We start from the raw sequence: 54,322 nt of genomic DNA, 5'->3' as shown, positions 1-54,322 counted from the left end.
GGCTCAACCGGCCGTGCGCGGCCAGGATCCCGAGGACGACGAGCAACGCGCCGACAGGCTGGTTCCATGCCAAGGGTTCGTCGAGGACCAGGACACCGAGCAGGACACCGACGACCGGTGTGAGGTAGGTCACCGCCGAGGCGTTCGACGCGCCCCAGGCCGCGATGATCGACGCGTTCCAGGCGTAGGCGAGCCCTGTGCCCAGCGCGCCGAGTGCGATCATGCTCAAGACGATCGGCGTGTCGAGGCGCACCGGCGACGTCGCGATGAACGGCGCGAGTGCCAGCATCACCACGGCGCCGCAACAGACCTGGCCGAGCGCGATGGTCGGCGCGTCGAGGTTGCGCCAGGAGATGAACCGCCGGACGTAGACGAACGAGATTCCGTAACACGTGGTCGCGCCCAGGCACGCCAGCTGCGCCGTCAGCTCGTGGGAGACGTCGATCCCTTGCCAGACCCCGACGATCGTGAGCACGCCGAGGAAGCCGAGGAGCAGACCCGTCGTGCGGGCCTTCGTGAACCGCTCGGACGGCAGGGCCGCCGCGGCGATGAGCATGGTGATCAGCGGGGTCGTGGCGTTGAAGATGCTGGCGAGCCCGGAGGAGATGTACTGCTCGGCCCAGGAGAACAACAGGAACGGGATGACGCACAGCAGCACGGAGAGGACCGCGAGGTGACCCCAGAGCGCCGGATCACGGGGGAGTGGCTTGCGCCGCCAGGCCGCGATGGCGATCAGCGCCAGCGCGCCGAGGCAGACGCGGGAAAGCGCCACCTGTGCGGGCGACAGGCCGGTGAGACCGACCTTGATGAACAGAAAACTCGCACCCCACACGATCGCGAGTGCCGCGAACCGGATCGCGATACTGAAACGTCCCAATTGTCCTTCTCCTGAATCCTCAAGCTCCGGGCTCAGTGAATCCGGAAACCTCCAAGTACTCCAGCGGATTTCGGACGCTGTGTCCGAGCTCTCCGGCGCGCCGCCGGTCACCGACGTGCGTATAACGCCCTATACTTCGGGGTTGTGAGCGAATCCTCCGGGCGCCCGCGCGCGCCGATCACCGAAGCCGATGTCCTGGCATGGTTGGAAACGACGGCGGCCGCCGTCGGAGCGGGGGAGGTGAGCGCTCCCGAACTCATCGAACTGCTGGGTGAGTTGCGGCGCGCCTCCGCGGCCTGCGCCGACGCGTCCGACTGGGCACTGCTGGCCGCCAGGGAAGAGGGCGCCAGCCTCCGCCAGATCGCGCCCGTCTTCGGCAAGGGTTACGTTCGGGCCCCGGCCGCCCGCCTCGAAAAGCTCCATCGGCAGGCGCAGAACTCGAGCCAGTGGCTCGCGATCCTCCGCCACAAGAACGAAGGAACCCGGTGACCCACTCGGAAAGCCCCGTCGGCGAACGGATCGCCGTCGGACTGGCCGCGCTCGGCAGGCCCGCGTACATCAATCTCGGCCGGGTCGACGCGCTGCCGCCGGGACGCGGGTTCGACGCGATGCGCGCGGCGACCTACGACGTGCTCGACGACGCGTACCGCGCGGGCGTCCGCTGGATCGACGTCGCCCGTTCGTATGGTTCTTCGGAGGAGTTCCTCGCCGGGTGGCTCGCCGATCGCGCCCACGACGACGTCACCGTGTCGAGTAAATGGGGCTACCGCTACGTGGGGGAGTGGCAGCTCGACGCCGACGTGCACGAGGTCAAGGAGCACACCGCGGCGCGGTTCGCCGAACAGTGGGCGGAAACCGTTGACCTGCTGGGGAAAGCGGTGTCGCTCTACCAGGTCCACTCGCTCACTGTGGACAGTCCGCTGTTCACCGACGAGCGGTTGATCGGCGCGCTGGCCGAACTCGCCGCCGACGGTGTCCCGGTGGGATTCTCCACGTCCGGACCCGCGCAGGCCGACGCGGTCCGCCGCGCGTTCGAGCTGGCAGTGGCCGGCACGCCGGTCTTCAGTGCCGTGCAGTCGACGTGGAACCTGCTCGAACCTTCGGTCGGCCCGGCGCTCGCGGAGGCACACGCGGCCGGGAAACGGGTCCTGGTCAAGGAAACCGTCGCGAACGGACGCCTGGTGGTCGAACCGCCGCCGGTACTCGCCCGGATCGCGCGGGAGCACGACGCGGGCCCGGACGCGGTGGCGATCGCGGCGGTGCTGGCGCGGGAGTGGCGGCCGGTGGCGGTCATCGGCCCGTCGAGCACGGCGCAGCTCGCGGAGAATCTCCTTGCCACGAAGGTGAAGCTGACCGCGGACGAGCTGGCGGAGCTGGACGGGCTCGCCGAAGAACCCGCCGCCTACTGGCGGCACAGGTCCTGCCTCGGCTGGCACTGACGGGCTGGTCTAGTCTCGCGGCAAACCACTGGCGGGACACCGGGGAGGCTTGAGGGTGCGTCATCGGCAGGTGCTCGCGGTGGCGACGGTCGCGTTGTTCGGCTTGTCGGGCTGCGCCGACCGTCCCAACGACCTCGACACCTATTACGACGACCCGGCGCCGACGCCCACGGTCGAGCCCACGCGGCCTTCGGTCAAGCCGCAGGCCGCGCCGGTGCCGCCGTCGACCGCGGCCCCGGTCCCCGCGGCGGTTTCCGCCGCGTTGCTGACCGACGAGGACGTCGCCGAGGAAGAGGTCGTCCCCGGCGAGAGCAAGGTGTCCGGCTGTCTGACCGGCCTCACCCGCGGCACGAGCCGCTCGACGGCGTGGTCGTACCCGAGTGGCTCGATGCTGGAGCATCAGGTCACCGAGTACACCGACCGAGACGCCTCCGACGTCGTCACCCAGGCGGTCTGTGAGGGCAAGAAACTCACGCTGACGAGGCAGCCCGGCGTCGAAGCGCAGCGCGCCTGGTGCGAAGGCACGACGTGCACGGTGTTGCTCGCCAAGGGGAAGCTCGTTTCCGCGCTCAGCGTGACCGCCGGGACCGAGGCGCGGGCGACCGACGCGGCGCGTCGGTTGCTGCCGATCGTGGTGCGGCGCCTCCGTTCGGCCTAGCGGGCGGCTTCCCGCCGGAACCACTCCAGCGCGCCGAGCCGTCCGTCCGGGACGAACCGGCTCTCCGGATCCTCGAGCCACGAACGCAACTCGTCCAGCGTCAGCCATCGTCCTTCGACGACTTCGGACGGCTGATGCACGAAGAGGCCGTCCCAGCGGGCCTCGAAGGCGAAGTTGTGGCAGCGGATCGTGCCGTCGTCGGTGATGTGGACGAAGAGCGGCTGTAGTTCCACTCCGTGAACACCGAGTTCTTCAGCCAGTTCGCGGCGCGCGCAGTCCTCCGGGGTCTCGCCCGCCGCGACGATGCCGCCCGCCCAGCAGTCCCAAGTGGAGGGATAGACGTCCTTCGTCGGCGTGCGCAGGTGCACGTAGACGGAGTTTCCGTCACTCGAACGGACCAAGACGACGCCGGCGGCGTGCCACAGGTTCTCGGCACGCACCCGGGAGCGGGCGGCTTCCCCCACGGCGGTTCCGCCGAGGTCATAGAGCGCAACGAGTTCGTCACTGCCTGACATGGGGGGCATCGTCGCACGGCCCCGACCCCGTAGGGTGGTGGGTATGCGGCGGATCATGGGAACCGAAGTCGAGTACGGCATCGCGGTGCCGGGCGACGCGACGGCGAACCCGGTACTCACCTCGACCCAAGTCGTACTGGCCTACGCGGCCGCGGCCGACATCCCGCGGGCGAGGCGGGCGCGATGGGACTACGAGGTCGAATCGCCCTTGCGTGACGCCCGCGGGTTCGACCTGACCGGGCCGAGCGGCCCCGGGCACGACCCGGACGTCGAGGACCTCGGCGCGGCCAACGTGATCTTGACCAACGGCGCCCGGCTGTACGTCGACCACGCTCACCCGGAGTACTCGGCGCCCGAGGTGACGAACGCGCGCGACGCGGTCATCTGGGACAAGGCGGGCGAACGGGTCATGGAGGAGGCGGCGCGCAAGGCGGCCACCGTCCCCGGCCAGCCCCGGTTGCAGCTGTACAAGAACAACGTCGACGGCAAGGGCGCGAGCTACGGCACGCACGAGAACTACCTGATGCAGCGGTCGACCCCGTTCACCGCGGTGATCGCCGGGCTGACGCCGTTCTTCGCCTCCCGACAGGTGGTGACCGGTTCGGGCCGGGTCGGTATCGGCCAGCAGAGCGAGGAAGCCGGTTTCCAGCTCTCGCAGCGCTCCGACTACATCGAGGTCGAGGTCGGCCTGGAGACCACGCTCAAACGCGGGATCATCAACACCCGCGACGAGCCGCACGCCGACGCGGACAAGTACCGCAGGCTGCACGTCATCATCGGGGACGCGAACCTGGCCGAGTACTCGACCTATCTCAAGGTGGGGACGACGGCGCTGGTGCTGGACCTGATCGAGGCGGGCATCCGGTTCGACGACCTCAAGCTGGACGAGCCGGTGCGCGCGGTGCACCAGATCAGCCACGACCCGACGCTGAAGGCGAAGGTGTCGCTGGCCAACGGACGGAAGTACACCGGGCTGGACCTGCAGTTCGCCTATCACGAGATCGCGTCGGCGAATCTGGAGCGCACCGGCGCGGACGAGGCAGCCAAGGAGGTCCTGCGGGTCTGGGGCGAGATCCTGGACGCGCTGGCGCGGGATCCCCAGGAATGCGCGGACAGGCTGGACTGGCCCGCCAAGCTGCGGTTGCTCGAGGGCTACCGCGCGCGGGACCAGCTGGGCTGGGGCGCGCCGCGATTGCGGCTGGTCGACCTGCAGTACTCGGATGTCCGGCTGGACAAGGGCCTGTACAACAGGCTCGTCACCAGGGGCTCGATGAAGCGCCTGGTGACCGAGGAGGAGGTGCTGGAGGCGGTCACGACGCCGCCTTCGGACACCAGGGCCTATTTCCGGGGCCGCACGCTGGAGAAGTACGCCAACTCCATCGCCGCGGCGTCGTGGGATTCGGTCATCTTCGACGTCGGCAGGGAATCGCTGGTGCGGATCCCGACGTTGGAGCCGCTGCGGGGCACGAAGGCGCACGTGGGGAAGTTGCTGGACGACTCGGCGACCGCCGAGGAGCTGGTGGAGGCGCTCACCGGTTCGGACTAGCGGGTTTTCCTTTCCTCAGTGTTAAGCGATCACGGATCCCGCGGAATGTCGGGACCGCTGGGTAGGCTAGGAAACATCGGCCACACCGGGAGGCGAGATGGCTCAGGAAAAGATCGAAAAGCACGGCGGCGGCGACTCGGACGAAGAGTTCGAGGGCGGCGGTCCGGCCGGCCAGGAGCGACGCGAGAAGCTCGGTGAGGACGTCGACACGATCCTCGACGAGATCGACGACGTACTCGAGGAGAACGCCGAGGACTTCGTTCGCGCGTACGTGCAAAAGGGCGGCGAGTAGCTCGTCTTCCGGCGGCCCCCGCGGCCGCCGGTGCGGAGCCGGCGGATCACACAGATTGGAACTTTGAGCACGTATGGAACACACCTCGGGTAAGTCGGCGCTGCCCGCCGCGTACTTCTCGTCTGCGACCTCGTCGTTCTCGGATTTCCTTCGGGCGCAGGCGCCCGAGCTGCTGCCCGAGCGGCGGGCCGCGGCGGGGGCGGCGGGGCTCGCCGCGCCGCACGGTACGACGATCGTCGCGGTCAAGTTCGCGGGCGGGGTGCTGATCGCCGGTGACCGGCGGGCGACGTCGGGCAACCTGATCGCTTCGCGCGACATGGAGAAGGTGCACGTCACCGACGAGTATTCGGCGGTGGGGATCGCGGGTTCGGCCGGGCTGGCGATCGAGATGGTGCGGTTGTACGCGGTCGAACTGGCGCACTACGAGAAGATCGAGGGTGTCTCGCTCTCGCTCGACGGTAAGACGAACAAGCTGGCCGGGCTGGTGAAGTCCAACCTGGAGATGGCGATGGCAGGCCTGGCCGTGCTGCCGCTGTTCGTCGGCTACGACCTCGAGGCGGAGGACGCCAAGCACGCGGGCAGGATCGTGTCGTACGACCCCACGGGCGGGCGCTACGAGGAGCGCGCCGGGTATCACGCCATCGGTTCGGGTTCGCTGTTCGCGAAGGGCGCGCTGAAGAAGCTCTACGACCCCGACGCGGACGCCGAAGGCGCGATCCGCGTGGCGGTCGAGGCGCTGTACGACGCGGCGGACGACGACAGCGCGACCGGCGGGCCGGATCTGGTGCGCCGGATCTTCCCGACGGTCGTCACGGTCACCGCGGAACAGGGTGCCGTCGCCGTGCCGGTGGAGCAGACGACCGCGGTGGCCGAGGCCGTCGTGGCCGCGCGAGCCGAGCGCGGGCGCTAGGCGGTTTTGAGGCCTTCCTCCCTGTTCCCTTTCCGATGAGAGCCAGAAAGAGCGGAGCACCACAGTGACGATGCCGTTGTACGCCTCTCCCGAGCAGCTGATGCGGGAGCGTTCCGAGATCGCGCGCAAGGGCATCGCGCGCGGCCGGAGCGTGGTCGTGCTCAAGTACCGCGGTGGCGTGCTGTTCGTGGCCGAGAACCCCTCGGCGACGTTGCACAAGGTGTCGGAGATCTACGACCGGATCGGTTTCGCGGCCGTGGGCCGGTACAGCGAATTCGAGAACCTGCGGGTCGCCGGTATCCGGCACGCGGACCTGAAGGGCTACCAGTACGACCGCCGGGACGTCAGCGCGCGTGCCCTGGCGAACGCGTACGCCGCGACGCTGGGCAGCATCTTCACCGAACAGCTGAAGCCGTTCGAGGTGGAGGTCTGTGTCGCCGAGGTCGGCGCGACCGCGGCCGAAGACCAGCTGTACCGGTTGACCTACGACGGTTCGATCTACGACGAGCCGAAGTTCGTCGTGATGGGCGGTCAGGCCGATACGCTCACCACGAAGCTCAAGGAGAGCTTCGAGCCGGACATGGAGCTGGCCGACGCGCTCGGCGTCGCGGTGAAGGCGTTGCGCGCCAACACCCCGGCACCCACGAACGGCGACTCGGACCCGGTGAAGCTCGAGGTCGCCGTCCTGGAGCGGGAGCGGCGCGGCCGCAAGTTCCGGAGGGTCGCCGGGGCGGCGCTGGACGCGCTGCTCCCCGTCGAGCCGGAGGAACCGGAGACGGACAAGGCCGAGGGCGACAAGCCTGAAGGTGAGTCCAAGTAGGACTGCGCCCCACCGAAAGTCCGTGAAGGCCTCCTTTCCTACGCTCAAGGTAGGGAAGGAGGCCTTCACGGACTTTCCGGCTTACCGCTCCTCAGAGCCGGTAGATGGTCAGCGCGCTGGGCCGTGAACGGAAGCGGAAGTCCTTGCCGAGCGGTCCGACCTCCCCGTCGGTGGCGACGCGGCGGTTGCCGTCGAGGAGCCGGACGTGCAGTTCCGGCAGGTCGAGTTCCTGGTACACGTGGCTGGCGTTGAGGCTGTTCGTGATCATGGCCAGGATGAACCGCGCCCGCGAGTACGGCAGGTCGGCGCGCAGGTAGCGGACGTCGAGCAGGCCGGTGTCGAGTGCCGGGCGGTGCGAGGGCGCGAGCCCCTTCGGCGCGTAGGTGCCGTTGCCGACGAACAGCAGCCAGATGCTGGCGTGCTTGCCGTTGAGGGTCACTTCCAGCGGCTTCGCGCGCCGGAGCGTGCGGGCGAGCGCGATCGCCGCGGACGGCCACTTGGGATGCCGTTTCTGGAGCTTTTCCCGTAGCCGGACCATCTCCGGGTAACCGCCGAGACTCGCGGTGTTGACGAAGTAGCGGTGGTCGTCCTGGTCGTTGATTTCGACCTCGCCGAGGTCGACGCCGACGGCGTTGCCCGCCTCGGTGGCGGCGTCGGCGTCGGGCATCGAACGCATGCCGACGTCGCGCGCGAAGTGGTTGAGGGTGCCCGCCGGGATGAGGGCGAGCGGCAGGTCGTGATCGGCCGCGACGGCGGCCACCGCGGCGACCGTCCCGTCCCCGCCGGCGACGCCGAGCGCCCGCACGGTGTTGTCGCGGGCGGCGATCTCTTCGCAGAGCTGTTCGCGCAGGTCCTGCTTCGGGTCCGGGTACAGCACCGTGGCCTTGGGCCAGGCGTAGCGGACGTCTTCGGTCGGGTCGCGGCCGTCGATCCCGGAGAGCGGGTTGACCAGGACCAGCATGTCCTCGCCGTCGCGCATTTCGGGGGCTTCGGCGGTGTGCGCGGTGCGCCCGGGGACGTCGGGATTCAGCGGCCACCAGTGCCGGGTGAGCAGGCCCGCGCCGATGCCGATGCCGATCCCCACGCCGACGTCACTGGGCCAGTGGACGCCGGTGTGGACCCGGGAGTAGGCCACGGCGGCGGCCAGCGGGACCAGGGCCGCGCCGGTTTTGGGGGATTCCATCGCGACGGCCGTGACGAAGGCGGCCGCGGACGCCGAGTGCCCGGACGGAAAGGACGACGAGGTCGGGCGCCGGACGAGGCGCCGGTTGAGCGGCACCTCCTCGGCCGCGGGACGGCGGCGGGGGAACAGGGGCTTGCCGACCAGGTTCGCCGCGGCGCTGGCGCCCGCGATGGCGGCCACGCCGCGCAGGGCGCCGCGGCGGGTAGGCCCCTTCTTCGCCGCGAGCAGGACGGCGACACACCACCAGAGTTTGGATTTGTCCGCACTTTTGGAAAGGGCCGTGATGACGTCGTCGGCCCTGGTCCTCGGTAGTGCCGCACTCCGGGCCATCAGGCGCCGGTCGGTCCGGCCGACCTTGCGGAAAGGGCGTTTGAGCTGCTTTAACACGGTTTCACCGCTTCCGGGTCAGGTCGACATGTGCGTGATACCCGATCGGGACTTCCCGCACACCTTTCACCGAATGCAACGTACCGACCGCGTGTCGCCGCCCGAACGGCGCACCTTCAGCGGGTCCTCACCGCCTACTCTGGTGGGATGCAGCGGCGGATCTTTGGCATCGAGACCGAATTCGGGGTCACGTGCACCTTTCACGGTCAACGCAGGCTCTCCCCGGATGAAGTGGCGCGTTACCTGTTTCGGCGGGTCGTGTCCTGGGGACGTTCGTCGAACGTCTTCCTGTCGAACGGCTCCCGGCTCTATCTCGACGTGGGTTCCCACCCGGAATACGCCACGGCCGAATGTGACGACCTCGTGCAGCTCGTCACGCACGACAAGGCGGGGGAGCGGATCCTCGAGGACCTCCTGGTCGACGCCGAGCGACGGCTGGCGGACGAGGGCATCGGCGGCGACATCTTCCTGTTCAAGAACAACACCGACTCGGCGGGCAACTCCTACGGCTGTCACGAGAACTACCTGGTGACCCGTGCCGGCGAGTTCTCCCGGATCGCGGACGTGCTGCTGCCGTTCCTGGTGACCCGGCAGCTGATCTGCGGCGCGGGCAAGGTCCTGCAGACCCCGCGCGGCGCGGTGTACTGCCTGTCCCAGCGAGCGGAACACATCTGGGAAGGCGTGTCCAGCGCGACCACGCGTTCCCGGCCGATCATCAACACCCGCGACGAGCCGCACGCCGACGCCGAGCGTTACCGGCGCCTGCACGTGATCGTCGGCGACTCGAACATGGCCGAACCGACCACGATGCTGAAGGTCGGGTCGGCCAACCTGGTGCTGGAGATGATCGAGGCGGGCGTCCAGTTCCGTGACTTCACCCTCGACAACCCGATAAGGGCCATCCGCGAGATCAGCCACGACCTCACCGGCCGCCGCCAGGTGCGGCTCGCCGGCGGCCGGGAGGCGTCCGCGCTGGATATCCAGCGTGAGTACCACGCCCGCGCCGTCCAGCACGTCAAGGAGACCGGTTCCTCGCCGCAGTCCGAGCGGGTCGTCGAGCTGTGGGGCCGGGCACTGGAGGCGGTCGAGCAGCAGGACTTCAGCAAGATCGACACCGAGATCGACTGGGCGATCAAGCACCGGCTGGTCGAGCGCTACCGCAACAAGCACGACCTCGACCTGTCGAGCCCGCGGATCGCGCAGCTCGACCTGGCCTATCACGACATCCGGCGCGGCCGCGGCATCTTCGACCTGCTGCAGCGCAAGGGTCTGGTCCGGCGGGTCACCGACGACGGCGAGATCGAATTGGCCAAGGACACCCCGCCGCAGACCACGCGGGCGAAGCTGCGCGGTGACTTCATCGCCGCGGCGCAGGCCGCCGGACGGGACTTCACCGTGGACTGGGTGCACCTCAAGCTGAACGACCAGGCGCAGCGGACCGTGCTGTGCAAGGACCCGTTCCGCTCGGTGGACGAGCGGGTCGAGCGGCTGATCAGCTCACTCTGATTGGTCCGTGAAGGCCACTTTGAGGGAATCAGAGTCCCTTAAGGTGGCCTTCACGGATCTTCGAGGGAGAGGTGCGCCGATGCGCCGTGCGTTGCTGGTCCTGCTGGGAGCGGTCGTTCCGCTGGCGTTCACCGGCGCCGCGCAGGCCGCGCCGGACTGTCCCGATCCCGCCTGGACGGAGACCCCGACGGGCACGGACGCCCAGTTGCGCGGTCTCTCCGCGGTGGATTCCCGGACGGCGTGGGTCAGCGGCAGCAGGGGCACCATTCTGCGTACCACCGATCGCGGCCGGACCTGGCAGCCCGTCGCCCCCGCCGGCGCCGCGGCGCTCGATTTCCGGGACATCGAGGCCTTCGACGCCGATCACGCCGTCGCGTTGTCCATCGGGCCCGGTGAGGCGTCCCGGATCTACCGCACCGACGACGGCGGCAAGACCTGGCGACTGTCGTTCCAGAACCCCGAACCGGCCGCCTTCTACGACTGCCTCGCCTTCTTCGACCACCGCCGCGGCCTCGCGATGAGCGACCCGGTAGACGGGAAGTTCCGCCTGCAGTCCACTTCGGACGGCGGCCGCACCTGGCAGCAGGTACCCGCCGCAGGCATGGTCCCCGCGCTGGACGGCGAGTTCGGCTTCGCCGCCAGCGGCCAGTGCCTCACCACCTCGGGCCCGCGCGACGCCTGGATCGCCACCGGAGGCGGTGCCCGTGCCCGGGTCCTGCACTCCGGCGACGGTGGGCTGACCTGGGAAGCGGCCGACACGCCACTGCCCAGCGGCGCCTCCGCCGGGGTCTTCTCCGTGACGTTCCGGGACCCGCGGCACGGTGTCGCCATCGGCGGCGACTACGCGGCCCCGAACGCGCCCGGTCCCGCTGTGGCGTTGAGCGCGGACAAGGGCCGCGCCTGGCGGACGCCGTCGGAGGCTCCCGTCGGCTACCGCTCGGGTCTGGCCTGGCTGGGGAACACGGTCATCGCCGTCGGGCCCGGCGGAAGCGACCTGAGCCCGGACGGCGGACGGCACTGGCAGTCGTTCGACACGGGCTCGCTCGACTCGGTCGATTGCGCTCGCGGTGCGTGCTGGGCGAGCGGTGCGAAAGGCCGGGCGGCCCGGCTGTCGTGAGTGGCACCACCGGTCACACCTACCCCCCCAGTACATGATGGCCCCCTTCCTTGCGTCTAGCGCAAGGAAGGGGGCCATCATGTACTTCAGGCCAGCAAAGCCGCAGGCCACTAGCCTCGGCGGTGCTCCAGATCGCGCGGGACCGCGACATCAAGGTGATCGGTATCGCGGGAGCGGCGAATCAGGACTATCTGCGCGGCTTGGGCGCTCTCGCCACGACGTACGGCGAGGGCTGGGTCGAGCGGGTCCGCGAGCTGGGTCCGGTCGACGCGGCCCTCGATCTTGCGGGCTCCGGGGTGATCCGTGAACTCGTCGAGTTGACCGGGGATCCGCGGAAGGTCGTCTCCATCGCCGATCTCGGCGCGCCGGACCTCGGCGTCCGGTTCTCCGGCGTGGCCGGGAGCGTGCCGGACGCGCTCGCCGAGGCCGCACAGGCGCAGATCGACAGCCAGGCGGGTCACACGCGCGGGCGCCGGGTCATCCTCGTCTGAGGAGGAAAGGGCCTAAGCTCGGAGGATCATGACCGCACACGCAGATCCCGGCTCGGACGCCACCGAGCACCTGGTGGAGGTGTTCAAGGCGCTCGCCAACCCGGTCCGGCTCCAGGTGCTCGGCTGGCTGCGCGAACCCGACCGGCATTTCCCGCCCGAGCGGGCGATCGCCGATCAGAACGAGGTCGGGGTCTGCGTGAGTCATCTCCAGGAGAAGCTGGGGCTCGCGCAGTCCACCGTGTCGGCGTACATGGCCTTGCTGCAGCGTGCCGGGCTCGTCCGGTCCACCCGGGTGGGAAAGTGGACCCACTACCGGCGTGACGAACAGCGGATCGCGCAACTCGTCGACCTGCTGGGACGCGCCATCTGAGCCTCCTCGGGAATAACATATCGAAGATCTGCGATACTTCGATATGTAGGATCCGACCTGAGGAGAGACAGATGGAACTGGGGCGTTTCGGGATCTGGACGTTCGACTTCGAAGACCAGCCCGCCGCCATGCTGCGGGATTCGGTGCGGGAACTGGAAGAACTCGGCTGGCCCGCGATCTGGATCCCGGAACGGGACGGCCGCGAGGCGCTGACCCACGCCGGCTTCCTGCTGGCGTCCACCGAACGGATCTCCGTGGTCAACGGGATCGCGCGGATCGGCTCCCGCGGGCCGCGCTGGGCCCATGGCGCGGCGCTCTTGCTGGCCGACGCTTATCCGGGCCGTCACGTCTTGGGGCTCGGCTTCGGTGGCGCGCAGCCCGGCGTCAAGCCGCTGGAGGCGATGAACGACTACCTCGACGAACTCGACACGGTCACCAGCGCCAACCCGCTGCCCGCCGCGCCGATACGACGGTTGCTGGCCGCCTATGGGCCGAAAATGCTCGAGCTGGCCCGGGACCGTTCCGCGGGGGCGCACACCTATCACGTGCCCGTCTCGCATACCGCCCAGGCGAGGGAAGTGCTGGGGGACAAGGCTTTCCTTGGCGTCGAGCACGCCGTGCTGTTCGAAACGGATCCGGGCAGGGCGCGGGAGATCGCCCGCGAACACCTGCGGGTGTACCTGACGTCGGAGTACAACGTCGCCAAGTACCTCCGCCTCGGCTACGCCGAATCCGACCTCGACGGAGGCCGCGGCAGCGACCGGCTTGTCGACGACCTCGTGTTCTGGGGCGACCTCGACACCGTCGTCGCGAAACTGCACGCCCACCTCGACGCCGGCGCCGACCACGTCGGGGTTCAGGTCATCGGTGTCGAACCCGGTGAATCGGCCATGCCGCACTGGCGGCGGCTGGCCGATGCCCTGCTGCCGCGGTCGGCCGCCGCGCGCTAGCGGACCTGTCCGGTCGGCCGGACCACGATCTCGTTGACGTCGACCGAGGGCGGCTGTTCCAGTGCGTAGAGCACCGCCCTCGCGATGTCGTCGGGTACCAGCTTCGGCTTGGACTTCGAGTCCTCCGGGATCATCGAGGTGTCGACCAGCCCCGGTTGCACCACGGTGACCCGGACGCCGGTACCGACGGCCTCCTCGCGGATGGATCCGGCGAGTCCGGTCACCGCCCACTTCGTCGCCGAGTAGAGGTTGCCCGGCCGGTGATAGCGCCCGGCGACCGAACCGGTGAGTACGAGATGTCCCTTCGACTCCGCCAGTGACGGCAGGGTCGCCCTCGCGGTGAGGGCGGTGCCGTAGACGTTGGTCAGCACCATGTCACGCCACTGTTCGGGGTCCGCGCCGCCGTCGCCGAAGAACGACACCACGACGCTTTGCCCCGCGTTGGCGAACACCGCGTCCAGTGCGCCGAAGGTGTTCTTCACCGTCTCGACCGCGGCGGCCAGCGAGTGCCAATCGGTGACGTCCACCGAGAGCGCGAGGGCGCGATCCTCGCCGAACCCGGCGACGAGGGGGAGCAGCGCCTCGCGGTCGCGGGCGAGCAACGCCAGCCGGAACCCGGCGGCCGCGGCCCGTCGGGCGGTGGCCTCGCCGAGACCGCGGGAGGCGCCGGTGATCAGCAGTACTCGATCGTTCATGCCTCCAAACTAGGTGGCGTGTAGGTGTCCCACTCGGGCACCGGTTCGCCGGAGAGGGAAGCGCCGAGCCGGTCGAGGTAGAAATGCCAGCCCTTGGCGATGTCCGACGTGTCCCAATCAGGCTTGGGCATCCGGTGCACGAAGTCGAGCACCGTTCCCTCGCCGTGCGGGGTGAGGGTCAGCTCCACCCGCCAGGTCGGCTCGTCGGTGTTGTGCAGGTCCATGGCCAGTCGTTTCGGCGGGTCGCATTCGCGGATGACGGCAGGCGCCGGTTCGGCGCCTGCCTCCGCGGTCATCCGCAGCATGACGGTGTTGCCGACTCCTGGGTCGCCCGTCCACGTGCCGATCCAGCGGGCCGTGCGCTCGGATTCGGTGAGTGCCGACCAGACGTCTTCGATCGGGTCCGGATACTCGCGCCGAAGTTCGAGCCGGGTTTCGTCGTTGTCCATGATGTGAAGATAACTGTAGCCTTAATTAAGCGTCAACTTATGGGGTTGGTCAGCGCCAGCCGTCCGCGCAGCCCGCCCGCCGCGAGTCGCTCGTGCGCCTTCACCGCCTCGTCCAAAGGCAAGGTGTCCGCGATCCGCGGAACGAGCACGCCGTCGTCGGCCAGAGTCGCCAGCTCGCCGAGAGCGGCACCGTCCGCGCGGATCCAGACGTGCGCGACCTTGATGCCGCGCAAGGGAATCGGGGCCGCTCCGGCCGCGAACACCACGAACCGCCCGCGGTTCGCGACGGCGTCCAAGGCTTCGAGGCCGAGTAGTGCCGTGTCCAGGGCCGCGTCGACGCCTCCGGGGACTTCGGACCGCACGCGGTCAGCCAGGAAGTCGCCCCGGGGCACGAAGATCTCCGCGCCGAAGCCTCGCACCGGTGCCTCGTCGGCGGAACCGGCGACGGCCACCACCCGGAAACCGCGCGCCTTGGCCAAGGCGACCGCGTAGCCGCCGACAGCGCCCGCCGCCCCGGTCACCAAAACCGTTGCTCCCGCCGGAAGATCGAGCAGGTCGAGCGCCTGGAGCGCGGTGAGAGCGTTCAGTGGGAGGGTCGCGGCCTCCACGGCGGACACCGTCCGCGGCGCGGCGGCGATCGCGTCCGCGTCGAGCACGACGTATCCGGCGTAGGCGCCGAGCGTGGTCGCCGGCCGGTCCCGCAGGCCGATCACCGCGTCACCCGCGGCGAACCCGGTGACGCCGTCGCCCACCGCGTCGACCGTTCCGGCCACGTCCCAGCCGAGCCCGAGCACTTCCCGCGGCGGGATGATCCCCGCCTCGGTCAGGAAACCCGAGCGGGTCGCGGCGTCGACCGGGTTGACCCCGGCCGCGGCCACCTTCACCCGCACCTGACCGATTCCCGGCCGGGGCACCGGGATCTCGGTGAACTCCAGGACCTCCGGGCCGCCGAGCCGGCGGACCACCACTGCGCGCATCGTTCTCCTCCAAGGGCTCGTTCGGAGCGAACGTATGGGGAGTTACTCTCCAGCGGGAAGTACGCACTTCGAGGTGCCCAACTCACGCGGAGGTACGGCGACCGTGGTCACGCGCACGGCACAGGAACGGCGGAACGAGGAGAAACGGGCCTACGACGCCTACCTCGCGGCCTGTCCGGCCCGGAAGCTGCTCGACGAGGTCTCGGGCAAATGGGTCAGTCTGGTCCTGGTCGCCCTCGGCGACGGGCCCCAGCGCTACAGCGACCTTTCCCGACGGATCGCCGGCGTCAGCCAGAAAATGCTCACGCAGACACTGCGCACCTTGGAACGGGACGGTCTGCTGACCCGCACCGTCACCGCGTGTGTACCGGTCCGGGTGGACTACGAATTGACCGAGCTCGGCCGCAGCCTCCGTGAGCTGCTGGCCGGGATCAAGGACTGGGCCGAGACGCGGTTCGACGAGGTCGAGTCCGCCAGGGATCGTTACGACGCGCGATCGGCGGCTCTCACCATCGGGTCGGACGGCGCGGGCTAGGGTAGCCGGGTGTCCACCGCACGCGCCGAACGTCTGGTCAACCTGGTTCTGGCCCTCCTGTCCACCCGGCAGTACCTCACCGCCGAGCGGATCCGGGGCATCGTGCCCGGGTACGCCGACGCGGCCAGCGACGAGGCCTACTTCCGCATGTTCGAGCGCGACAAGACCGAACTGCGCGAACTCGGCATCCCGCTGGAGACCGGACGCAACTCCGCCTTCGACGCCATCGACGGCTACCGGATCGCGCGCCGTGACTACGAACTCGGCGAGATCGACCTCGCGCCCGACGAAGCGACGGCGGTCGGTCTCGCCGTGCGGCTGTGGGATTCACCGGAACTGACCGGTGAGGCGCAAGGCGCGTTGGTGAAGCTGCGCGCCGCCGGGGTCGAGGTGGACGACAACGCCCCGACGGTCGTCGAACCGCGCGTGCGCGCCGAACCGGCGTTCGGTCCCCTGCTCGCCGCCGTCCAGGCCGGGCAGGCGGTCCGCTTCGAGTACCGGCGCAGTGGTTCCGCCGAGCGCAAGATCCGCACCCTCGAACCCTGGGGCGTCGTGTCGTGGCGTGCCCGTTGGTACGTCGTCGGGCACGACAGGGACCGCGGCGCGCCCCGCTGCTTCCGCCTTTCGCGCGTCACCGGGAAGGTCGAGCCGGTCGGGAGGCCCGGCGTCGTCGAACGCCCGGAAGGGGTCAACCTGCTGCGGATGGTGTCGGCCAGCAGCGGTGAGGATCCGTCGGCGCCGACCACCGCCAGCGTCTGGGTCGCCGACGGCCGGGCCGCCGGGGTCCGCCGCCGCGGCCGGGTCGTCGGCCGCAGCGACGCCGGAGGAGAAGAAGGCGACCTCGTGGAGATCGAGCTGTACTACCCCGAATCCGCCGCCGACTGGCTCACCGCCCACGGCCCGGACATCCTGGTCCTCGAACCCGATGTCCTCGCGAAGTCGGTTCTCAGCCGCCTCGAAGCCATCGCGCACGCCGGTGGTGCCCGATGAGCGCCACCGGACGGATGCCGCGTCTGCTGGCGCTCGTGCCGTACCTGCTCGCCCGGCCCGGTATCAAGATCACCGACGCCGCCACCGATTTCGACGTCTCGCCCAAGCAGCTGCGCAAAGACCTCGAACTGCTGTGGATGTGCGGGCTGCCCGGCTACGGGCCCGGTGACCTCATCGACCTCTCCTTCGAAGGCGACACGATCGTCGTCACCCACGATGCCGGGATGAACCGCCCGCTGCGGCTCACCGGTGGCGAAGCGACGGCCATGCTCGTCGCGCTGCGGGCGCTGGCCGAGACGCCCGGCGTACTCGATGCCGACGCCGTCCGCCGCGCCATCGCGAAGATCGAAGCCGCCGCGGGACAGGCGCAGCCGTCGGGAATCGTCGTCGGCGGGGGAGTCCGCGAGGGCAAGAAGACCGCCCGCACCCGCGAAGCCGTCCGGGCAGCGCTCACCGCGAAGCGCGCGTTGCGGATCCGGTACTACACCGCGTCCAAGGACGAGATCACCGAACGCACCGTCGACCCGATGCGGCTGCTGATCGTCCAGGCCGTCGGCTACCTCGAAGCGTGGTGCCGCCGTGCCGAGGACGTCCGGCTGTTCCGGCTGGACCGCATCGACGAGCTCACCGTGCTCGACGAACCAGCCGTTCCGCCCGCGCACGCCCGGCCGACCGACATCTCGGACGGTGTCTTCCGCCCGCGTCCCGATCAGCAGGAAGCCGTTCTCGTGCTCGATCCCGACGCACGGTGGGTAGCCGAGTACTACCCGTGCGAGGAACTCGACGAGCTCGACGGCGGACGGCTCCGCATCCGGATGCGCTACGCCGACGAGTCCTGGATGGTCCGGCTGATCCTCGGGCTGGGCGGAGACGCGCAGGTCGAGAGCCCGGCCACGCTGGGAGAGGCGGTTCGTCGCCGGGCGGCCGACGCGCTGGCGCGGGCACGTCACCTTGCGTCAACCTACGAGCAGTAGGGTGACGCCGTGTCGTACCTGCCGAGCATCGCGCTCGCCGTCGCCGGGCTGATCGCCCTCTTTGTTCTGCTGATCAAATTACGCGGAGTCTTGCGCGTGCTCACCCATACGATGAGCATGGTGGCTACGAACACCCGAAAACGGACAGGGCTTCTTCGCGCCCGGTCGGCCGCACTCCGCGTGGCGATCGCGCGACGACGTGGGCTCGAAGACCGGTAACATCACACTCAGAGACTCGAGAAGGAGGCCGCAAACGATGAACGCGCTGCAGCCGTGGCACATCATCATCCTGGTGCTCGTCGTTGTTCTGCTGTTCGGCGCCAAGAGGCTTCCGGACGCCGCGCGGTCCATCGGCAAGTCCATGAAGATCTTCAAGGCCGAGACCAAGGACATGGCCGGAGACAAGGACAAGGCCGCCGAGACCGAAGAGGTCGAGACCAAGCAGCTGCCGCAGGCCACCACGCCCGCGCCCGCCGCCTCGACCGCGCAGGACAAGCAGGTCGCCGACCTCCAGCGTCAGCTCGACGAGCTCAAGAAGCAGCAGGCCGCCACGCCCGCTCCGGCCGAGCAGGCGCAGAAGAACGCCAGCTGAGCGGTCTTCAGTAAGCCAAGCGGAGCCTGTTCGCGGATGAGCGCGCCGAAAGCACGGCGCGCTCATGGTGGACCCTGACGAGAACGGACTGTCCAGTGGCGGATTCCGCCTCCGGTGAGGAGCGCCGCGGCACGAAGCGGCGCAAGCGCAGCCGTCGGAGCAATCCCGACGGCACGATGACGCTCATCGAGCACATCTACGAGTTCCGGCGCCGTCTGGGCTTCGCGCTGCTCGCCATCGTGGCCGGCGGGATCATCGGCTTCATCTGGTTCCAGACCAGGGTGGGCCCGATCCCGTCGCTGGGCGAGATCATGACCGGCCCGTACTGCGGCATCCCGTACCAGCGCAGGCTCGGCGGACAACCCCATGGCCCCTGTCAGCTGCTCCAGACGGTGCCGTTCGAAGCCTTCATGATCCAGCTGAAGGTCGGTCTCGCCGCGGGCGCGGTGCTGCTGGCGCCGCTGTGGCTCTACCAGATCTGGGCGTTCATCGCGCCCGGCCTCTACTCGAAGGAGCGCAAGTACGCGCTCACCTTCGTCTTCTTCGCCTCGATCCTCTTCGCCTGCGGCGCGGTGCTGGCGTACCTGCTGATCCCGCACGCTCTCGAACTGCTGATGAACTTCGGTGGCGACCAGTTCATCACCGCCCTCACCGGTGACAAGTACATCTCGTTCATCCTGTCGCTGCTGCTGATCTTCGGCGTCAGCTTCGAACTCCCGTTGTTCGTGGTCATGCTGAACCGCGTCGGGGTTCTGAAGTATCAGACACTGAAGAAGTGGCGCCGCGGTCTGATCATGGTCGTGTTCGTCTTCGCGGCCTTCGCGACGCCCGGCTCGGACCCGTTCTCGATGATCGCCCTGGCGGGTGCGCTGGTGGTGCTCCTGGAGTTCTCCATCCAGATCGCGCGCTTCCACGACCGCAAGCTCGACAAGGAACGCGGCACCGAGGGCTGGGACCAGCTCGCCGACGACGAGGCCGCGCCGTTCGACTACACGCCGAGCACGATCGACGAGGAGCCGTCGGCCGCCACGAACGGCAAGCGCACCAGCACCGACGACGTCACCTGATCACGGGATGCACGCGGCACTGGCCGTCCACCCCGCCTCCGGCAACGGGGCGGCGGGACGGCTGCTGGAGTCGGTCGCGGCGCGGCTGCGGCCCGCCGTGGACCGGCTCGACGTCCTCGTCGCCCACACGGTCGAGCAATCCCGTGCGCTGATGACCGATTCGCGTGCGGCCGGACTGGATGTCCTCGTCGTCCTCGGCGGCGACGGCGCGGCGCACCAAGGCGTCCAGTTCTGCGCCGAATCCGGCGTCGCACTCGGCCTCGTCCCCGCGGGCACCGGCAACGACTTCGCGAGGGCGCTCGGCATTCCGGAGCATCCGCACGCGGCCGTCGATCTCGTTGCCAGGCGGATCGCGGAGGGGAAGCGGCGGAGGATCGATCTCGGCCGAGCCGGTGGCGAATGGTTCGCGACCGTTCTGTGCTCCGGCTTCGACGCACTGGTCACCGAACGCGCCAACCGGCTGACCTGGCCTCGCGGCCCGCGCCGCTACGACGTCGCGATCCTGGCCGGACTGGCCGCCTTCCGCACCTGGCCGGTCGTGCTCCGCACCGACGTCGAAACGATCGAAGTCGACGCCACCATGGTCGCCGTCGGCAACACCCCGTTCTACGGCGGCGGAATGCCGATCTGCCCGGGAGCGGACCCCGAAGACGGACTCTTCGACGTCACGGTCGTCGGAAAGGCCACCAGACGCGACCTGCTCCGCATGCTGCCCGGCGTCCGCAAGGGCGAACATCTCGCGCATCCGGCGGTCCGGACCCTGAAAGCCAGTGAAATTCACCTCGCCGGCAGCGACCTGCCCGTCTACGCCGACGGAGAGCCGCTGGGCGGGCTGCCGATCGACATCACGTGTGTCCCCGGGGCGCTCACCGTTCTCGGCTGAGGGCGATGCCGGGAGTGGCCGGTGAGGCTGCGGGTCGTGAGCTCGGCTCCGCCGAGGAAACTCGACCTTCACATCCTCACGAGGAGCGCGATTCTGGACGCCGCCCTGGCTCCCCAGTGTCCACATATACGGTTCTGCGCGGGGTGTTGAGTGTCAATGGGGGTTAGAACGACCCAAATCACTCACGACGTCGCGTAATCGCCCAACCGGACGCTTCGTCTCGGAAAACATCCCTTGCGGACAGTCAAGAGTCGGGCTCAGCCTTCAGGCTCCGGCGTAACCGCCCGCGCGCCACACCTCGCCCCGGAACGTCGCCGCCGACATCAACTCGCCACGCGGGAAGAACACCCCGCCGCAGCGGTGGCAGAACCACGCCTGCCGCCAGCAAGCCAGCGCGGCGGGGATGCCCCGGCGGATCCGCGCGTTCCGCCGGAGCCGCAGCACGAACAGCACCGCGAACAACGCCACCAGCGCGAACGCCCCGAACGGGAAGATCCATGCCCCGATCAGCTGGCCGGCCCGGGCACCGGCGGTCGGAGCGGGGTTCTCGGCGAGCACGTCCGTGGCGAACGAGACGAACACGAACGCCGGGATCAGCATGAACAGCGCCAGCGTCAGGAAGCAGCCGCCACCGCGGACCACGGGATACGGGTTGAGCGCCGCCGCGGTCCCGGTCACCGACACACCCCGGTGCGCGGTCGCGGTGTGGACGACGCCATCACCGGCCGGGACAGCCGTCATCGATCCTTGTACCCGGTAGGTGGTCTGCCCGCTCTGGAACGCCGCCGGCACGCTCTGCACCTGGTCGACCTGTGCGCACTGCGGGCAAGCGAGCTCCATGGGGCCCCTCTCGATCAGGAAGTGCCCCTTGGATGCCGCGGGGGTGGCCACCGTTCCCGTGATCGTCACACCGAGTGCGAACTGTCGGTGGGGTATGGAACCCTGACGAAGTGGTCAACAGCCCTTCTCAGACCCCGGCCGAGGCGTACGCAGCCTCCCAGCGCCGCGCTCAGTACCCCCAGCTGACCCGCTTCGCGGCGGAATCGTCGTTCGAGTTCGACGATTTCCAGGTCCGGGGGTGTGAGGCGCTCGAAGCCGGACACGGTGTGCTCGTCTGCGCGCCCACCGGCGCCGGGAAGACCGTGGTCGGCGAGTTCGCGGTGCACCTCGCCCTCGCCGAGGGGCGCAAGTGCTTCTACACGACGCCGATCAAGGCGTTGTCGAACCAGAAGTACGCCGATCTCGTCGGCCGCTACGGCGCCGACGCGGTCGGCCTGCTCACCGGTGACACCTCGATCAACGGCAACGCGCAGGTCGTGGTCATGACCACCGAGGTACTGCGCAACATGCTCTACGCCGGATCCTCGACCATCGGCGAACTCGCCTACGTGGTGATGGACGAGGTGCACTACCTCGCCGACCGGTTCCGCGGCGCGGTCTGGGAAGAGGTCATCCTCCATCTGCCCGAGCACGTCCGGGTCGTCGGCCTGTCGGCCACGGTGAGCAACGCCGAGGAGTTCGGCGAATGGCTCGTCGAGGTCCGCGGTGACACCGCCGTCGTGGTCGACGAGCACCGTCCCGTGCCGCTGTGGCAGCACATGCTGGTGGGCAACCGGCTGCTCGACCTGTTCGCCGGACAGGAGGAGCACGCGCCCGGTACCGAACTGCGGATCAACCCCAGCCTGCTTCGCCGCACCGAGGAGATCGGCGGACGGTTCGCCCCGGCCGGGTTGCGCGGGCCGAGGGGGCGGCGAGGGGCGCCGTCCCGCATGCCGAGGTACCGGCCGCCGTCCCGCACCGACACGGTCGAGCGCTTGGACAACGCGGGTCTGCTCCCCGCGATCGTGTTCATCTTCTCGCGCGCCGGCTGCGACGCCGCCGTCGGCCAGTGTGTCCGGTCCGGCCTGCGGCTCAACGGCCCCGAAGAGGTCGAGAAGGTTCGCCGCATCGTCGCCGAGCGCACCAAGGACCTGCCCGAAGGCGACCTCGGCGTCCTCGGCTTCTGGGAATGGCGTGAGGCGCTCGAACGCGGTATCGCCGGGCACCACGCCGGGCTGCTTCCGGCGTTCAAGGAGACCGTCGAGGAACTGTTCGTCCAGGGCCTGGTGAAGGTCGTGTTCGCCACGGAGACGCTCGCGCTCGGCATCAACATGCCCGCGCGCACCGTGGTTCTCGAACGGCTGGTGAAGTACAACGGCGAAGCCCACGTCGACCTGACACCGGGGGAGTACACGCAGCTCACCGGGCGGGCCGGGCGGCGCGGGATCGACGTCGAAGGCCATGCCGTCGTCGCCTGGCAGCCGGGCATCGACCCGAAACAGGTCGGCGGTCTCGCCTCGACCCGGACGTACCCGCTGCGGTCGTCGTTCCGGCCCGGTTACAACATGGCGGTGAACCTGGTCGCACAGGTAGGCGCCGAGGCGGCCCGTGACCTGTTGGAACAGTCGTTCGCGCAGTTCCAGGCCGATCGGTCGGTGGTCGGGCTGGCGCGGCGGATCGAGCGGAACAAGGAGGCCCTGCGGGGCTACACCGCCGCCATCACCGGGGACTTCGACGACATGCTCGAATACGTCGAGCTGCGCGCGAAGATCTCGGCGAGGGAGAAGGCGCTCTCGCGGCAGAACACCTCCGCCCGCCGGGCGGGCACGGCCGAGTCGCTGGAGAAACTCCGCAAGGGTGACGTCATCGCCGTGCCCGCGGGCAGGCGCGCGGGGCTCGCGGTCGTCGTCGATCCGGGCCTCGACCCGATCCGTGAACCGCGTCCCGTCGTGGTCACCGAGGACCGCTGGTCCGGCCCGCTCTCGGTCTCCGACTTCCCGTCGCCCGTCGAGGCGCTGGGGAACATCAAGCTGCCGAAGCATATCGAGCTGCGGTCCCCGAAGACCCGTCGTGACATCGCTACGAGTCTCCGCAACGCGGGAATCTCCTTGCCCGGCAGGCAAAAGCGCCGCGCCGGGGCAAACGAGGACGGTGAGCTGGCCGCGTTGCGGCGTGCGTTGCGCGCGCATCCTTGCCACGGTCTCGCCGAACGCGAGGCGAACCTGCGCTGGGTCGAGCGGTACCAGCGTCTCTCGGCCGAGACCGAGCAACTGGAACGCAAGGTCGCCGCGACCACGCACTCGCTCGCGCGTGCCTTCGACCGCATCCTGCGGCTGCTCGGCGAACGCGGCTACCTCGGCCCCGAGTCCAAGGGCGATGGCGAGGACCGCGTGACCGAACACGGCAAACGGCTCACCCGCCTCTACAGCGAATCCGACCTGCTCGCCGCCGAATGCATCCGGCACGGCGTCTGGAAGGGGCTGGCGCCCGCCGAACTCGCGGCCGTCGTCTCGACACTGGTCTTCGAGGCCCGCCGTGACATCGCGGGGGAGCCGCGACTGCCCGCCGGCAAGGTGGTCGACGCCTGGCAGGCGACCACGCGGCTGTGGATGGAGCTCACCGAGGACGAGCGGCGGCACAAACTGGAGCGCACTCGCGAACCGGACGCCGGCTTCGCCTGGCCCATCTACCGCTGGGCACGCGGCGAATCGCTGGAGAAGGTCCTCACCGCCGCCGAGGCGAACGGGCAGGAGCTGTCCGCCGGTGACTTCGTCCGCTGGTCACGGCAGGTCATCGACCTGCTGGACCAGATCCGGGACGTCCTCGGGCGGGCCGACCCGGTCGGGGCGGCCGCCTCGGACGCGGTGAAGGCCCTGCGACGCGGCGTCGTCGCGGCAGGCGGTGCGTAGCGGGACTCGACGAGGGCGTTGGGCTGACCGGCGGATTCGATGCCGCCACCGGTGTGGGTACGGTCGCGTCGAGTTGTCCCGACACCACCCCGGAACAGTGGGCAGGGGCGCCGACCTGTGGTTGGATCGCCCACGACGGCCTTGTATCTCGGTCGTGGACAATGCGGAACAGGCGGAGGCGAAACGATGAGCACGCCGTATGGCGGCAACGACCCGCAGCAGCAGCCCCAGTGGGGGCAGCAGCCGGGCTACGGGCAACAGCCGGGCGGCACTCAACCGCCCAGCGGCCCGCAGCAGCAACCGCAGTGGGGCCAGCAGCCGCAGTACGACCCGTCGCAGACGCAGCAGCAACAGCCCCAATGGGGCCAGCAGCCCGCGCCCTACGACCCGTCCCAGCAGCAGCCGGGGTATCCGCAGAGCGGTCCGCAGCAGCAGCCGGGCTACGACCCCTCCCAGACGCAGCAACAGCAGCCGCAGTGGGGTCAGCAGCAGGGATATCCGCAGAGCGGACCCCAGCAACAGCCCGGCTATCCGCAGAGCGGCCCGCAGCAGCAGCCGCAGTACGGGCAGCCGCAGCAGCAGGGCCAGTACGAGTACGGCCAGGGCCAGTTCCAGGGCACCCCAGGCGAGGCGCAGGACAAGCCGAAGTCCAAGAAGGGCCTTTTCATCGGGATCGGCGCGCTCGTGGTGATCATCGCCGCGGTCGGCATCCTCGGGTTCGTCACGCCCGGCTGGTTCAACACCCAGGTCTTCAACAACACGCAGATGCAGACCGACGTGCAGAAGCTGCTCACCGAGACCTACAAGATCCCGAACGTCAGCGCGGTCTCCTGCCCCTCGGGCAAGGAGGTCAAGGACGGCGAGAAGTTCACCTGCACCGCCACGATCGACGGCAAGCCGCAGGACGTGCCGATCACCGTGAAGGGTGACACCGGCAACTACGAGGTCTCGCCACCCGCCGTCACCAAATAAACGGCGGGCGACCGGGGTGGGCGATCCTGCATGATCGTTCCATGAGCGACTTCTCTGTGCGGCTGCTCCGGTCCGAAGAGGACCGGGCCGCGACGGATGTATTCAGGCGGGCCTTGCACGTCAAGGAGATGACCGACGAGGAATGGTCGGGCATCTCCGCGTCGATGCAACCGGACCGCGGTTTCGGCGCGTTCGACCCGGAACTGATCGGTACCGTCCGGTCCTTCGATTCGGAAGTGACGTTGCCCGGCGGCGGCACCGCGCCGCTCGCCGCGGTCAGCCTCGTCGGCGTCCGCGCCGACCGCACCCGCCGCGGTGTGCTGACGGCGTTGATGCGTGCCCAGTTCGAGGACTTCGCCGCCCGTGGCTATCCCGCGGCGATGCTGCACGCGTCCGAAGGCGCCATCTACGGCCGGTTCGGGTACGGCATCGCCGCGCGGGGCAAGTCGATCGAGGTCGACAGGCACCGTGCCCGGCTCCGCCCCGAGGTACCGGCGGGCGGGCGGATCACCCTGCTGGATCTGGAAAGCACCATCGCACAGTGGCCGTCGTTGTTCGACGCGCTCCCGCGGACACGGCCTGGCATGATCGCCCGGAGCCCGCATCTGTGGCCGGGTTACGAGCGCGAAGTGCGCAGGGCGACGACCCCCACGGCGACAGCGGTGCACCGTGGCCCCGACGGTGTCGACGGATACGTCACCTATCACGTCGAACGGGCCCATTTCGGTGCTCCGGCGCTGCTGAAGATCCAGTCGTTCCACCACGCGAGCCCCGACGCGTTCGCCGGTCTGTGGCGGCACCTGCTCTCCGTGGACCTGGTCGACCGCATCACCGCCGAGAAGCGGCCGCTCGACGAACCGGTCGAGTTGCTGTTCACCGACCCGCGGCACGCGGCCGTCCAGAAGATCCAAGACGAAGGCTGGCTCCGCCTGGTGGACGTCGCCACGATGCTCGACGCCCGCACCTACCTTGGCGGACCACTCGTCATCGAAGTCACCGATCCCTTCCTGGACCACAATTCCGGTCGCTACCGCCTTTCCGAGGACGGCGCCGAGCGCACCACCGACCCGGCCGACCTCGAACTGCACGCCGACACCCTGTCGATGCTGTACCTGGGCGGCTGGCGTGCGTCGGATCTCGCGATCGCCGGACGTGTCCGCGCCACCGGCGAAGCCGCGCTGGAACGGGCGGACCTGCTGTTCAGTACGCGAGTGAACCCCTGGTGCGGTACCTTCTTCTGACGTTGGAAGATCACGTTCGGTGGGGGTGGAGAAGCTTGAGCGGGCGAGCCGTCGCGACGGTCGTTCTGTGCGGTGCCGCTTTCGCGACGCTGGCGGGGTGTTCGGATACTCCGGCACCCGCGCCGGCGACGAAGACCGTCACGGTCCCGCCGACGACGAGTTCGTCTTCGGTTACGCCGGTCACCGGAAGCACCTCGGGCGGTTCGCCTTCCTCCAGCACCACCGTGAGCCGGGTCTTCGATCCGAGGACCATGCAGGCGGACGTGCGGAAGATCCTCACCGAGACCTACCAAGTGCGTGACGTCGGCGAAGTGCTCTGCCCGGCCAACCAGACCGTCAAGGACGGCAGTACCTTCACCTGCACGGCCCAGGTCGGCGGCGAGGGCAAGACGGTCACGATCACCGTCACCGGCGACGACGGCCGCTACGAAGTCGGCGCGCCCAGCTGAAAACCGGTTGGGTCGGCCCTGGCGGGACGGCAGGATCTGGTGGCATGAGCGAATTCCACGTACGTGCCGCGGCCGAAGGTGAACAGCGGGCCTGTCTCGAACTGCTCGTAGAGGCCTTGCACGGCAAGCCGGTCTCGGACGAAGTCTGGGCCAAGATGGTCGCGAGCTGGCCCGCGGCGGGGAAGTTCGCCGCCTTCGACGACCAAGGCACCCTGGTGGGGATCGCCAGTTCCTTCGACACCGAGCTGACCGTCCCAGGTGGACGGAAGCTCGCCACCGCGGCCGTCGACGGCGTCGGCGTCCGCGCGGACTGGACCCGCCGTGGCGTCCTCACCTCGATGATGGCCGCCCAGCTGGCGGACCTCGCCGCGCGCGGCGTCCCGCTGGCCGCGCTGCACGCGTCGGAAGGCGTGATCTACGGCCGCTTCGGTTACGGCGCGGCCACCTATGGGAAAGGCGTCGTCGTCGAACGCCCCCGAGCCCGGCTTCGTGACGGTGTCGGGTGCGACGGCGTGGTCAGGTTCGTCACCCCGGCCGAGGCCGTCGAGCGCGTTCCGGCGCTGTACCGGCGATTCGCAGGAGATCGGCCCGGCTTCATCGCCCGTCCGGACATGTGGTGGCCGGGCTTCTTCGACCGGCTCGTCACCGGGGACGAGGGCTATCGTGTCGCGGTCCACAGTGGACCCGACGGCGACGACGGTTTCGTGGTCTACCAGAGCGTCGACGTACGCGACCGGCAGACGCCGGAGCGTGGCGCGCTGCTGCAGATCCGTGAACTCCACGCCGCGACACCACGGGCCTGGGCGGGACTGTGGCGCTTCCTGTTGTCGGTCGACCTGGTGTCGTCCGTCGAAGGCCGTGGGCGGCCGATGGACGAGCCGATCGCCGAGCTGCTCACCGATCCGCGAGCGGTGAACACCACCGAGGTGATCGACGACCTGTGGGTGCGGCTCATCGACGTGCTCGCCGCGCTCGAGGCGCGCACGTACGGGCCGGCCGAACCGGTCGTGCTGGAAGTGCTGGAAGTGCTCGACAGGCAGCTCCCGGCCAACAACGGCCGCTACGTCGTCGGTCAGAGCGGCGTGCAACGCACCACCGCCGAGCCGGACTTGCGGCTGGGCGTCGACACCTTGGCGTCGCTGTACCTTGGCCACGGACTCTTCAGTGACCAGGTGCTCGCCGGTCGCGTCGAGGTGCTGGACGAGGCGGCGGCCGCCCGCGCCGACACCCTGTTCCACACCGCGCGGGCGCCGTGGTGCGGGACGTTCTTTTAAGCCGGGTCGCGCCGGGGCTTGATCCGCACCTGCGGCAACGTGGGTGCGGGCAGCCACGCCGTGGTGCCCTGGTAGCCCTCTACCCGGCCGAACCGGTCCGACCGGGCCTGCCAAGCCTCGCGGTACTCGGCGATCTCCTCGTGGCTGCGGCCCACGAAGTTCCACCACATGACCAGTTCCTCGGTGAACGGGGTCCCGCCCAGGAGCAGCACCCTGGCCGGTTCGGTGCCCGGGTTGGCCAGCGCCAGCCGTACGGCGCCGGGCGCGAGGTAGGCGAGTTCTCCGGTGCCCAGCGCCGTCCCGGCGACGGTGACCGAGCCGATGTCCTGCAGGACACCGTGTTCGTAAGCCTGGTCGACGTCGAGGGTCAAGGTCGCTCCGGGCTCCAGCGTGAGTTCGGCGCCCAGCAGGGGAGTGAACGCCGGGACCGGTGAGGTGGTCTCGGCGAGGCTGCCGAGGAAGACCCGTGCGGTGGCACCGGGCAACCGGAGCACCGGCGGGGCGTAGTGCCGGAAATCCCGTGCGGTGTCGCGATGTTCGTCCGGCAACGCGATCCACAACTGGACACCGTGCAGCGTCGCGGTGTCCGGAGTGGACACTTCGGAGTGCGCGATGCCGTGTCCGCCGGTCATCAGGTTGAGCTCGCCGGGCCGGACCATGGCACGGGTGCCGATGCTGTCACGGTGCTCGATCTCGCCGCTGAACAGCCAGCTCGCGGTCTGCAGTCCGGTGTGCGGATGCGGCGCGACGTCCATGCCGCCGGACTCCGACACGTCCTGCGGTCCGTAGTGGTCGGCGAAACACCAGGCGCCGATCAGGGACCGCTGCCGTTGCGGAAGCGTCCGGCGGACGCGGATCGCGCGTGGCCCGCCGAGCGGGACCTCACGCGGGGTCAGCACGGTGACGCCGTCGCCGGGCCGGTCCCGGCACAGCAGTTCGGCCGGGTCGGTCTCGGTGTTGCTCACGACTTGGGGAGCGCGGCCAGCAGACGCTCCACCGAACGGCCGAGATTCCAGCGTTCCGCCAGTTCCGCGACCTTGTCCGGATCGGCGGGCTCGGCCGGGACGAGGTCCGGACGGGACTGCTCGATGGGCGCTTCCGCCGCGATCCGGACCACGGTCGGCGCGACCGCGAGGTAGTCGGCGGCGTCGGTCAGCCGTAGCCGCGTCTTGAGCGGCACGCGGGAGTCGCCGGCGGTCGAGGCGTCCAGCAGCGCCTGCAGTGAACCGAACTGCGTGATCAGCTTCGCCGCGGTCTTCTCGCCGATCCCGGCCACTCCGGGCAGCCCGTCGGACGGATCTCCCCGGAGCGCGGCCATGTCCGCGTACGCGGCACCGGCGTGCTCCACCGGGACGCCGTACTTCTCTGCGATCTCGGCCGGGCCGAGAATCTCGGCCTTGTTCCAGCCCTTGCCGACGTAGATGACCACCGTGGGCGTCGGCTCGTGGCGTACCAGCTGGAACAGGTCGCGGTCACCGGTGATGACCTCGACCGGCGACTTCTTCTCGTGGGTCGCGAGCGCGCCGATGACGTCGTCGGCCTCGTATCCGGCCGCCTCGGCGGTCGCGAGCCCGAAGGCCTCGAGGAGTTCCAGGATGATCGGCACCTGCGGGGTGAGCGTGTCCGGCACTTCTTCGACGTCGCCGCCCTCGGGCACCTCTTCGGCCACCCGGTGCGCCTTGTAGCTGGGCAGCAGGTCGGTACGGAACTTCGGCCGCCAGTCCGCGTCCAGGCACGCCACCAGCCGGGCGGGACGCCGGTCGGTGAGGATGCGGGCGACGGTGTCGGTGAACCCGCGCACGGCGTTGACCGGCGTCCCGTCCGGGGCGGTCATCGACTCGGGCAGGGCGTAGAACGAGCGGAAGTAGAGGCTCGCGGAATCGAGGAGGGCGAGTGGTCCGGTCACCCGGACAGCCTGCCACGTTCCGGCCCGGATGTCCGTGAAGGACCCGGCTCCGGCCGAGTCCGCCACGGAAGCCGGTCAGGCGGCGTAGGGCCGCACCCGGCGCGCGTCACGCAGGGCGTTGGCCCACCAGCCCAGCTGGTTCAGCAGTGTGGCCGCCGCGAGGTCGACGTCTTCGGCGGCGTGGGGTTCGCCGTCGGGCCCGAAGCAGTTCCAGGCGTAGGGGAAGCTCACGGTCTCGCGGATCGTGGCGGCATGCAGTTCGGCGAGGACCGGGCGCAGGTGCTCGACCGCGCGCAGACCGCCGGAGATCCCGCCGTAGGACACGAAAGCGACCGGCTTCCCGTGCCATTCGGGGCCGGTGGCGTCGAGGGCGGTCTTGAGCGGGCCGGGGTAGCTGTGGTTGTACTCGGGAACGATCATCACGACGGCGTCCGCGGCGGCGACGCCGGGGGAGAGGCCTTCGGGGGTTTCGGCCAAATCGATGACGGACAGGTTGACGTCTTCGCGCTGTTTCGCACGGTCGAGGAACCAATTCGCGACTACGGGGCCGAAGCGGCCTTCGCGGACGCTGCTGATCACGACGGCGAGCTGGTAAGGCGTGTTCGTTGTCATGCGGTCGACCGTAAAACCTGAACTTAGGTTGAAGTCAAACTCCAGAACAGGGTGTTTTCGAGGAGGCTGATCGCAGAGAACTCTTTGCAGAGAATTCTTTGCGGTTGTACGGTCAACGCATGGGGAAGAGCGAGCGGTATCTCGCGCGGATCGACGGACGTCTCCTGCGGGCGCTGGCGCATCCTCTGCGGGTGCGGATCCTGGAGCTGCTCCGGGCGGACGGCCCGGCGACCGCGTCCGGGCTGGCGAAACGGGTCGGGGAGAGTTCCGGGACCACGAGCTGGCATCTGCGCCAGCTGGCGGAGTACGGCCTGGTCACCGACGACGTCGAACGCGGCAACCGCCGCGACCGGTGGTGGAAGGCCGTGCACGAGGGGGATCAGTTGCACGGCAAGGATTTCCTCGACGACCCCGAGCTGGCCGGCCCGTTCAGTGCCTACGCGCATACGTTGATCGAGCAGCGCTACGCCGCCGAGTCGCGGTTCATCGGCGAACTGGCGGACTGGGCCGACGAGTGGATCGACAAGGTCAACTTCCACGACTCCTCGCTGTCGCTCACGCCCGATGAGGCCGTCGCCTTGAGCGACGAAATCCTCGAAGTCATCGCCCGCTATCGGCGGCCGGAAAGGGACGGCGACACCCCGGTCCGCGTGCACTGGGCGGCTTTCCCGAGGCGAGCGCGGCCGGAACGGCCATGAGCAAAGTGCCACTGGGGGCCTTGGTCGCGGCTTCGGGGATCTCCTCGGCCGGGGTGATGATGACCCTCATCGCGATTCCCTGGTTCGTGCTGCAGAGCACCGGAAGCGGCACCAAGACCGGCCTCGTCACCGCGGCCGAGGTGCTGGGCCTGACGGTCGCGGCGCTGCTCGGCGGGCCGATCGTGGACCGGGTCGGCACGCGGCGCGCCAGCGTCGGGGCCGATCTGCTGACCACCGGCACGGTCCTGCTGATCCCGCTCGCGGTCGGCACCACCGGGCTCGGCCTGCCCGGCCTGGTCGTGTTGTCGTTCGTGATGGGCGTGTCCCGGGGCCCCGCGGACACGGCGAAACAGGTGCTGCTGGCGGGGGCCGTCGAACTCGGCAAAATCCGCCCGAGCCGCGGCGCCAGCGCCGTCGAGGCCGCCATGCGGACCGGGCGAATGGTGGGCGGACCCGCCGCGGGCGCGCTCATCGCGGTGAGCGGGCCCATTCCGGTGCTGTTCGTCGACGCCGGGGCGCTGCTGCTGTCCGCCGCGCTGATCTTCGCCCTGATCCCCGCCGCCGCCGGACCGCCCCGGGCGACTTCGGACGGCTACCTCAAGGAACTGCGCGAAGGACTGGCGTACGTCAAGCGCGACCGGGTGCTGCGCGCGCTCGTCGGCATGCTGATGCTCACCAACAGCCTCGACTTCGGCCTGCTCGGCGTCCTGTATCCGGCCTACGGCGATCAGGTTCTGCACAGCACCGCGCTCATCGGCGCGATGATCACCGCCGTCGCCACCGGAGGACTACTCGGATCCGCGCTCTACGGCTGGGTGGGGCACCGGTTCTCGCGCCGCTCGGCCCTGCTCGTCGCCGTGGGCGTCGAGGGCGCGCCGAGATTCGCCCTTCTCGCGCTGGAACCCACGCCTGCCGTGTTGCTCGCCGGGCTGGTGGTCGCGGGCCTGGGCGCGGGCGCGCTGAACCCGATCCTGTTGCCGGTGGTCTACGAACGCGTTCCCGAAGCCGTCCGCGGCCGGGTGTTCAGCCTCCTGGTGGGCGGGGTGCTGGCCGCGATGCCGCTCGGCTCGATGACGGCCGGGGTGCTGCTGGACGGGGCCGGGCTCGTCACCACGCTCGCCATGTTCGGTGGCCTCTACCTGATCGCCGGCACCTTCCCGGCGATCTTCCGGGTCTGGCGCGGACTGGACGATCCCGCCCCGATCGAGCGCGACCGGCTGGTGAGCCAAGAGGCCCGGACCGACTAGGCTCGCCACCATGTCGCGCCGTTCCCTTCACAACCCAGCCCCCGACGCCGCCGCCCTCCGCGCCCGCCTCGACCGGGCCCGCGCCGCCGCGGCCGCCGCCGACACCGACGCCCTGCTGATCGCACCCGGCTCGGACCTGCGCTACCTCATCGGGCAGGCGGGTGGCTCGTTCGAGCGGCTGACCACGCTGGTGATCCCGGCCGATGGTGTCCCGGCGCTGGTGCTGCCGAAGCTGGAAGCACCCGGCTACGCCGACGTCCCCGCCGACGAACTCGGTATCGAGGTCGTCACCTGGGTCGACGGGGACAACGCCTACGAACTGGTCGCCGACCGGCTCGGCAAGCCGGGCCGGGTCGCGGTCAGCGACTTCACCCCGGCCTTGCACGTGCTCGCGTTCCGCGGCGCGCTCGGTGCCGCCGAGCAGACGCTGGCCGGGCCGATCGTGCGCGAGCTGCGGATGCGCAAGGACGCGACCGAAATCCAGGCTCTGCGCGACGCGGGCGCGGCCATCGACCGGGTCCACGCCCGCGTCCACGAGTGGCTGCGGCCGGGCCGTACCGAAGCCGAGGTCGGCGCGGACATCACCGCCGCGATCGTCGAAGAGGGTCACACGCACGCGGACTTCGTGATCGTCGGCTCCGGCCCGAACGGCGCCAGCCCCCACCACGACGTCTCCGAGCGGGTCATCGAGCGCGGCGACGTCGTCGTGGTCGACATCGGCGGCCCGATCGCGGAGGGCTACAACTCCGACTCCACCCGCACCTACGCGGTCGGCGAGCCGCGCGACGCCGACGTCGCCGAGACCTACGCGGTCCTGCAGCGGGCCCAGCGCGCCGCGGTCGAGGCCGTCCGCCCCGGCGTCACCGCCGAGTCGATCGACGCCGCCGCGCGCGACATCATCGCGCAGGCGGGGTACGGCGAGTACTTCATCCACCGCACCGGTCACGGCATCGGCCTCGACGTGCACGAGGAGCCCTACATCATCAAGGGCAACACGCTGCCGCTCGAGCCGGGCATGGCCTTCAGTGTCGAGCCCGGCATCTACCAGCCAGGCCGCTGGGGCGCTCGCATCGAGGACATCGTCGTGGTCACCGAGGACGGCGTCGAATCGGTCAACCAGCGTCCGCACGACCTCATCGTGCTCGACGCATGACCGGTTCCCTGGAGCCGCTGGACCAGGCCATCGTGCAGGAGCTGGCGGCGGACGGAAGGCGCAGTTTCACCGATCTCGCCGAGCGGGTCGGGCTGTCGGTGTCGGCGGTGCACCAACGGGTGCGGCGGCTGGAGCAGCGCGGCGTGATCCTCGGGTACACCGCGCGCCTCGACGGCGAGCAGATCGGCCTCCCGCTCACCGCGCTGATCTCTCTGACGCCGAACGATCCCGCCGCGCCGGACGACTATCCGCAGCGGCTCGAACACATCAAGGAGATCGAGTCCTGCTACTCGGTCGCCGGCGACGAGTCGTACATCCTCCTGGTCCGGGTGGCCTCACCGCTCGGCCTGGAGGATCTGCTCCGCCGCATCCGTGAGGCCGCCAAGGTCTCGACGCGGACCACGGTGGTGCTTTCGACGCCGTTCGAAGGGCGCTCGCCGACTCTCTGAGCCCGGCCTTCCCGACAAACGGGTGGGCTTGCGCGGCGCTGGTACGATAAAAGGTATGGCAACACGTAAGGTCACACTCTCACTCGACAGTGGTGCGCTCGAGTTCGCCGAGCGGGCCGCCAAGGCACACGGGATCTCGGTCTCGTCGTGGTTGTCCAAGGCGGCCCGAAGGGAAGCCGTCCGCACCGGATACACCCCGCAGCGCACTCCGGTCGAACCGTCCGCCGAATCGGACGAGGCGGAGCTGACCGCCGCGGAGAAGGATCTGCGTGCGCAGGGGTGAAGTCTGGACGTACCACCCCCCGACCGAACCGGCACGGCAGCGCACCGTCGTGCTGCTGTCCTCGGACGGGGTGAACGAATCCGAGCGGCCGTGGCTGCTCGGCACCGAACTGCTGGACCGCGATCCACAGGACATCCTCGGGGTCGCCGTCGACGCGCGGTATTGGGTTTCCACGTTGAACCTCACGCGCCTGTACCGGCCGTGGTTCGACGAGAAGATCGCGGAGATCGACCAAGAGGTCCAGGAGCGCATCGACATCGCGTTGCGCGCCGCACTCGACCTCTAGCGGGCGATCACTTCGGGCGCGGCGTGCAGTTTGCCGTCAGGCCCGGAAAGGCAGGACGCGTTGCCGCCGCGCGCGGCGAGGAACTCGTTGAGGCAGTTCGCGATCTGCGCGTGCCCGTTCGCGTTGGGGTGGAACGACTCCTGCAGCGCGTGGCTCGCGCGGTCCACCTGGCCGAGGTCGCGCAGTTGCAGCGTCAGCCTGCTGAACCACTCGTTCGCCGGGTCGCTGCTGCACGCCTCACGGCCGGCGCCCGCCCGGGAAAGATCGAGGAACCGCGCGCTGGTCGCCCTCGACGCCTCCTTGAGCCCGTCCGCCAGGACGGCGACACCGTCGCGGCGCATCCAGTCCAGATCCTCGGTGCGGAACGGGCAGCCGTTGAGGCTGCGGAGCGCTTCCGGGATCTGCGGGCCGACCGGTGACGCGTAGGACATCAGCACCAGCTGGTAGTCCGCCGGGACGTAACCGGCCTGTGCCAGCACCTTCTTGACGTCGGCGACGGCGTTGGTCACCTTCGGCACCATGGCGTCCACTTTGGACTTCCAGGTGGTACGGAGTGCCGCACTGCACGGCGGATTCTGCGGGGAGAACCACGCCTTGAAGCATTCGTTGACCTGAGCGGAGAACTTCGGCTCGTCGTTCGCGCCGATCGCGATCACCACCGCGGCGACCCGATGGTCCTTGAGCAGGTTCGCGAGTTGCTGGGCCTGCGAGGGTTCGGTCCACTGCTTGGCCTCACCGAGCGCGACCTGCTCGGAAGGCGCTCCGGAACAGCCGAGATTCACGCGCGCGGTGACGTCGGGGATCTTGATCTGCTCGACGAAGGCGTGGGGGGAGCGGTGGCACCAGTTGCCGCCCTGGCCGTTGGTCGTGGGCGTGTAATCGCCCGCACCCTCCCCGGAAACGGTGCTGTCGCCGATGGAGACGACCGTCAACGGCCCCGTTCCCGGCGGGCTTTGGCGTGCCGACGGTTGCCCCGGCCGGCTTTCCGACCCGAAGAAAGCAAAGAAACCGACGAGGACCACCACAAACGTGAGCGCGAGAGCGCCCCACCACCACCGGAAACGTCGCATCGTCACCGAAGTCTACGGATACTCGGTCCGAACGGGTGATCAAGGCGGGTGTGACGATGACTATGCCGGGTCAGCCGGCGTTCGTCAGATCCGTCCGCGCCGCCAGCTCCGAGACGATGTCGAGCACGCCGGGCAACGCGGGTTTGTCGTTGTCCGGGGCCCAGGCCACCACCGTGCGGGCGGTGTCGCCCGTCAGCGGCACGAACACCACCCCGCTCCGGCGCAGGCTGTGCGACGACCGCGCCAGCCTGGTCACGCCGACGCCCGCGGCGACGAGACCGAGCAGCCCCTGGACGGTCGCCGCCCGCTGCACCACGCGCGGGGCGAACCCGGCCGCCGCGAATTCGCTGTCATAGCGGCGATGCCACGGCTCCCACGAACCGCGGGGCGTGAGCACCCACGGCTCGTCCGCCAGATCCGCGAGCTTCAACTCGCGGGAGCCCGCCAGTCGATGCCCCTCGGGCAGGACCGCGCAAACCTCCTCGGTGATCAACGTGCGGATCTCGAAGCCGTCGATCAGCGGTGGCCGGGTGAAGATCAGGTCGTAGCGCCCCCGGGTCAACCCGTCGACGAGCGCCGCGATCTGTGTGTCGTCCGTGGTGAGGGTCAGATCGGGGAGCCGGTCGCGAACCGCGCGTACCACCGGCGGGAGGAGATAGTTCGCCGTGGTGGTCAGGAAACCGAGGTGGAGTGTGCCGATTTCACCGCGCACCGCGCGGTTCAAGACCGACAGCGCTTCGTCGTTGCGCGCCAGCACCGCGCGGGCCTCGGGAAGGAACAGTGATCCGACTTCGGTGAGCCGGGTGCCGCGGCTGTCGCGATACAGGAGGTCCGCGCCGAGGAGCCGCTCCAGGACGGTGATCTGCTGGGAAAGCGACTGCTGGGCGATATGCAGACGGCGTGCCGCGCGGGTGAAGCTCGCTTCCTCGGCGACGGCGACGAAGTACCGCAACTGCCGCAGCTCAGGGGTCACAGGCTCAGACTGTAGCCGCACCAGGAAACCGGTGTTGGCGGGCCGAACGCGATCTTCGCACCATGGGGGACGGAAGCTCCGCTGAGCCTTCGGGCATGGACGAAAACGAAGGAAGACCCGCATGACACAGGAAACCGAGGGCCGTGTCTGGCTGATCACCGGTTGCTCGGCCGGATTCGGCAGGCACCTCGTCCTGGCCGCCCTCGACGCGGGCGACCGCGTGATGGCCACCGCACGCCGCCCGGAAACCCTGATCGAACTGGAAGAACTCGGACAGGGCCGGGTGCGCACGGCCGCGCTCGACGTCACCGACCCCGCGCAGATCGGGGCGGCGGTGAGTGCCACCCTCGCCGCGTTCGGCCGGATCGACGTCGTGGTGAACAACGCCGGGCACGGATCCGTCGGGGCGGTCGAAGAACTGACGATGGACGAGCTGCGCTCGCTGATGGACGTGATGTTCTTCGGCGCCGTCGAAGTCACGAAAGCCGTGCTTCCGCACCTGCGGGCGCAGGGCAGCGGTGTCATCGTGCAGATGAGTTCGATGGGCGGACAGCAGAGCCCACCCGGGTTCGGTGCCTATTGCTCGGCGAAGTTCGCGCTGGAGGCGATGTCGGAGTCCTTGGCCGCCGAGGTCGCGCCGTTCGGCGTCAAGGTCCTGATCGTGGAACCCGGCGCTTTCCGCACCGAGTTCGGCGGCGCCCGGCTGCAGCGGTCGCGGGTGATCGAGGCCTACCACGAATCGACCGGCGCGATCCGCGATTACGTCGAGGGGATGGACGGCTCGCAGCCCGGAAATCCGGCGAAGGCCGCCGCCGCGATCTTGAAGGTGCTCGAAAGCGACAACCCGCCGCTTCGACTCGCGCTCGGTGACGACGCTGTCGACGGGCTGCGGGCCACGCACGAAGCGAAGGCGGCGGAGTTGGCGGCTTGGGAGGAGGTGAGCCGGTCCACGGCGTTCTGAGCGAGGCGCTTTCCGTCGCTCTCCCGCAGTGACCGGCCTGGTGGATCAGGCACCCATCCTGGAGACGAGGATCGCCGCGCCGGGCCCGGAGAGTTCGTCGATCGCCGGGCGCCGTCCGGCGATGGCCATCAGAAGCGGCTCGCCGGGGCCGCGCAGTTCCGGCCCGGACCCGGCGGACCAGCCGACGTCGGTCGCGACGAGCCGTAGCCCACGTGCCCGCTGAAAGGCCTTGATCGGCGGGGCGAAGCGCGCGAACGCCAAGGCGTGGCGCAACCGTTCGGGCGGCACCTCGCGGGGAAGGCCCAGCGGCCGCCGGATGTCCTGCTGATGGATGAGCCCGTCGAGCAACGCCACCCGGCCCCCGAAAGCGGCGGTCAAACCCCGCGGGTCGAGCCGCTCTTCGAGCCGCGCGATCAGCTCGTCGGGGGTCCGTTCGGAATTCTGGGCGATGCCGAGCGCGTTCATCCGGTTCAGCCGCAGTCCGCCGCGGAGGGCCTGGCCGAGCAGCTCGCGGAAGCCCAGGTGGTCGTAGTCGACGACGTGCGTGACCACCTCCCGCACCGTCCATTCCGCACACAACGTCGGCGCGTCCCACTGCGCTGACGTCAGCGTTCGCAGGAACGCGGCGAAATCCGTCCGTTCCTCCCGCGCGAGTCGTGCGACCGCTTTCACCTGCACCTCCGGGATTCATTTGCCGTCGAGCCATCCGCAAACGTAGTAGTTCGTGTCCTCGTTCCGCTCGACGTACCAGGAGTAGACGACGTCACCCGCCAGCCTGCCCGTCCGCGCGTCCCGCTGGGTGACCTTGGCCTGCACGGTCACGAACTCGAACCCGGGCGGGACGGAGTACGGCAGCATCTCCCAGCGCTCGACATAGTGCCCATTCAATTCGAAGCCGAGCAGCGTCTCGCGCAGACGCGGGCAGGTTCCGTTCCGCAACGCGGTCATGTCGTGGTCGGCCAGCCCGTTCATGTAGACCTGGAACACCCGATCGATCGCCTCGGGTTCGAGTCCCGGCGCGGACGACGACGTCGGCGCGGGAGGCGTCACGGTCAGGGTTCGGGTCTCGGCCGGGGGAGCGGTGTACGACGTGGATGTCGCGGACGGTTCGTCGGAACTCGGTACCGGAAGGCCGCCTCGGCACGCCGACCCTGCCGTGCCGAGGCCGACCAGGAGCACGCCCACCCAGACGTGCGAAGTCAGAGATCTCACGCCGTCGACGCTAAGCGGGCTTCATGAAATTCGGATGACGCGTGCGGGGAGGCTTGAGGTCGCGGTGAGCGCGCCCGCGGGGGGCGGGGGGCGGGAGTGGCGATTCGTGTTATCGGCAGGGCAAGGGTTGCATGTTGCGGAGGCCACTTCGCGACGTGGGTGAGATGGATGCTCGGTGGTTGCGCTGCTTTCACGACCTGAGCAGCGGGCGGCGGCTTAGGTCCTGAGGTGCATGGTGTTGCGCCTCGGAGTCTCGGTGGGGTCGAGGTAGGTGGGCGGGGTGAATTCGGGGAGTCCGTCTTGGGCGATGGCGACTTTCCATTCGCTGTGGTGGATGAGGCGGTGGTGTTTGGTGCAGAGGAGGACGAGGTTGTCGATTTTGGTTTCGCCGTGGTGTCGCCAGAAGACGATGTGGTGGGCGGTGCAGCGTGGTACGGGCATGTCGCAACCGGGGAACGCGCACCCGCCGTCGCGGATGGTGAGGGCGTATTTCTGGGCGAGAGACACGGTGCGTTTGGAGCGGCCGATGTCGAGTGGTTCGCCTGTGGTGCCGAGGACGCCGGGTCGGACGCGGGCGTCGCAGGCGAGGATGCGGGCGTCGGTGGCGCTGATCGGCCCGACGAGATCCAGGTGTGCTTCACCGAGATCGTTGATCAGGTCCTCGTAGGACATGGTGATGAGGATGTGGGTGGCTTCCCCTGCTTGGCCGGGCAGATTCCGGCTTGTGGTCTTCAGCCGCACGTAGTCAGTGAAGGCATCCCCGTAGCGTTCGTCTTGCGTGCGGGAGTCCCGGACTCCGTCGATGGCTTTGTGTGGTTTCGCCATCGGGTCGAGGTCGGACTTCAACCGAGCGTAGGTCTCCAGGTCGAGGGTGGCTTTGAGGCCAAGGGTGCCGTCACGGTGTTTGACGAACCGCAACTCGGGCCGCACGTCTTTGGGGTCCTCGTTGCGGGGTTCTTTCCCGTCGGGATCGAGTTTGTCGAGGAGTCGTCGTCCGGCGCGGGCGATCTGCCGGGGTCCGGCGTGCCGGGCGAGGTCGACGAGGATTTTCTCTCCGCTTCGCATGTCTTCTTCCGGGACGGTGGAGGGGATCCGGGCGAGGGTGCGGATGATCGCGTCGATCTGCCCGCCGCCGATCGCGCCTTCGGAGGCGGCCTCGGCGGTCAAGGGCGCCAGAGGCGGTACGACCTCGCCGCCCACCACCACCGCGGGATGCAGCGCCAGGACCCGGTCGGCACGACGACCGGCTTCCTTGTCCGTGACGTGGAAGTCTTCGAAAATCAGCGCCGCCAGTGTCGAATGACCGGAACAGCCACGCACACCCCGGTTGTTGATTTCCGCGAGGATCGCATTCTGTTCCGCGTCCAATTGACGCTTCAAGATTTCGATTTCCTGCTTGCGGGCATGCAGCGTCGCGGTATCGGCACGCCACCACTCGGAGCGCACCGCCTGAGGTCTGTTTTCGCTGGCCACGCCCTCAAGAATACTGGTGCTCGAACACGTGTGCTAGCCCGATCTCCGTAGCGGCCGAGCGAGAAGCATTCCACCCGATAGAGGTCAAACTGCGGCAAAGAAACTGCGCAGAGCAACAAACTTAAAAGACGCGTAGAGCGCGAAGGCGCCGTCGCTATAAAACATTTCGTCTGGGTGCGCCGACGGAGTCGCGGGTGGCGAATCGAGCTATTGAGAGGGTGCGCAAGATGGCTTGGCTCGTGCGTCTGGCCCGACCAGGATTCGCTCCTCACGACCACCCGGGCGACGCCCGACCCCGTAGCGTCAGCAGTTCTCCAGGAAGTGCCGCAGCACTCGCGTGCCGAATCGCAACCCCTCGACCGGGACACGCTCATCGACGCCGTGCGCCATGGCGCGGTACGGAAAACCTTCCGGCAGCCACAAGGGCGCGAAGCCGTAGCAGTCGATTCCGAGTGGACTGAACGCCTTCGCGTCTGTTCCGCCGCCCATGCAGTAGGGGACGACGACCGCTTCGGAGTCCTCCGACCGCAGTGCGGCCGCCATGGCGTCGAACCACGGCGAATCCACCGGGGCCTGCACCGGTGGCTGGTGCGCGACGAACTCGCGGGTGACGCCCTCGCCGAGCATCGCGTCCAGCTCGGCGAACAGGGCGGGTTCGGCGCCGGGCAGCACGCGGACGTCCACCTGTGCCTCGGCCGAACTCGGGATCACGTTCACCTTGTAGCCGGCGTCGAGCATGGTCGGGGTCGTGCTGTTGCGGACGGTCGGCACCACCAGTGCCCCGGCGGGGCCGAGCCGGGAGATCGTTGCGTCCACATCGGACAGATCGACCGGGACGCCGAGCGCTTCCCCGGTGCGTTCCAGGAACGCTCGCACCGTCGGGGTCAGCTGGACCGGCCAGCGGTGTGCGGCGATCTTGCCGAGCGCGGTGATCAGGCGGGTGACCGCGTTCTCGTCGTTGGGGCGCGATCCGTGTCCCGCGCGGCCCTTGGCGGTCAGCCGTAGGTGCGCGGTGCCGCGTTCGGCCGTGGCCACCGGATAGAGCCGCACGGTCCGGCCGTCGGCGGCGGGGACGTGGTAGGTGTAGGCGCCCGACTCGCTGATCGCGGCCGCGCAGCCGTCGAACAGGTCCCGGTGCGCCGCGGTGAGCCAATGCGCGCCGTACTCGCCCTTGTCCTCCTCGTCGGCGACGAACGCCAAAACGACGTCCCGACGCGGGCGCGCACCGGTGGCGAGGGCGGCGAGCACCATCGCGCAGAAGTCCTTCATGTCGACCGCGCCGCGGCCCCAGAGGAACCCGTCGCGGACCTCGCCCGAGAACGGGCCCACCGACCAGTCGGCGGCGTCGGCCGGGACGACGTCGAGATGCCCTTGTACGAGCAGTGCGGGCAGGCCCGGGTCGGTGCCCGGGACCCGGGCGATCACGTTCGCGCGCCGGGGGGCGGACTCGATGATCTTCGAGTCGATCCCCATGCCCGACAGCAGCGACGCGACGTACTCGGCCGCTTCCCGCTCGCCCTCGGAATCCCCGTTTCCCCGGTTCGTGGTGTCGAATCGGATCAACCGCGAACAAACCTCGACAACATCCAGCTCAGCCATAGATTCCCTGCACCGCTCCGGCCGCGATCGCCGTGACGATCTTGAACGCCTTCATCGCTTCCGTCATGTCCGGCGCGTCGAACCCGACTCGCCGGACGCCGATCTGTTCCACCGTCGGGATCACCGCCGCGGCCTGCGCGAGATGACTCGCGTCGAACTCGACCTCGATCCGGTGGCCCGTGGTGTATCGCTCGACCCTGCCCGCCCGCTTCATCGAGTCCGCCGCGGCCGAGGCCAGCAGCTCCGCGGTCCTCGCGGGCGGGAGGCAGATCGCGGCGTAGCGGCTGACGCACTCCTTCACCGTGACCAGTTCCGCTTCGGGCGCGTAATCCTGGGCGTCGTCGCAGGCCTTGTCGTCACCGGAGACGAATAGCACCGGAACGCCGTACTCGGCGGCCATCGCGGCGTTGAGCCTGCCTTCGCTGGCGGGGACGTCGTCGAGCCACACCCCGGTGATCTGATTTTCCAGGTAGGTGTGGGAGAGGACGCCGTCGAATCCGGCGCCGGCGTGATAGCCGAGGAAGACGACCCCGTCCACGCCGGAGTCGATCCCTTGCATCATCGAGAGCGGCTTGTGCCTGCCGGTGAGCATGCGCGCCCGGCCGTCGAGGTCTTCGAGCAGAAGATTCCGCTGGGACGAATGCGCCTCGTTGACCAGCACGTCGGTGGCGCCCGCGTCGAACAGACCGGCGATGGTCGCGTTGACATCACCGGTGAACAAGCGGCGGAATCGTTGCCACTGTTCGGTTCCGGGGATGACGTCCTCGGTCCAGGTGACGCCGGTGGCGCCCTCCATGTCCGCCGAGATCATGATGCGCATGCCGGGCACCCTAGCCGAGGCGCTTTGCCCTCGCCGCCGGGCTCAGGGCCAGGAACCGGAACGCGGATAGGCCGCCCAGGCACGCTCCCAGGCCGCGGCACGCTGCCGGTCCAGTACCAGCCGGACGACCCGGTGGAGGAGGACGAGCGCGGCGACCACCGCGAACCAGAGCCAGAGGCCGACGAGCACGGAATCGAACACGGCCGTGGACGCGGTCTTCGGGGCGGCAGTGAGGGCTCCGCGGGCGTCGATCCAGATCGGCACCGGCGATCCGGCGGGGCTGCCGGGCGTGGCGAGGACGCCGCCGGTGTGCCGGACGCCGCGCGAGTCGGTCCAGGTGGCCTCGGTGGTGGCGTCGCCGGTTCCGACGCTCTCGCTGTCGACGATGCGGACGGGCGCGGCCTTAAGCAGGTACGCGGTGGTGGCCTGGCGACCGGTGGCGTCGGCGGCGGCCTCGGCCACCTGCCTGTCGTGATTGGCCGAGCCGACGGCGGCCGCGACCGGGATGGCGAGGAGAGCGGCGAGGATGACGAGCTTCAGCAGCAGGGCTTCGATGCGGTCGGAGACACGCGCGAGTGAGTTGTGGCCGGGAAAGAGCCGCCGCCGGAACCGGGCGATCGGACCGCTGGACCCGTGCACGAGCAACTCCATTCCCCTTCAGGACGCGAAAACACTCCGTTTCGATTGTCGGTCACCGGCGCATCGTTGTCGCGGCATGGGGACACAGACCACTCTGTGAAGCGATACACAGCCGTTAATTCGTTTTGCCCGTCCGCGCTCTCCGGCTACCGTCGTGGCCATGGGAACTTTGTCCTTCCTGTGATTCTCGCCTTCGACGCGGCCCTGGCGTAGAGCCTCCGCTCCGCCGGGCCGCGTCCTTCCGCGCGCTCTTCTTCCTTTCGAGAATCCAGGAGGACGCCCCTATGCGTACCCCGTGTCGAAATCCCGGAACACAACTCGTGCTCTCCGGGGTCACGAAGCGTTTCGACGAGCATGTCGTGCTCGACCAGGTCTCCTTCAGTGTCAAGCCGGGGGAGAAGGCCGGTGTCATCGGCGACAACGGCTCCGGCAAATCCACGTTGCTGAGACTGATCGCCGGCCGCGAGGAAGCGGACAACGGCACGGTGACCGTCTCCGCCCCCGGCGGGGTCGGCTACCTCCCGCAAACGGTGGACCTGCCCGACACCGCGACGGTCGGGGAGGCGATCGACCTCGCGCTGGCCGACATCCGGGAGCTGGAATCCCGGTTGCGGGTGGCCGAGGTGTCGCTGGAAACCGCTGAAGACCTGGCCGCCTACGGTGATCTCACCGCCGCGTACGAAGCCCGCGGTGGCTATGAAGCAGACGCCAGGGTGGAGGTGGCGCTGCACGGACTCGGACAGCCGGGCCTCGACCGCGGCCGGGCGCTGGGCACGCTGTCCGGCGGGCAGCGGTCCAGGCTGGCGCTGGCCGCCACGCTGGCGGCGGCACCCGAGCTGCTGTTGCTGGACGAGCCCACCAACGATCTCGACGACGAAGCCGTCACCTGGTTGGAGAACCACCTCCGCGGGCATCGCGGCAGGCTTGTCGCGATCACCCATGACCGGATGTTCCTCAGCCGCGTCACCACCACGATCCTCGAGGTCGACGCCGGCCGCCGGACCGTGCACCGGCACGGTAACGGCTACGCGGGATATCTCGCGGCGAAGGAGGCGGCGCGGGCCAGGTGGGTCCGGGAATACGAGGAATGGCGGCTGGAAAAAGCCCGGCACGAAGCGCTGGCGGACGTCAACATCGACCGGTTCTCGGCGATCCCGCGCAAGGCCCCGGCCGCCTTCAGCGGGGCGGGCGCTTTCCGTGCCCGCTCCCGGGCACACGGGGCGATGAGCCGGATCCGGGCGGCCCGCGAGCGGCTCCAGCGGCTCGAAGCAGATCCGGTTCCGCGTCCGCCGCGGCCACTGCGGTTCACCGCGCGGATCGCCGCCGGGAAGGCGGAGCCCGCTCGGCCCGTGGCCAAGGTGGACGACGTGTCGGTGGCCGGCCGGTTGCCGCGGACGTCGCTGTGTGTGCGGCCCGGTGAACGGGTGCTCGTGACCGGTCCCAACGGGGCGGGCAAGACCACCCTCATGCGGGTGCTCGCCGGTGAGCTGACGCCGTCGACCGGGTCGGCGGAGCGGGACGGCCGGATCGGGTTCCTGCGGCAGAACGGCGGCCTCGCGGGCGACCCGCGGACCGTGCTGCAGGTGTTCGCGGCGGACGGTGACGAGGAAGAGGCCGCGGAGACGTTGCTGTCGCTGGGCCTGTTCCAGGGGCCGGATCTGCGCAAGCCGGTCCGGGACCTTTCGGTCGGACAACGGCGCAGGCTGGAACTGGCGCGGCTGGTGACGGCCGGTACCGACCTGCTGCTGCTCGACGAACCGACCAACCACCTCGCCCCGGATCTGGTCGAGGAGATGGAGCAGGCACTCGAGCGGTACACCGGCGCTCTCGTCGTCGTCACTCACGACCGGCGGATGCGGCGGACGTTCGAAGGCAGGCGGCTCGAGCTGGCCCCCGGGCCGGTCGCCGTTCGAGGAGGTCCCGAAAGTGTCGCGCATAGTGAGACGGTGAACACCGAGACGAGCACTCGGCGTAGCCTTCTTCGACGATGACGTTGGGGAGATGATCGACTTGACCGGCAGCACGGTCCGCCATGCCGTCTACTTGCCACCTTTCGGCCCGTTCGGCGAGCCCGCGGTGCTCGTGGACCTCGCTGTCCGGGCGGAGGCGGCGGGCTGGGACGGCTTCTTCCTGTGGGACCACGTCGTCGCGGACACGATGCCCATCGCGGATCCGTGGACGACGCTCGGCGCGATCGCGCACGCCACCACCCGGCTGCGGTTCGGACCGATGATCACCCCGCCCGCGCGGCGCCGCCCGTGGGTGGTCGCGCGGCACGCGTCGACGGTCAGCAGGCTTTCGGGTGGCAGGCTGATCCTCGGCACGGGTCTGGGTTCGGACGAATCCGGTGACTTCAGCCGGTTCGGCGAGCAGACCGACCTGCTGACCCGGTCGGCGATGTTCGACGAAGGTCTCGACGTCATCCGCGCGATCTGGTCCGGCAGGCGATTCGACCACGACGGCGCGCACTATCAGGTCGCGCTGGCCGAGTCGCCGCCCGAGCCGCACCCGATCCCGATCTGGGTGGCGAGTTCCACGGACAATCCGCGAGTCGTCCGGCGGGCGGCGCTGTGCGACGGGATCTTCCCCAATCCCGAGGACCACACGCCGACGGCCGAAGAAATCGCCGAGACCCACCGCGCGCTCGGCATGGCCGGGCTGGAACCGGGACGGCCGTTCGACGTCGCGGTCGCGGGGAACGCGAGTCCCGCCTGGGAGGAGCCGATCAAGGTGGACCTGCCCTCGCTGGCGCGGGCCGGGATGACGTGGTGGATGGAATCGCTGATGCACCTCGATCCGCTGGAGCTTTCGCAGCAGATCGTGGACGCGGGTCCGCCGCGGTGGTGATCAACCGCCGTCCTTGATGGACACTCGTGCCGTCCTTCGCCGCGGAACGGTTACGGTGTCTGGATCCGGGACCGCATCCGCACCGCGGACAACTTCCCGGCCTCCTGATCCCGGCAGCGCGCGTGTCATGACGGGTCCCCATAGGACGAACAGTGTCCTATGGGGACCTTTCATGACATCTCAGCCGAGCGGCTCGAAGTCGAGCGAGGCCAGCCTGTCCGGGTCGGCGAGGATGTCGATCTCCGCGATCTTCCCGTTCACGACGGTGAAGGCGAAGAGTGTCTGCGGCACGCCGTCCTTGGTGACGAGCATGCCGGCCGCGCCGTTGACCAGCACCGGCCGCGGAACCGCGCCGATGCCCGTCTGCCGGAACATGAGCGCCTGGTTCGCGACCATGGCCGCCCCGCGCAGGGAGCGCGAAGTCCCGGCCGGGGCCGCGCCACCCTCCGCGCGGAGCAGGACGTCCGGGTCGAGCACGGAGACCAGGGCGTCGAAGTCGCCGTCCCGCGCGGCGGCGAAGAACGCGTCCACCACCTCCCGCTGACGGTTCAGATCCGAGTCGGGGACGGTCGGCGAACCCTGCAGACGGCGCCGGGCGCGGCTGGCCAGCTGCCTGGTCGCGCCCGGCGACCGGCCCACGATCGGCGCGATCTCGTCGAACGGCAGGGCGAACATGTCGTGCAGCACGAACGCGAGCCGCTCGGCCGGGTCCAGGGTGTCGAGCACGACCAGGAGCGCGAGCCCGACCGAGTCCGCCAGCAGGATCTCGTGTTCCGGGTCGATCCCGCCCTCGTGGCCGATGATCGGGTCGGGCAGCTGCGCGCCGACCGGGTCCTCGTGCCGCGACTTGCGCGAGCGCAGCATGTCGAGGCAGATCCGGCCGACGACGGTGGTCAGCCAGCCGCCGAGGTTGTCGACGTCCTCACCGCCGGCCCGGCTCAGCCGCAGCCAAGCCTCCTGCACGGCGTCGTCCGCTTCGTTCAGCGAACCGAGCATCCGGTACGCCACCGCCCTCAGGTGCGTCCGGTGCCCTTCGAAGCGCCGCGCCAGCCAGTCGTGTTCTTCCACGGTCCCCATCCTTCTTGCCTGTCCGTCGTAACCCTGACGGATGGGGGACCGGCGATGTGACAGAGGCTCACCGGGACATCCGGTAGCCGCCGTCGACCTCCTTCACCGGCTTGTGCGGGAACCGGCGTTCGGCGTAGGCCTTCGCCGCCGAATCCGGGCGCACGTACAGCGTCTCCACCTTGTCCTGCAGGGGTTTGACCACGGTTCCGAGGAAGCCGCGGCGGTCGTCGAGGTAGGGGCCGAGCACGTCCTCACCCGCCGGGCAGACGGCCATGCAGTAGGCGGCCTTGTAGTTAGGTTTGAACGCCAGGCTCTGCCACATCGACACGTTCTCCGAGTCGGTCACCCTGGACCGGAAGTCGGCGGCGTCCTCGCTGTCGGCCACGGTCTGCGCCCAGTCGGTGAAACCGCTCATGAACTCGCGGTAGTTGTGCGTCGAGCAGGCGAGGAAGTCGAACTCGCCGGTCTTCGAGATCGCGCCGATCGGACAGGCCGCGACACACAACTTGCACTCCAGGCAAGGGTTGTAGTCGAGGGCTTCGCCGTAGGTGGAGACCTCGGCGTCGAGCAGCAGCGTCGCCAGAAGCACGAAGTTGCCGAACTTCGGGTGGATGACGTTGCGGTGCAGTCCCATGGCACCGAGTCCGGCGGCGACGGCGACCGTCTTGTGCGCGACCACCCAGATCCGGCCGGGATAGTTGTCCATCTCCATCGGGAAGGTCGCCGACGGGTTGATCGCGCGGTAGCCGGCGTCCTGCAGCGCCCGGACGATCGTGTGCCCGGCCTCGTTGATGATCTCGCCGCTGCGGTGGAACTCCTGGTTGGCGACGCTGCGGGCGGGGGAGCGGACATCGTCGCGGTTCATCCGGACCACGAGCGAGACCAGGGTCTTGGTGCCCGGGAGCGCGCGCAGCACGTGCTCCCGTTCACCCGCCAGCTCCGGATGGTCCAAGGGGACCGCGGCCGCGTCGTCGGCGCCCGCGGCGAGACAGATCTCCTTGAGCCAGGCGGCGTCGATCACCGCTGACGGCCGGTCGCGCGGTTTGGCGAGGACGGCCTGTACCGACGGATGGGCCGCCAGTTTCTTGGGCAGCCGGTCGGTCACAGCGCCTCCACGATGGTCGCGTTGGCCTGGCCGCCGCCTTCGCACATCGCCTGCAGGCCGTAGCGGGCGCCGTGGTGGTGCAGGGCGTTGACGAGGGTGCCCATCAGCCGGGTGCCGCTCGCGCCGAGTGGGTGGCCCAGCGCGATCGCCCCGCCGTGGACGTTGACCTTGGCCGGGTCGGCCCCGGTCTCCTGCTGCCACGCCAGTACGACGCCGGCGAACGCCTCGTTGATCTCGAACAGGTCGATGTCGGCCAGGCGCAGACCGGCGCGCCGCAGCACCTTCTCCGTCGCCGGGATGACACCGGTGAGCATGAGCAGCGGATCGGAGCCCGTGACCGCGAAACTGTGGAGCCGGGCGCGGGGCCGGAGACCCAGCCTGGCCGCGGTCTCGCTGGAGGTGATCAGCACGGCGGAGGCGCCGTCGTTGATCGGGCTGCTGTTGCCCGCGGTCACCGACCAGTCGATCTGCGGGAAGCGTGCGGCCACAGCCGGATCCTGGAACGCCGGCCGCAACTTGGCGAGGGTTTCGAGGTCGGTGCGGGGCCGGACGGACTCGTCGGTGGAGACCAGGCCGGACGGTGTCTCGATCGGCACGATCTGGCTCGCGAACCGGCCGAACTCGTGCGCTCGGGCCGCCTTCCGGTGCGATGACACGGCGAACTCGTCCATCGCCTCGCGGCTGAGTGACCACTTCGCGGCGATGAGTTCGGCGCTGATCCCCTGCGGTACCAGGCCTTCCGGATAGCGCTCGGCCACCCCGGGGCCGAGGGGATCGGTACCGGGCAGCACGTTCGACCACATCGGGACGCGGCTCATGGACTCGACACCACAGGCGATGACGACGTCGTAAGCGCCGGCCATCACGCCTTGCGCGGCGAAGTGGACTGCCTGCTGGCTGCTCCCGCACTGCCGGTCGACGGTGGTGGCGGGCACGGTTTCGGGCAGCCCGGCCGCGAGCGCCGCCCAGCGCGTGACGTTCTGGGCCTGTTCGCCGACCTGGTCCACCGCGCCGCCGATGACGTCGTCGATCAGCGCCGGGTCGAGCCCGTTGCGTTCGACGAGTGCCCGCAAGGTGTGGGCCAGCAACTGGACCGGGTGGATCTCGTGCAGGGCGCCGCCCGGCTTGCCCTTGCCGATCGGGGTACGGACGGCGTCCACGATGACCGCGTCGTGCACGGCTGCCTCCAAGGTAAGTTGGGATTTCCAACTCACTGTGGCATCGAGTGGGTTGGAAATCAAGACTTACTGGGTTTACGCTGGTCGCATGACCGAAGGACCGAGGGACTGTTCGATCGCCAACGCGATGGAGGTGATCGGGGAGCGCTGGAGCCTGCTTGCGCTGCGCGAGGTGTTCTTCGGGGCGCGGAGGTTCGACCAGATCATCCGCAACACCGGGGCGAGCCGGGACATCCTGACCGCGCGGCTGCGCAAACTCGTCGAGGCGGGAATTCTCGAGAAACGCCTCTACGAGGAGCATCCGCCGCGATACGAGTACGTGCTCACCGAGGCGGGGCACGCGCTCAACCACGTGCTGCTGAACCTCATGGCGTGGGGCGACAAGTACGTCACGGAAGGGCCGCCGCCGACGGTGTGGCGGCACGCGTGCGGTGCGGAACTCGCGCCGGAGACGGTGTGCGCGCACTGCCGCGAACCGGTGCGGGAGAGGGACATGACGCTGGTGCGAAGTACGCGGCGCGTCCGGGATCAAGGTGTCTAGCCGTCATTACTGCTCACGAGGTTTCAAGAGCGAGCCTTCCACTCCCGTTCGATCATGCGCATCAGCGCGGGGTAGACGAACAAGTAGCGGAATGGCTTGATGAACCCCATGTACGCCCGGCCGAACCGTCCATTGGGCTTGACCAGTACCGCCAGCTGACCGCGATAGCACCCCGGCCCGTCCTCGATCCGCGCGAGGTGCAGGACGCCGTGCATGGTCCGGTTCGCCAGCTCCGCGGCGAATTCGTCGTCCAGCCGGTAGACCGGGGTGAACGGCAGCCATTCCTCGTCGGGGCCGGTGGGGGTGTCGCGGAGGTCTTCCGGTAGCCGGTCGCGGAGTGAGCCGACCCGGGTGTCGAGGCCGGAATCCCGTTTGTCCAACTGAAACAGTGCGCCCAGCTTCCACCGCAGCGACCACAGTGCACGGACGATCGCCGGGGCTCCGTCGGGGAAGTTGCCCGACGCGAACTGCTCGATCAGCTTGGGGAAGTCGCCGGGACCGCCGGGAGTGCCCAGCGCCCAGACGTCTTCGAGCTCGAAGTCGACGGCGATCTCATGGATCCGCCAGGAACGTGTGGTGTGGGCCGTGTTCGCGAGTTTCATGCCGACACCAGTTGGACGATCTCGCGGGGGCGGACCTCGCGGTCGTCGAAGGCGACGTCCACGTCGGCCGATCCCAGCGCTCGCATCGAAGCCGCCTGGGCCGCTTCGGATTCCCAGCGTGCGATCGACACCACGGCGTCACCGTCGGCGGTGACCCAGCATTCGGCCGCGAGGCAGCCCGGCGTGGAGCGGAGCACCTCGGCGACCCGCTGGACCCGCGAGACGAAGGCGTCGTGATGGTCGGTGTGCGGGTAGTGCGTTGCCACGAAGCCGACAGTCATGTCGTTGATTCCTCCCAGTATGTTCCGCCATCTATACGGTAGCGTATATATCGCCGTCGCAGATGACGGCGTGACGGGGGATACGGTGGTCGCATGGCCGCAGAGACCCGGACACCGCCGCAAGCGTGGATCGACGCGGGGCTGCGGGCGCTGGCCGCCGGAGGCCCTGGCGCCGTCCGCGTCGAGGCGCTCGCGAAGACGCTGGGGGTCACCAAAGGCGGCTTCTACGGGCATTTCGCCGACCGCGGCGCGCTGATCGAGGAAATGCTGGCCACCTGGGAACGGACGAGCACCGGCGAGCTGATCGTGAGCGTCGAGCGCGAAGGCGGCGACGCCAGGGCGAAGATCCGGCGGGCGGGCATGCTCATCACCGAGCGCGTCCTGGCGGTCGACCTCGCGATCCGCGACTGGTCCCGCCGTGATCCCGACGTGGCCGAACGGCTCAGGCGGGTCGACAACCAGCGGATGGACTACCTGCGTTCAATGATGCGCGAGATCTTCGCCGACGAGGACGAAGTCGAAGCCCGCTGCCTGCTGGCGTTCTCGCTGCTCGTCGGCAAGCATTTCATGGCCGCCGATCACGGTGGCCGCAGCCGCGACGAGGTCACCGAGCTCGCCGGGACCCTGCTGCTCAAGGCCTAGTACGCGCGCCGTTAAGGTGGGCCGAATGGCGTCGGCAAAACATTTTCAGGTCACCTTCGACTGCGCGGAACCCGAACGGGTCGCGCGTTTCTGGTGCGAGATCTTGGGTTACGTCGTGCCGCCGCCCCCGGAGGGGTTCGCCACCTGGGACGAGTTCGAGCGCACCCTGCCGCCTGAGGAACAGGGCAAGTCGTTCGTCTGCAGTGACCCCACCGGGGTGGGCCCGCGGCTGTACTTCCAGCGCGTACCCGAAGGCAAGGTCGTCAAGAACCGGGTGCATCTCTGCGTGCGGGCGGGCACCGGCCTCGTGGGTGACGAGCGCCTCGCCGCGCTAGAGGCCGAACGTGACCGGCTGGTCGCGCTCGGCGCGGTATGTCAGCGGGTGATGCTCGCGGACGGCGTCAACGAGTCCTGCATCGTGATGCAGGACATCGAAGGCAACGAGTTCTGCCTCGACTGACCGCTTATTCGTCGTCCTCCTCGGGAGTCGTCGGGACCTGCTTGCGGGCGACGTAGATGAGCAGTCCGATGATCACCACGGGGCCGACGAAGATGAGGATTTCGTCCCAGCCGCCCTGGTGCATCATCATCACCCGCGCCGCGATGGTCATGAGCCGGAGACCAGCGCGATCCCGAGTGCGGTGTAGCCGATCATCAGCGCCAGCATGGGATATTGGCCCACCTTGACGTAGTTCGCGCGCAGCACGCCGACGGAACGATCATGTGCCGAGGTTACGGCCAGCACGTGCCCGGCGACGATTCCGGCGATCTGCACCAGCGCGATCACGCCGGTCGAGACGACCGTGTAATCGATCGCGCGCCCGAAGCCCTGCTGCCCGGAGAACACCGCGAACGAGAAGTAATGCGCGACCGTGTACCCGACCATGATCGGGATGAGTGACGGCGCGAACGCGGGATACGGGTCGAATCCGCGCCGCAGATAGGGCCTGGTCAGGCTGATGGCGCCCGCGTACGCGCCGTAAGTGAGTGCGATACAAGCCGCGAGTCCGGCGGTTCCTCCGAGAACGCCGGCGTCCAGCGACGTCCAGAACGGAAGCCGGGTCAGGCCGTCGAACGCCGTCGAGCCCAGCACCACGAGGACCAGGGCGGTAAGCCACGGCGCGGGGGAGAGGGCGAGCAACCCGTCCAGCGGATTCCGGAGCACGAGCCGCCCGTCGGCTCGCCTGCCGAACGGGGAGAGACCCGCGATCAGGCTCGCGTAGATCTCGAAAGCGTCGCCACGGTCGAACCAACGCGGACCGAAAACCACGCCGAACGCGATATGTATAACGGCATACACGGTGGCGAACAGGGCGATCGCGCGCGGTGAGTCGGAGTGGGGATAGACCAGCTCCAGCCAAAGAAACGCCAGGAGGCCGACGATCGCGGGCAGATAGCCCCACCTGGGCGGAAGTTCGCGACGTCGGAGGGGAATCAGCGACGCGATCGTCCTCAGTGGATTGAGACGTCGCCAGACCGGGCCGAACACCAGCGAAAGCGGCACCAGGCCGACCCAGAACCAGACGTAGAACCAGGCCGGAGCGGGGTTGTCGGCCGACCCGGCGGGACCGGTCCACGCCATCGCGAGGAAGCCTCCGAACAACACCACGCCGAGCACTCGCGACGTTACCCGGAGGAACGCGCTGTCGATGAACCGTTGCAGGCGAAGGGGAAGTGCGCGGCCGGCGTCGGCGCCGCGAAGTCTGGGCTCCTTCCAGAGCACAGTGAGCGCGAAGAAGGACACCACGACGGCCGCCGCCCCCGCGTAGAGCGCGAGCCACAGCGGGACCGGCAGATCGGACCGGCCGCCGAGACCGTGCGCCAGGCTCATCCGCCCACCCGGAGCCTGGTCACCGCCGCGCCGCTCTTGTGCAGTTCCACCTCGAAGATCCCGTCGATGTTCGCGGTGAAGGCGACGGTCCCCGGAACTCCGGGGGAGAGCTGGGCGGCCTTGTCGTAGCCGTGAACGTGCAGTTCGTCCGCCCGGTCGGAGGTGACCTCCAGTGCGACGTTCTCGCCGGTGCGCACCGCGACCTCTTCCGGGCCCGCAGTGCGTTTGCCCTCGGTGATCGAGAACTTCACCGTCCGCGTGCCGGTGGTGTTGGCCGGCTCGGAACCGGTCGATCCCGAACAGCCCGTCACGGCCAGCAGTACGGCCACGGCGATCCCGCCGATCCTCCGCATCGAGGTCCCTCCAAGTCGTACGCCCCGGCTTGCCTGTCCGGGACCTTGCCCCTATCGTGTTACCCCAAGGTAACAGTTACTTAGGTTAGCAGGAAGGCGAGCACGGTGTTCATGGCTCAGGAGAGCCCGCCTGCCGGCGGCGCGCAATTCGGGCAGATCGTCATCGCGGGCCTGATGTTCACCGCGGTCTTCCTGCCTCTGGCTGTTTTCGTCCTCCGCGAGCGCGCGGGGAAGCGGACCGTCGCCGGTCGTGTCGCCGACTGGATGGGTGACTTCAGTGGGCTGCCGCGCTGGGCCGCGCTGCCGATGGTCGTCGCGTTCCTCTCCGGGATGTCGGCGCTGATCGGCGTCTACTGGGACGTGCCGATCCACATGGAACTCGGCCGCGACGAAGGCCCGCTCGCGAATCCGTCGCATTATCCGATCTACTTCGGACTGATGGGCATCTTCGCCAGCGGCGTGCTCAGCGCCACCCTGGCGACGAGGGATCTGCCGAAGCGGACTTTCCGCATCGGCCCCCACTGGCGCGCCCCGATGGGCTCCATCCAGATGATGGCTACCGGTCTGGTCGGCATCGCGGGTTTCCCGCTCGACGACGTCTGGCAC

At 69.3% G+C, this 54,322-nt stretch carries 61 protein-coding genes and 2 pseudogenes (2 of these 63 cut by a window edge); 37 read left to right on the top strand and 26 right to left on the bottom strand.

What is annotated here, in order from left to right; genetic code table 11:
• Positions 1–877: the 5' portion of a DMT family transporter gene (locus tag AVL48_RS02115; protein WP_061986563.1), read on the bottom strand. Its footprint begins 35 nt before the window's first position; only the first 877 of its 912 coding nucleotides appear in the window; the start codon lies at positions 875–877; the stop codon falls past the left edge of the window.
• 144 nt (positions 878–1,021) lie between these two features.
• Here AVL48_RS02115 and AVL48_RS02110 point away from each other — a divergent pair, with 144 nt between their 5' ends.
• Genes AVL48_RS02110 through AVL48_RS02100 form a run of 3 tightly spaced genes read left to right on the top strand, consistent with a single transcriptional unit; the run spans position 1,022 to position 2,974 of the window.
• Positions 1,022–1,366 (top strand): hypothetical protein, encoded by a 345-nt coding sequence (locus tag AVL48_RS02110; RefSeq protein WP_061986561.1) that lies wholly within the window; start codon positions 1,022–1,024, stop codon positions 1,364–1,366.
• Complete coding sequence (locus AVL48_RS02105) at positions 1,363–2,316, top strand: aldo/keto reductase (RefSeq protein WP_061986559.1); 954 nt, start codon at positions 1,363–1,365, stop codon at positions 2,314–2,316. The genes AVL48_RS02110 and AVL48_RS02105 overlap by 4 nt, the downstream gene beginning before the upstream one ends.
• A 55-nt stretch (positions 2,317–2,371) precedes the next feature.
• Entirely contained in the window at positions 2,372–2,974 is a 603-nt protein-coding gene (locus tag AVL48_RS02100) for a hypothetical protein (protein ID WP_061986557.1), read from the top strand.
• Here the strand turns inward: AVL48_RS02100 and AVL48_RS02095 are convergent.
• Positions 2,971–3,489, bottom strand: a complete 519-nt coding sequence (locus AVL48_RS02095; protein ID WP_061986555.1) for an NUDIX domain-containing protein — start codon at positions 3,487–3,489, stop codon at positions 2,971–2,973. The genes AVL48_RS02100 and AVL48_RS02095 overlap by 4 nt on opposite strands.
• Before the next feature lie 43 nt (positions 3,490–3,532).
• Between AVL48_RS02095 and dop the strand changes: the two genes are divergently transcribed.
• The 4 genes from dop to prcA all read left to right on the top strand — a co-directional run bounded on the left by dop (position 3,533) and on the right by prcA (position 7,057).
• A complete protein-coding gene (dop, locus tag AVL48_RS02090; RefSeq protein WP_061986553.1) occupies positions 3,533–5,035 on the top strand; it encodes a depupylase/deamidase Dop in 1,503 nt (500 codons plus the stop codon).
• Between the two features lie 97 nt (positions 5,036–5,132).
• On the top strand, positions 5,133–5,327 hold the full coding sequence (locus tag AVL48_RS02085; protein WP_005150863.1) for a ubiquitin-like protein Pup: 195 nt from the start codon (positions 5,133–5,135) through the stop codon (positions 5,325–5,327).
• A gap of 73 nt (positions 5,328–5,400) precedes the next feature.
• Positions 5,401–6,237: a proteasome subunit beta gene (gene prcB / locus AVL48_RS02080; protein ID WP_061986551.1), complete on the top strand. Its 837-nt coding sequence runs from the start codon at positions 5,401–5,403 to the stop codon at positions 6,235–6,237.
• Positions 6,238–6,301: 64 nt separating this feature from the next.
• Positions 6,302–7,057: a proteasome subunit alpha gene (gene prcA / locus AVL48_RS02075; RefSeq protein WP_074038266.1), complete on the top strand. Its 756-nt coding sequence runs from the start codon at positions 6,302–6,304 to the stop codon at positions 7,055–7,057.
• 91 nt (positions 7,058–7,148) lie between these two features.
• On the opposite strand, the gene AVL48_RS02070 is transcribed toward prcA, so the two are convergent.
• Complete coding sequence (locus AVL48_RS02070) at positions 7,149–8,627, bottom strand: bifunctional phosphatase PAP2/diacylglycerol kinase family protein (RefSeq protein WP_061986549.1); 1,479 nt, start codon at positions 8,625–8,627, stop codon at positions 7,149–7,151.
• 147 nt (positions 8,628–8,774) lie between these two features.
• Here AVL48_RS02070 and pafA point away from each other — a divergent pair, with 147 nt between their 5' ends.
• The 5 genes and pseudogenes from pafA (at position 8,775) to AVL48_RS02045 (ending at position 13,061) form a co-directional block, all read left to right on the top strand.
• Complete coding sequence (gene pafA, locus AVL48_RS02065) at positions 8,775–10,133, top strand: Pup--protein ligase (protein WP_007035399.1); 1,359 nt, start codon at positions 8,775–8,777, stop codon at positions 10,131–10,133.
• A gap of 79 nt (positions 10,134–10,212) precedes the next feature.
• A complete protein-coding gene (locus tag AVL48_RS02060) occupies positions 10,213–11,250 on the top strand; it encodes a beta propeller repeat protein (RefSeq protein ID WP_061986548.1) in 1,038 nt (345 codons plus the stop codon).
• A gap of 110 nt (positions 11,251–11,360) precedes the next feature.
• A pseudogene (locus tag AVL48_RS02055) lies at positions 11,361–11,741 on the top strand (MDR/zinc-dependent alcohol dehydrogenase-like family protein); the annotation flags it as partial.
• 28 nt (positions 11,742–11,769) lie between these two features.
• Positions 11,770–12,111, top strand: a complete 342-nt coding sequence (locus tag AVL48_RS02050; protein ID WP_061986546.1) for an ArsR/SmtB family transcription factor — start codon at positions 11,770–11,772, stop codon at positions 12,109–12,111.
• Between the two features lie 71 nt (positions 12,112–12,182).
• Positions 12,183–13,061 (top strand): TIGR03620 family F420-dependent LLM class oxidoreductase, encoded by an 879-nt coding sequence (locus tag AVL48_RS02045; protein ID WP_061986544.1) that lies wholly within the window; start codon positions 12,183–12,185, stop codon positions 13,059–13,061.
• On the opposite strand, the gene AVL48_RS02040 is transcribed toward AVL48_RS02045, so the two are convergent.
• Genes AVL48_RS02040 through AVL48_RS02030 form a run of 3 tightly spaced genes read right to left on the bottom strand, consistent with a single transcriptional unit; the run spans position 13,058 to position 15,182 of the window.
• Positions 13,058–13,756: an SDR family oxidoreductase gene (locus AVL48_RS02040; RefSeq protein ID WP_061986542.1), complete on the bottom strand. Its 699-nt coding sequence runs from the start codon at positions 13,754–13,756 to the stop codon at positions 13,058–13,060. The genes AVL48_RS02045 and AVL48_RS02040 overlap by 4 nt on opposite strands.
• Positions 13,753–14,205, bottom strand: coding sequence for an SRPBCC family protein (locus AVL48_RS02035; protein WP_061986540.1), 453 nt, complete (start codon positions 14,203–14,205; stop codon positions 13,753–13,755). The genes AVL48_RS02040 and AVL48_RS02035 overlap by 4 nt, the downstream gene beginning before the upstream one ends.
• A 32-nt stretch (positions 14,206–14,237) precedes the next feature.
• A complete protein-coding gene (locus tag AVL48_RS02030) occupies positions 14,238–15,182 on the bottom strand; it encodes an NADP-dependent oxidoreductase (protein ID WP_061986538.1) in 945 nt (314 codons plus the stop codon).
• A 103-nt stretch (positions 15,183–15,285) separates the two neighbouring features.
• On the opposite strand from AVL48_RS02030, the gene AVL48_RS02025 reads away from it, so the two are divergent.
• The 7 genes from AVL48_RS02025 (at position 15,286) to AVL48_RS01995 (ending at position 20,223) form a co-directional block, all read left to right on the top strand.
• On the top strand, positions 15,286–15,717 hold the full coding sequence (locus AVL48_RS02025; protein WP_061986535.1) for a winged helix-turn-helix transcriptional regulator: 432 nt from the start codon (positions 15,286–15,288) through the stop codon (positions 15,715–15,717).
• 9 nt (positions 15,718–15,726) lie between these two features.
• Positions 15,727–16,707 carry a helix-turn-helix transcriptional regulator gene (locus AVL48_RS02020; protein WP_061986533.1) on the top strand — a complete coding sequence of 327 codons (981 nt, stop codon included), beginning with the start codon at positions 15,727–15,729 and terminating at the stop codon, positions 16,705–16,707.
• Positions 16,704–17,681, top strand: coding sequence for a helix-turn-helix transcriptional regulator (locus AVL48_RS02015; protein ID WP_061986531.1), 978 nt, complete (start codon positions 16,704–16,706; stop codon positions 17,679–17,681). The genes AVL48_RS02020 and AVL48_RS02015 overlap by 4 nt, the downstream gene beginning before the upstream one ends.
• 9 nt (positions 17,682–17,690) lie before the next feature.
• Complete coding sequence (locus tag AVL48_RS02010; protein WP_061986529.1) at positions 17,691–17,900, top strand: bacteriophage holin; 210 nt, start codon at positions 17,691–17,693, stop codon at positions 17,898–17,900.
• A gap of 37 nt (positions 17,901–17,937) precedes the next feature.
• On the top strand, positions 17,938–18,273 hold the full coding sequence (tatA, locus tag AVL48_RS02005) for a Sec-independent protein translocase subunit TatA (protein ID WP_061986527.1): 336 nt from the start codon (positions 17,938–17,940) through the stop codon (positions 18,271–18,273).
• A gap of 95 nt (positions 18,274–18,368) precedes the next feature.
• On the top strand, positions 18,369–19,340 hold the full coding sequence (tatC, locus tag AVL48_RS02000) for a twin-arginine translocase subunit TatC (protein WP_061986525.1): 972 nt from the start codon (positions 18,369–18,371) through the stop codon (positions 19,338–19,340).
• 7 nt (positions 19,341–19,347) lie between these two features.
• Complete coding sequence (locus tag AVL48_RS01995) at positions 19,348–20,223, top strand: diacylglycerol/lipid kinase family protein (RefSeq protein ID WP_061986523.1); 876 nt, start codon at positions 19,348–19,350, stop codon at positions 20,221–20,223.
• A 264-nt stretch (positions 20,224–20,487) separates the two neighbouring features.
• Here AVL48_RS01995 and AVL48_RS01990 read toward each other — a convergent pair whose 3' ends face one another.
• Complete coding sequence (locus tag AVL48_RS01990) at positions 20,488–21,063, bottom strand: hypothetical protein (protein ID WP_061986521.1); 576 nt, start codon at positions 21,061–21,063, stop codon at positions 20,488–20,490.
• Between the two features lie 110 nt (positions 21,064–21,173).
• Here AVL48_RS01990 and AVL48_RS01985 point away from each other — a divergent pair, with 110 nt between their 5' ends.
• From AVL48_RS01985 to AVL48_RS01960, 5 genes are all read left to right on the top strand, one after another.
• Positions 21,174–23,951 carry a DEAD/DEAH box helicase gene (locus AVL48_RS01985; RefSeq protein ID WP_061986519.1) on the top strand — a complete coding sequence of 926 codons (2,778 nt, stop codon included), beginning with the start codon at positions 21,174–21,176 and terminating at the stop codon, positions 23,949–23,951.
• 186 nt (positions 23,952–24,137) lie between these two features.
• Positions 24,138–24,923, top strand: coding sequence for a DUF4333 domain-containing protein (locus tag AVL48_RS01980; protein ID WP_061986517.1), 786 nt, complete (start codon positions 24,138–24,140; stop codon positions 24,921–24,923).
• 41 nt (positions 24,924–24,964) lie between these two features.
• A complete protein-coding gene (locus AVL48_RS01975; RefSeq protein ID WP_061986515.1) occupies positions 24,965–26,164 on the top strand; it encodes a GNAT family N-acetyltransferase in 1,200 nt (399 codons plus the stop codon).
• A 35-nt stretch (positions 26,165–26,199) separates the two neighbouring features.
• On the top strand, positions 26,200–26,613 hold the full coding sequence (locus AVL48_RS38035; protein WP_074038267.1) for a DUF4333 domain-containing protein: 414 nt from the start codon (positions 26,200–26,202) through the stop codon (positions 26,611–26,613).
• Positions 26,614–26,657: 44 nt separating this feature from the next.
• Positions 26,658–27,887 carry a GNAT family N-acetyltransferase gene (locus AVL48_RS01960; protein WP_061986509.1) on the top strand — a complete coding sequence of 410 codons (1,230 nt, stop codon included), beginning with the start codon at positions 26,658–26,660 and terminating at the stop codon, positions 27,885–27,887.
• Here AVL48_RS01960 and AVL48_RS01955 read toward each other — a convergent pair.
• From AVL48_RS01955 to AVL48_RS01945, 3 genes are all read right to left on the bottom strand, one after another.
• Positions 27,884–28,852 carry a pirin family protein gene (locus tag AVL48_RS01955; protein WP_061986507.1) on the bottom strand — a complete coding sequence of 323 codons (969 nt, stop codon included), beginning with the start codon at positions 28,850–28,852 and terminating at the stop codon, positions 27,884–27,886. The two genes, AVL48_RS01960 and AVL48_RS01955, sit on opposite strands and share 4 nt — an antisense overlap.
• Positions 28,849–29,793 (bottom strand): 5'-3' exonuclease, encoded by a 945-nt coding sequence (locus AVL48_RS01950; RefSeq protein WP_061986505.1) that lies wholly within the window; start codon positions 29,791–29,793, stop codon positions 28,849–28,851. Before AVL48_RS01950 ends, AVL48_RS01955 begins: the two co-directional genes overlap by 4 nt.
• A gap of 75 nt (positions 29,794–29,868) precedes the next feature.
• The gene (locus tag AVL48_RS01945; RefSeq protein WP_061986503.1) at positions 29,869–30,405 is read right to left on the bottom strand and encodes an NADPH-dependent FMN reductase; all 537 of its coding nucleotides are present in this window, start codon (positions 30,403–30,405) and stop codon (positions 29,869–29,871) included.
• 119 nt (positions 30,406–30,524) lie between these two features.
• On the opposite strand from AVL48_RS01945, the gene AVL48_RS01940 reads away from it, so the two are divergent.
• Genes AVL48_RS01940 through AVL48_RS01915 form a run of 6 tightly spaced genes read left to right on the top strand, consistent with a single transcriptional unit; the run spans position 30,525 to position 34,521 of the window.
• Complete coding sequence (locus tag AVL48_RS01940) at positions 30,525–31,103, top strand: ArsR/SmtB family transcription factor (protein ID WP_061986501.1); 579 nt, start codon at positions 30,525–30,527, stop codon at positions 31,101–31,103.
• A complete protein-coding gene (locus AVL48_RS01935; RefSeq protein ID WP_061986499.1) occupies positions 31,100–32,350 on the top strand; it encodes an MFS transporter in 1,251 nt (416 codons plus the stop codon). Before AVL48_RS01940 ends, AVL48_RS01935 begins: the two co-directional genes overlap by 4 nt.
• Before the next feature lie 10 nt (positions 32,351–32,360).
• Positions 32,361–33,503 (top strand): M24 family metallopeptidase, encoded by a 1,143-nt coding sequence (locus tag AVL48_RS01930; RefSeq protein ID WP_061986498.1) that lies wholly within the window; start codon positions 32,361–32,363, stop codon positions 33,501–33,503.
• Positions 33,500–33,952 carry an Lrp/AsnC family transcriptional regulator gene (locus tag AVL48_RS01925; RefSeq protein WP_061986496.1) on the top strand — a complete coding sequence of 151 codons (453 nt, stop codon included), beginning with the start codon at positions 33,500–33,502 and terminating at the stop codon, positions 33,950–33,952. Before AVL48_RS01930 ends, AVL48_RS01925 begins: the two co-directional genes overlap by 4 nt.
• Before the next feature lie 55 nt (positions 33,953–34,007).
• Complete coding sequence (locus AVL48_RS01920; protein ID WP_061986494.1) at positions 34,008–34,235, top strand: hypothetical protein; 228 nt, start codon at positions 34,008–34,010, stop codon at positions 34,233–34,235.
• Positions 34,222–34,521, top strand: coding sequence for a hypothetical protein (locus tag AVL48_RS01915; RefSeq protein ID WP_061986492.1), 300 nt, complete (start codon positions 34,222–34,224; stop codon positions 34,519–34,521). The genes AVL48_RS01920 and AVL48_RS01915 overlap by 14 nt, the downstream gene beginning before the upstream one ends.
• On the opposite strand, the gene AVL48_RS01910 is transcribed toward AVL48_RS01915, so the two are convergent.
• Positions 34,518–35,591 carry a GDSL-type esterase/lipase family protein gene (locus tag AVL48_RS01910; protein ID WP_061986490.1) on the bottom strand — a complete coding sequence of 358 codons (1,074 nt, stop codon included), beginning with the start codon at positions 35,589–35,591 and terminating at the stop codon, positions 34,518–34,520. The genes AVL48_RS01915 and AVL48_RS01910 overlap by 4 nt on opposite strands.
• 70 nt (positions 35,592–35,661) lie before the next feature.
• Positions 35,662–36,564, bottom strand: coding sequence for a LysR substrate-binding domain-containing protein (locus AVL48_RS01905; protein WP_061986488.1), 903 nt, complete (start codon positions 36,562–36,564; stop codon positions 35,662–35,664).
• A gap of 121 nt (positions 36,565–36,685) precedes the next feature.
• Between AVL48_RS01905 and AVL48_RS01900 the strand changes: the two genes are divergently transcribed.
• Positions 36,686–37,525, top strand: coding sequence for an oxidoreductase (locus tag AVL48_RS01900; protein WP_061986485.1), 840 nt, complete (start codon positions 36,686–36,688; stop codon positions 37,523–37,525).
• A gap of 45 nt (positions 37,526–37,570) precedes the next feature.
• On the opposite strand, the gene AVL48_RS01895 is transcribed toward AVL48_RS01900, so the two are convergent.
• The 6 genes from AVL48_RS01895 to AVL48_RS01870 form a co-directional block, all read right to left on the bottom strand.
• Positions 37,571–38,197, bottom strand: a complete 627-nt coding sequence (locus tag AVL48_RS01895) for a maleylpyruvate isomerase family mycothiol-dependent enzyme (protein ID WP_061986483.1) — start codon at positions 38,195–38,197, stop codon at positions 37,571–37,573.
• A 15-nt stretch (positions 38,198–38,212) separates the two neighbouring features.
• Positions 38,213–38,737 carry a hypothetical protein gene (locus tag AVL48_RS01890; protein WP_244162593.1) on the bottom strand — a complete coding sequence of 175 codons (525 nt, stop codon included), beginning with the start codon at positions 38,735–38,737 and terminating at the stop codon, positions 38,213–38,215.
• Between the two features lie 216 nt (positions 38,738–38,953).
• On the bottom strand, positions 38,954–40,210 hold the full coding sequence (locus tag AVL48_RS01885) for an HNH endonuclease signature motif containing protein (RefSeq protein ID WP_061986481.1): 1,257 nt from the start codon (positions 40,208–40,210) through the stop codon (positions 38,954–38,956).
• A gap of 303 nt (positions 40,211–40,513) precedes the next feature.
• Positions 40,514–41,809: a M20/M25/M40 family metallo-hydrolase gene (locus AVL48_RS01880; RefSeq protein WP_061986479.1), complete on the bottom strand. Its 1,296-nt coding sequence runs from the start codon at positions 41,807–41,809 to the stop codon at positions 40,514–40,516.
• Positions 41,802–42,629, bottom strand: a complete 828-nt coding sequence (locus AVL48_RS01875; protein ID WP_061986477.1) for a M55 family metallopeptidase — start codon at positions 42,627–42,629, stop codon at positions 41,802–41,804. The genes AVL48_RS01880 and AVL48_RS01875 overlap by 8 nt, the downstream gene beginning before the upstream one ends.
• 42 nt (positions 42,630–42,671) lie before the next feature.
• The gene (locus tag AVL48_RS01870) at positions 42,672–43,268 is read right to left on the bottom strand and encodes an Rv1733c family protein (protein WP_244162594.1); all 597 of its coding nucleotides are present in this window, start codon (positions 43,266–43,268) and stop codon (positions 42,672–42,674) included.
• 284 nt (positions 43,269–43,552) lie between these two features.
• On the opposite strand from AVL48_RS01870, the pseudogene abc-f reads away from it, so the two are divergent.
• Positions 43,553–45,175 (top strand): annotated as a pseudogene (abc-f, locus tag AVL48_RS01865) (ribosomal protection-like ABC-F family protein); the annotation flags it as partial.
• Between the two features lie 94 nt (positions 45,176–45,269).
• Positions 45,270–46,115 (top strand): LLM class flavin-dependent oxidoreductase, encoded by an 846-nt coding sequence (locus AVL48_RS01860; protein ID WP_061986473.1) that lies wholly within the window; start codon positions 45,270–45,272, stop codon positions 46,113–46,115.
• A 180-nt stretch (positions 46,116–46,295) separates the two neighbouring features.
• Here the strand turns inward: AVL48_RS01860 and AVL48_RS01855 are convergent, their stop codons facing one another.
• The 3 genes from AVL48_RS01855 to AVL48_RS01845 form a co-directional block, all read right to left on the bottom strand.
• Entirely contained in the window at positions 46,296–47,183 is an 888-nt protein-coding gene (locus AVL48_RS01855) for a sigma-70 family RNA polymerase sigma factor (RefSeq protein ID WP_061986660.1), read from the bottom strand.
• A 67-nt stretch (positions 47,184–47,250) separates the two neighbouring features.
• Positions 47,251–48,288, bottom strand: a complete 1,038-nt coding sequence (locus AVL48_RS01850) for a hypothetical protein (protein ID WP_061986471.1) — start codon at positions 48,286–48,288, stop codon at positions 47,251–47,253.
• Positions 48,285–49,466, bottom strand: coding sequence for a thiolase family protein (locus tag AVL48_RS01845; protein ID WP_061986469.1), 1,182 nt, complete (start codon positions 49,464–49,466; stop codon positions 48,285–48,287). The genes AVL48_RS01850 and AVL48_RS01845 overlap by 4 nt, the downstream gene beginning before the upstream one ends.
• 88 nt (positions 49,467–49,554) lie before the next feature.
• Here AVL48_RS01845 and AVL48_RS01840 point away from each other — a divergent pair, with 88 nt between their 5' ends.
• Positions 49,555–50,007 carry a winged helix-turn-helix transcriptional regulator gene (locus AVL48_RS01840; RefSeq protein ID WP_061986468.1) on the top strand — a complete coding sequence of 151 codons (453 nt, stop codon included), beginning with the start codon at positions 49,555–49,557 and terminating at the stop codon, positions 50,005–50,007.
• A gap of 23 nt (positions 50,008–50,030) precedes the next feature.
• On the opposite strand, the gene AVL48_RS01835 is transcribed toward AVL48_RS01840, so the two are convergent.
• Entirely contained in the window at positions 50,031–50,609 is a 579-nt protein-coding gene (locus tag AVL48_RS01835; protein ID WP_061986466.1) for a DUF2867 domain-containing protein, read from the bottom strand.
• Positions 50,606–50,890 carry an antibiotic biosynthesis monooxygenase gene (locus AVL48_RS01830; RefSeq protein WP_061986464.1) on the bottom strand — a complete coding sequence of 95 codons (285 nt, stop codon included), beginning with the start codon at positions 50,888–50,890 and terminating at the stop codon, positions 50,606–50,608. Before AVL48_RS01830 ends, AVL48_RS01835 begins: the two co-directional genes overlap by 4 nt.
• 93 nt (positions 50,891–50,983) lie before the next feature.
• On the opposite strand from AVL48_RS01830, the gene AVL48_RS01825 reads away from it, so the two are divergent.
• The gene (locus tag AVL48_RS01825; RefSeq protein ID WP_061986462.1) at positions 50,984–51,532 is read left to right on the top strand and encodes a TetR/AcrR family transcriptional regulator; all 549 of its coding nucleotides are present in this window, start codon (positions 50,984–50,986) and stop codon (positions 51,530–51,532) included.
• A 25-nt stretch (positions 51,533–51,557) separates the two neighbouring features.
• Positions 51,558–51,992 (top strand): VOC family protein, encoded by a 435-nt coding sequence (locus AVL48_RS01820; RefSeq protein ID WP_061986460.1) that lies wholly within the window; start codon positions 51,558–51,560, stop codon positions 51,990–51,992.
• A gap of 4 nt (positions 51,993–51,996) precedes the next feature.
• Here AVL48_RS01820 and AVL48_RS39430 read toward each other — a convergent pair whose 3' ends face one another.
• The 3 genes from AVL48_RS39430 to AVL48_RS01810 are packed head-to-tail and all read right to left on the bottom strand — an operon-like array spanning position 51,997 to position 53,716.
• Positions 51,997–52,143, bottom strand: a complete 147-nt coding sequence (locus AVL48_RS39430) for a hypothetical protein (RefSeq protein ID WP_162835874.1) — start codon at positions 52,141–52,143, stop codon at positions 51,997–51,999.
• Positions 52,140–53,363, bottom strand: a complete 1,224-nt coding sequence (locus AVL48_RS01815) for a hypothetical protein (RefSeq protein WP_061986458.1) — start codon at positions 53,361–53,363, stop codon at positions 52,140–52,142. The genes AVL48_RS39430 and AVL48_RS01815 overlap by 4 nt, the downstream gene beginning before the upstream one ends.
• Positions 53,360–53,716: a cupredoxin domain-containing protein gene (locus AVL48_RS01810; RefSeq protein ID WP_061986456.1), complete on the bottom strand. Its 357-nt coding sequence runs from the start codon at positions 53,714–53,716 to the stop codon at positions 53,360–53,362. Before AVL48_RS01810 ends, AVL48_RS01815 begins: the two co-directional genes overlap by 4 nt.
• A gap of 111 nt (positions 53,717–53,827) precedes the next feature.
• On the opposite strand from AVL48_RS01810, the gene AVL48_RS01805 reads away from it, so the two are divergent.
• Positions 53,828–54,322, top strand: the beginning of a protein-coding gene (locus AVL48_RS01805; RefSeq protein ID WP_244162595.1) for a hypothetical protein. It continues 1,296 nt past the right edge of the window; 495 of the gene's 1,791 nt are visible here — the first part of the coding sequence; its start codon is at positions 53,828–53,830; the stop codon falls past the right edge of the window.

The organism is Amycolatopsis regifaucium (assembly GCF_001613935.1).
Classification (GTDB): domain Bacteria; phylum Actinomycetota; class Actinomycetes; order Mycobacteriales; family Pseudonocardiaceae; genus Amycolatopsis; species Amycolatopsis regifaucium.
The sequence above is the reverse complement of the archived record's forward strand: the minus strand, read 5'-3'. Positions and strand labels throughout refer to the sequence as shown.

Bases quoted from the DNA above. Each gene is read 5' to 3' on its own strand.
- AVL48_RS01945 (WP_061986503.1), bottom strand. From the start codon at position 30,405: ATGACAACGAACACGCCTTACCAGCTCGCCGTCGTGATCAGCAGCGTC.
- AVL48_RS02015 (WP_061986531.1), top strand. From the start codon at position 16,704: ATGAGCGCCACCGGACGGATGCCGCGTCTGCTGGCGCTCGTGCCGTAC.
- AVL48_RS02060 (WP_061986548.1), top strand. From the start codon at position 10,213: ATGCGCCGTGCGTTGCTGGTCCTGCTGGGAGCGGTCGTTCCGCTGGCG.
- AVL48_RS02095 (WP_061986555.1), bottom strand. From the start codon at position 3,489: ATGTCAGGCAGTGACGAACTCGTTGCGCTCTATGACCTCGGCGGAACC.
- AVL48_RS01930 (WP_061986498.1), top strand. From the start codon at position 32,361: ATGTCGCGCCGTTCCCTTCACAACCCAGCCCCCGACGCCGCCGCCCTC.
- AVL48_RS01820 (WP_061986460.1), top strand. From the start codon at position 51,558: ATGGCGTCGGCAAAACATTTTCAGGTCACCTTCGACTGCGCGGAACCC.
- AVL48_RS01875 (WP_061986477.1), bottom strand. From the start codon at position 42,629: ATGCGCATCATGATCTCGGCGGACATGGAGGGCGCCACCGGCGTCACC.
- AVL48_RS01840 (WP_061986468.1), top strand. From the start codon at position 49,555: ATGACCGAAGGACCGAGGGACTGTTCGATCGCCAACGCGATGGAGGTG.
- AVL48_RS02045 (WP_061986544.1), top strand. From the start codon at position 12,183: ATGGAACTGGGGCGTTTCGGGATCTGGACGTTCGACTTCGAAGACCAG.
- AVL48_RS02040 (WP_061986542.1), bottom strand. From the start codon at position 13,756: ATGAACGATCGAGTACTGCTGATCACCGGCGCCTCCCGCGGTCTCGGC.
- AVL48_RS02085 (WP_005150863.1), top strand. From the start codon at position 5,133: ATGGCTCAGGAAAAGATCGAAAAGCACGGCGGCGGCGACTCGGACGAA.
- AVL48_RS01860 (WP_061986473.1), top strand. From the start codon at position 45,270: ATGATCGACTTGACCGGCAGCACGGTCCGCCATGCCGTCTACTTGCCA.
- AVL48_RS01835 (WP_061986466.1), bottom strand. From the start codon at position 50,609: ATGAAACTCGCGAACACGGCCCACACCACACGTTCCTGGCGGATCCAT.
- prcB (WP_061986551.1), top strand. From the start codon at position 5,401: ATGGAACACACCTCGGGTAAGTCGGCGCTGCCCGCCGCGTACTTCTCG.
- AVL48_RS02050 (WP_061986546.1), top strand. From the start codon at position 11,770: ATGACCGCACACGCAGATCCCGGCTCGGACGCCACCGAGCACCTGGTG.
- tatA (WP_061986527.1), top strand. From the start codon at position 17,938: ATGAACGCGCTGCAGCCGTGGCACATCATCATCCTGGTGCTCGTCGTT.
- AVL48_RS01920 (WP_061986494.1), top strand. From the start codon at position 34,008: ATGGCAACACGTAAGGTCACACTCTCACTCGACAGTGGTGCGCTCGAG.
- AVL48_RS01980 (WP_061986517.1), top strand. From the start codon at position 24,138: ATGAGCACGCCGTATGGCGGCAACGACCCGCAGCAGCAGCCCCAGTGG.
- dop (WP_061986553.1), top strand. From the start codon at position 3,533: ATGCGGCGGATCATGGGAACCGAAGTCGAGTACGGCATCGCGGTGCCG.
- AVL48_RS01935 (WP_061986499.1), top strand. From the start codon at position 31,100: ATGAGCAAAGTGCCACTGGGGGCCTTGGTCGCGGCTTCGGGGATCTCC.
- AVL48_RS01830 (WP_061986464.1), bottom strand. From the start codon at position 50,890: ATGACTGTCGGCTTCGTGGCAACGCACTACCCGCACACCGACCATCAC.
- AVL48_RS39430 (WP_162835874.1), bottom strand. From the start codon at position 52,143: ATGACCATCGCGGCGCGGGTGATGATGATGCACCAGGGCGGCTGGGAC.
- AVL48_RS01960 (WP_061986509.1), top strand. From the start codon at position 26,658: ATGAGCGAATTCCACGTACGTGCCGCGGCCGAAGGTGAACAGCGGGCC.
- AVL48_RS01990 (WP_061986521.1), bottom strand. From the start codon at position 21,063: ATGGAGCTCGCTTGCCCGCAGTGCGCACAGGTCGACCAGGTGCAGAGC.
- AVL48_RS02035 (WP_061986540.1), bottom strand. From the start codon at position 14,205: ATGGACAACGACGAAACCCGGCTCGAACTTCGGCGCGAGTATCCGGAC.
- AVL48_RS01910 (WP_061986490.1), bottom strand. From the start codon at position 35,591: ATGCGACGTTTCCGGTGGTGGTGGGGCGCTCTCGCGCTCACGTTTGTG.
- pafA (WP_007035399.1), top strand. From the start codon at position 8,775: ATGCAGCGGCGGATCTTTGGCATCGAGACCGAATTCGGGGTCACGTGC.
- AVL48_RS01880 (WP_061986479.1), bottom strand. From the start codon at position 41,809: ATGGCTGAGCTGGATGTTGTCGAGGTTTGTTCGCGGTTGATCCGATTC.
- AVL48_RS02030 (WP_061986538.1), bottom strand. From the start codon at position 15,182: ATGCGCGCAGTGGTGGTCCGCCGGCTCGGCGGCCCGGAGGTCCTGGAG.
- AVL48_RS01815 (WP_061986458.1), bottom strand. From the start codon at position 53,363: ATGAGCCTGGCGCACGGTCTCGGCGGCCGGTCCGATCTGCCGGTCCCG.
- AVL48_RS01825 (WP_061986462.1), top strand. From the start codon at position 50,984: ATGGCCGCAGAGACCCGGACACCGCCGCAAGCGTGGATCGACGCGGGG.
- AVL48_RS01940 (WP_061986501.1), top strand. From the start codon at position 30,525: ATGGGGAAGAGCGAGCGGTATCTCGCGCGGATCGACGGACGTCTCCTG.
- AVL48_RS01975 (WP_061986515.1), top strand. From the start codon at position 24,965: ATGAGCGACTTCTCTGTGCGGCTGCTCCGGTCCGAAGAGGACCGGGCC.
- AVL48_RS01995 (WP_061986523.1), top strand. From the start codon at position 19,348: ATGCACGCGGCACTGGCCGTCCACCCCGCCTCCGGCAACGGGGCGGCG.
- AVL48_RS01925 (WP_061986496.1), top strand. From the start codon at position 33,500: ATGACCGGTTCCCTGGAGCCGCTGGACCAGGCCATCGTGCAGGAGCTG.
- AVL48_RS01810 (WP_061986456.1), bottom strand. From the start codon at position 53,716: ATGCGGAGGATCGGCGGGATCGCCGTGGCCGTACTGCTGGCCGTGACG.
- AVL48_RS01900 (WP_061986485.1), top strand. From the start codon at position 36,686: ATGACACAGGAAACCGAGGGCCGTGTCTGGCTGATCACCGGTTGCTCG.